The organism is Nitrospirillum viridazoti CBAmc (assembly GCF_000730165.1).
Classification (GTDB): domain Bacteria; phylum Pseudomonadota; class Alphaproteobacteria; order Azospirillales; family Azospirillaceae; genus Nitrospirillum; species Nitrospirillum viridazoti.
This window is the reverse complement of record NZ_CP022110.1, coordinates 1,732,999-1,788,786: the sequence shown is the minus strand read 5'-3', so window position 1 is coordinate 1,788,786 and position 55,788 is coordinate 1,732,999. Positions and strand designations below refer to the sequence as shown.

Annotated in this window: 54 protein-coding genes and 1 tRNA gene (2 of these 55 cut by a window edge); 34 read left to right on the top strand and 21 right to left on the bottom strand. The window is 67.5% G+C overall.

Features of this window, described 5'->3' with window-relative positions; genetic code table 11:
* Positions 1-1,042, bottom strand: partial view of an Hsp70 family protein gene (locus Y958_RS08245; RefSeq protein ID WP_088871620.1) — the 5' portion only. 662 nt of this gene lie to the left of the window's left edge; 1,042 of the gene's 1,704 nt are visible here — the first part of the coding sequence; the start codon lies at positions 1,040-1,042; its stop codon lies off the left edge, out of view.
* 226 nt (positions 1,043-1,268) lie between these two features.
* Here Y958_RS08245 and glsA point away from each other — a divergent pair, with 226 nt between their 5' ends.
* The 3 genes from glsA (at position 1,269) to Y958_RS31280 (ending at position 3,826) form a co-directional block, all read left to right on the top strand.
* Positions 1,269-2,324 (top strand): glutaminase A, encoded by a 1,056-nt coding sequence (gene glsA / locus Y958_RS08240; RefSeq protein ID WP_088872559.1) that lies wholly within the window; start codon positions 1,269-1,271, stop codon positions 2,322-2,324.
* A 133-nt stretch (positions 2,325-2,457) separates the two neighbouring features.
* Positions 2,458-3,381: a hypothetical protein gene (locus tag Y958_RS31285; protein ID WP_145727708.1), complete on the top strand. Its 924-nt coding sequence runs from the start codon at positions 2,458-2,460 to the stop codon at positions 3,379-3,381.
* Positions 3,382-3,403: 22 nt separating this feature from the next.
* Entirely contained in the window at positions 3,404-3,826 is a 423-nt protein-coding gene (locus Y958_RS31280; RefSeq protein WP_145727709.1) for a hypothetical protein, read from the top strand.
* 158 nt (positions 3,827-3,984) lie between these two features.
* Here Y958_RS31280 and Y958_RS08235 read toward each other — a convergent pair whose 3' ends face one another.
* Positions 3,985-5,175, bottom strand: coding sequence for a cupin domain-containing protein (locus tag Y958_RS08235; protein ID WP_186291118.1), 1,191 nt, complete (start codon positions 5,173-5,175; stop codon positions 3,985-3,987).
* Between the two features lie 136 nt (positions 5,176-5,311).
* Here Y958_RS08235 and Y958_RS32135 point away from each other — a divergent pair, with 136 nt between their 5' ends.
* The 3 genes from Y958_RS32135 (at position 5,312) to Y958_RS08225 (ending at position 7,431) form a co-directional block, all read left to right on the top strand.
* Positions 5,312-5,704, top strand: a complete 393-nt coding sequence (locus tag Y958_RS32135) for a LysR family transcriptional regulator (protein WP_211098477.1) — start codon at positions 5,312-5,314, stop codon at positions 5,702-5,704.
* On the top strand, positions 5,623-6,180 hold the full coding sequence (locus Y958_RS32130; RefSeq protein ID WP_211098476.1) for a LysR substrate-binding domain-containing protein: 558 nt from the start codon (positions 5,623-5,625) through the stop codon (positions 6,178-6,180). The genes Y958_RS32135 and Y958_RS32130 overlap by 82 nt, the downstream gene beginning before the upstream one ends.
* A 90-nt stretch (positions 6,181-6,270) precedes the next feature.
* Positions 6,271-7,431 carry a hypothetical protein gene (locus Y958_RS08225; RefSeq protein WP_088871619.1) on the top strand — a complete coding sequence of 387 codons (1,161 nt, stop codon included), beginning with the start codon at positions 6,271-6,273 and terminating at the stop codon, positions 7,429-7,431.
* A gap of 565 nt (positions 7,432-7,996) precedes the next feature.
* Here Y958_RS08225 and Y958_RS08215 read toward each other — a convergent pair.
* Complete coding sequence (locus Y958_RS08215; protein ID WP_088871617.1) at positions 7,997-9,847, bottom strand: DUF885 domain-containing protein; 1,851 nt, start codon at positions 9,845-9,847, stop codon at positions 7,997-7,999.
* A gap of 180 nt (positions 9,848-10,027) precedes the next feature.
* Here Y958_RS08215 and Y958_RS08210 point away from each other — a divergent pair, with 180 nt between their 5' ends.
* The 4 genes from Y958_RS08210 (at position 10,028) to Y958_RS08195 (ending at position 14,233) form a co-directional block, all read left to right on the top strand.
* On the top strand, positions 10,028-10,669 hold the full coding sequence (locus tag Y958_RS08210) for an aspartyl/asparaginyl beta-hydroxylase domain-containing protein (protein ID WP_088871616.1): 642 nt from the start codon (positions 10,028-10,030) through the stop codon (positions 10,667-10,669).
* Between the two features lie 156 nt (positions 10,670-10,825).
* A tRNA-Ser gene (locus Y958_RS08205) sits at positions 10,826-10,913 on the top strand.
* A 135-nt stretch (positions 10,914-11,048) separates the two neighbouring features.
* Positions 11,049-12,632, top strand: a complete 1,584-nt coding sequence (locus Y958_RS08200; RefSeq protein ID WP_088871615.1) for an ABC-F family ATP-binding cassette domain-containing protein — start codon at positions 11,049-11,051, stop codon at positions 12,630-12,632.
* A gap of 413 nt (positions 12,633-13,045) precedes the next feature.
* A complete protein-coding gene (locus tag Y958_RS08195) occupies positions 13,046-14,233 on the top strand; it encodes an arabinose transporter (protein WP_088871614.1) in 1,188 nt (395 codons plus the stop codon).
* Here Y958_RS08195 and Y958_RS08190 read toward each other — a convergent pair whose 3' ends face one another.
* Positions 14,234-15,076 (bottom strand): helix-turn-helix transcriptional regulator, encoded by an 843-nt coding sequence (locus Y958_RS08190; RefSeq protein ID WP_088871613.1) that lies wholly within the window; start codon positions 15,074-15,076, stop codon positions 14,234-14,236.
* Positions 15,077-15,169: 93 nt separating this feature from the next.
* Between Y958_RS08190 and Y958_RS08185 the strand changes: the two genes are divergently transcribed.
* Positions 15,170-16,063: an SDR family oxidoreductase gene (locus Y958_RS08185; RefSeq protein WP_088871612.1), complete on the top strand. Its 894-nt coding sequence runs from the start codon at positions 15,170-15,172 to the stop codon at positions 16,061-16,063.
* 18 nt (positions 16,064-16,081) lie between these two features.
* Complete coding sequence (locus Y958_RS08180) at positions 16,082-16,978, top strand: SDR family oxidoreductase (RefSeq protein ID WP_088871611.1); 897 nt, start codon at positions 16,082-16,084, stop codon at positions 16,976-16,978.
* Between the two features lie 42 nt (positions 16,979-17,020).
* Here Y958_RS08180 and Y958_RS08175 read toward each other — a convergent pair whose 3' ends face one another.
* Positions 17,021-18,064 (bottom strand): SDR family oxidoreductase, encoded by a 1,044-nt coding sequence (locus tag Y958_RS08175; RefSeq protein WP_088871610.1) that lies wholly within the window; start codon positions 18,062-18,064, stop codon positions 17,021-17,023.
* Between the two features lie 151 nt (positions 18,065-18,215).
* Here Y958_RS08175 and Y958_RS08170 point away from each other — a divergent pair, with 151 nt between their 5' ends.
* Complete coding sequence (locus Y958_RS08170; protein ID WP_088871609.1) at positions 18,216-19,142, top strand: AraC family transcriptional regulator; 927 nt, start codon at positions 18,216-18,218, stop codon at positions 19,140-19,142.
* Between the two features lie 6 nt (positions 19,143-19,148).
* On the opposite strand, the gene Y958_RS31885 is transcribed toward Y958_RS08170, so the two are convergent.
* The 3 genes from Y958_RS31885 to Y958_RS08155 all read right to left on the bottom strand — a co-directional run bounded on the left by Y958_RS31885 (position 19,149) and on the right by Y958_RS08155 (position 22,316).
* A complete protein-coding gene (locus Y958_RS31885; protein ID WP_425600659.1) occupies positions 19,149-19,769 on the bottom strand; it encodes a hypothetical protein in 621 nt (206 codons plus the stop codon).
* A gap of 192 nt (positions 19,770-19,961) precedes the next feature.
* Positions 19,962-21,776: a DUF4153 domain-containing protein gene (locus Y958_RS08160; protein ID WP_186291117.1), complete on the bottom strand. Its 1,815-nt coding sequence runs from the start codon at positions 21,774-21,776 to the stop codon at positions 19,962-19,964.
* 84 nt (positions 21,777-21,860) lie between these two features.
* On the bottom strand, positions 21,861-22,316 hold the full coding sequence (locus Y958_RS08155; protein ID WP_088871606.1) for a winged helix-turn-helix transcriptional regulator: 456 nt from the start codon (positions 22,314-22,316) through the stop codon (positions 21,861-21,863).
* Positions 22,317-22,427: 111 nt separating this feature from the next.
* Here Y958_RS08155 and Y958_RS08150 point away from each other — a divergent pair, with 111 nt between their 5' ends.
* Positions 22,428-23,342, top strand: coding sequence for an alpha/beta fold hydrolase (locus Y958_RS08150; protein WP_088871605.1), 915 nt, complete (start codon positions 22,428-22,430; stop codon positions 23,340-23,342).
* On the opposite strand, the gene attM is transcribed toward Y958_RS08150, so the two are convergent.
* On the bottom strand, positions 23,333-24,124 hold the full coding sequence (gene attM / locus Y958_RS08145) for an AttM family quorum-quenching N-acyl homoserine lactonase (protein ID WP_088871604.1): 792 nt from the start codon (positions 24,122-24,124) through the stop codon (positions 23,333-23,335). The genes Y958_RS08150 and attM overlap by 10 nt on opposite strands.
* 106 nt (positions 24,125-24,230) lie before the next feature.
* On the opposite strand from attM, the gene Y958_RS08140 reads away from it, so the two are divergent.
* Positions 24,231-25,121: a LysR family transcriptional regulator gene (locus tag Y958_RS08140; protein ID WP_088871603.1), complete on the top strand. Its 891-nt coding sequence runs from the start codon at positions 24,231-24,233 to the stop codon at positions 25,119-25,121.
* Between the two features lie 6 nt (positions 25,122-25,127).
* Here the strand turns inward: Y958_RS08140 and Y958_RS08135 are convergent, their stop codons facing one another.
* Complete coding sequence (locus tag Y958_RS08135) at positions 25,128-25,712, bottom strand: hypothetical protein (RefSeq protein WP_088871602.1); 585 nt, start codon at positions 25,710-25,712, stop codon at positions 25,128-25,130.
* 257 nt (positions 25,713-25,969) lie between these two features.
* Here Y958_RS08135 and rpsB point away from each other — a divergent pair, with 257 nt between their 5' ends.
* The 15 genes from rpsB to lpxB all read left to right on the top strand — a co-directional run bounded on the left by rpsB (position 25,970) and on the right by lpxB (position 41,250).
* Complete coding sequence (gene rpsB, locus Y958_RS08130) at positions 25,970-26,749, top strand: 30S ribosomal protein S2 (protein WP_040843524.1); 780 nt, start codon at positions 25,970-25,972, stop codon at positions 26,747-26,749.
* Between the two features lie 279 nt (positions 26,750-27,028).
* Positions 27,029-27,946 (top strand): translation elongation factor Ts, encoded by a 918-nt coding sequence (tsf, locus tag Y958_RS08125; RefSeq protein ID WP_040843522.1) that lies wholly within the window; start codon positions 27,029-27,031, stop codon positions 27,944-27,946.
* A gap of 383 nt (positions 27,947-28,329) precedes the next feature.
* On the top strand, positions 28,330-29,052 hold the full coding sequence (pyrH, locus tag Y958_RS08120; protein WP_276328573.1) for a UMP kinase: 723 nt from the start codon (positions 28,330-28,332) through the stop codon (positions 29,050-29,052).
* A gap of 2 nt (positions 29,053-29,054) precedes the next feature.
* Positions 29,055-29,612, top strand: coding sequence for a ribosome recycling factor (frr, locus tag Y958_RS08115; protein ID WP_088872557.1), 558 nt, complete (start codon positions 29,055-29,057; stop codon positions 29,610-29,612).
* Between the two features lie 63 nt (positions 29,613-29,675).
* Positions 29,676-30,413, top strand: coding sequence for an isoprenyl transferase (locus Y958_RS08110; protein WP_004271863.1), 738 nt, complete (start codon positions 29,676-29,678; stop codon positions 30,411-30,413).
* On the top strand, positions 30,400-31,284 hold the full coding sequence (locus Y958_RS08105) for a phosphatidate cytidylyltransferase (protein ID WP_244909232.1): 885 nt from the start codon (positions 30,400-30,402) through the stop codon (positions 31,282-31,284). Before Y958_RS08110 ends, Y958_RS08105 begins: the two co-directional genes overlap by 14 nt.
* On the top strand, positions 31,275-32,489 hold the full coding sequence (locus Y958_RS08100; RefSeq protein ID WP_088871600.1) for a 1-deoxy-D-xylulose-5-phosphate reductoisomerase: 1,215 nt from the start codon (positions 31,275-31,277) through the stop codon (positions 32,487-32,489). The genes Y958_RS08105 and Y958_RS08100 overlap by 10 nt, the downstream gene beginning before the upstream one ends.
* A 208-nt stretch (positions 32,490-32,697) precedes the next feature.
* Entirely contained in the window at positions 32,698-33,840 is a 1,143-nt protein-coding gene (rseP, locus tag Y958_RS08095; RefSeq protein ID WP_088871599.1) for an RIP metalloprotease RseP, read from the top strand.
* A gap of 13 nt (positions 33,841-33,853) precedes the next feature.
* Positions 33,854-36,184 (top strand): outer membrane protein assembly factor BamA, encoded by a 2,331-nt coding sequence (gene bamA, locus Y958_RS08090; RefSeq protein ID WP_088871598.1) that lies wholly within the window; start codon positions 33,854-33,856, stop codon positions 36,182-36,184.
* A 110-nt stretch (positions 36,185-36,294) separates the two neighbouring features.
* Positions 36,295-36,849 (top strand): OmpH/Skp family outer membrane protein, encoded by a 555-nt coding sequence (locus tag Y958_RS08085; RefSeq protein WP_186291116.1) that lies wholly within the window; start codon positions 36,295-36,297, stop codon positions 36,847-36,849.
* A gap of 73 nt (positions 36,850-36,922) precedes the next feature.
* Entirely contained in the window at positions 36,923-37,963 is a 1,041-nt protein-coding gene (gene lpxD, locus Y958_RS08080) for a UDP-3-O-(3-hydroxymyristoyl)glucosamine N-acyltransferase (RefSeq protein ID WP_088871596.1), read from the top strand.
* Positions 37,947-38,429 carry a 3-hydroxyacyl-ACP dehydratase FabZ gene (gene fabZ, locus Y958_RS08075; RefSeq protein ID WP_004273206.1) on the top strand — a complete coding sequence of 161 codons (483 nt, stop codon included), beginning with the start codon at positions 37,947-37,949 and terminating at the stop codon, positions 38,427-38,429. Before lpxD ends, fabZ begins: the two co-directional genes overlap by 17 nt.
* 12 nt (positions 38,430-38,441) lie before the next feature.
* Positions 38,442-39,230, top strand: coding sequence for an acyl-ACP--UDP-N-acetylglucosamine O-acyltransferase (gene lpxA / locus Y958_RS08070; RefSeq protein ID WP_040847154.1), 789 nt, complete (start codon positions 38,442-38,444; stop codon positions 39,228-39,230).
* A complete protein-coding gene (locus tag Y958_RS08065) occupies positions 39,230-40,060 on the top strand; it encodes an LpxI family protein (protein WP_088872556.1) in 831 nt (276 codons plus the stop codon). Before lpxA ends, Y958_RS08065 begins: the two co-directional genes overlap by 1 nt.
* Positions 40,057-41,250: a lipid-A-disaccharide synthase gene (gene lpxB / locus Y958_RS08060; RefSeq protein ID WP_088871595.1), complete on the top strand. Its 1,194-nt coding sequence runs from the start codon at positions 40,057-40,059 to the stop codon at positions 41,248-41,250. Before Y958_RS08065 ends, lpxB begins: the two co-directional genes overlap by 4 nt.
* Before the next feature lie 31 nt (positions 41,251-41,281).
* Here the strand turns inward: lpxB and Y958_RS08055 are convergent, their stop codons facing one another.
* Entirely contained in the window at positions 41,282-42,208 is a 927-nt protein-coding gene (locus Y958_RS08055) for a DMT family transporter (protein ID WP_088871594.1), read from the bottom strand.
* 153 nt (positions 42,209-42,361) lie between these two features.
* On the opposite strand from Y958_RS08055, the gene Y958_RS08050 reads away from it, so the two are divergent.
* On the top strand, positions 42,362-43,729 hold the full coding sequence (locus Y958_RS08050) for an aminotransferase-like domain-containing protein (protein WP_244909231.1): 1,368 nt from the start codon (positions 42,362-42,364) through the stop codon (positions 43,727-43,729).
* Here Y958_RS08050 and Y958_RS08045 read toward each other — a convergent pair.
* From Y958_RS08045 to gltX, 4 genes are all read right to left on the bottom strand, one after another.
* Positions 43,726-44,433: a 2-phosphosulfolactate phosphatase gene (locus Y958_RS08045; RefSeq protein ID WP_088871592.1), complete on the bottom strand. Its 708-nt coding sequence runs from the start codon at positions 44,431-44,433 to the stop codon at positions 43,726-43,728. The genes Y958_RS08050 and Y958_RS08045 overlap by 4 nt on opposite strands.
* A gap of 196 nt (positions 44,434-44,629) precedes the next feature.
* A complete protein-coding gene (locus Y958_RS08040) occupies positions 44,630-44,854 on the bottom strand; it encodes a hypothetical protein (RefSeq protein ID WP_088871591.1) in 225 nt (74 codons plus the stop codon).
* A gap of 19 nt (positions 44,855-44,873) precedes the next feature.
* Positions 44,874-46,193 (bottom strand): citrate synthase, encoded by a 1,320-nt coding sequence (gene gltA, locus Y958_RS08035; RefSeq protein ID WP_004274395.1) that lies wholly within the window; start codon positions 46,191-46,193, stop codon positions 44,874-44,876.
* Positions 46,194-46,305: 112 nt separating this feature from the next.
* Complete coding sequence (gene gltX / locus Y958_RS08030) at positions 46,306-47,712, bottom strand: glutamate--tRNA ligase (protein ID WP_088871590.1); 1,407 nt, start codon at positions 47,710-47,712, stop codon at positions 46,306-46,308.
* 420 nt (positions 47,713-48,132) lie between these two features.
* On the opposite strand from gltX, the gene Y958_RS08025 reads away from it, so the two are divergent.
* Genes Y958_RS08025 through Y958_RS08015 form a run of 3 tightly spaced genes read left to right on the top strand, consistent with a single transcriptional unit; the run spans position 48,133 to position 50,855 of the window.
* A complete protein-coding gene (locus tag Y958_RS08025) occupies positions 48,133-50,169 on the top strand; it encodes a ComEC/Rec2 family competence protein (protein WP_186291115.1) in 2,037 nt (678 codons plus the stop codon).
* A gap of 60 nt (positions 50,170-50,229) precedes the next feature.
* Positions 50,230-50,481, top strand: coding sequence for a type II toxin-antitoxin system RelE family toxin (locus Y958_RS08020; protein ID WP_088872555.1), 252 nt, complete (start codon positions 50,230-50,232; stop codon positions 50,479-50,481).
* The gene (locus Y958_RS08015) at positions 50,478-50,855 is read left to right on the top strand and encodes a helix-turn-helix domain-containing protein (RefSeq protein WP_088871588.1); all 378 of its coding nucleotides are present in this window, start codon (positions 50,478-50,480) and stop codon (positions 50,853-50,855) included. The genes Y958_RS08020 and Y958_RS08015 overlap by 4 nt, the downstream gene beginning before the upstream one ends.
* A 51-nt stretch (positions 50,856-50,906) precedes the next feature.
* Here the strand turns inward: Y958_RS08015 and lexA are convergent, their stop codons facing one another.
* The 6 genes from lexA to Y958_RS07985 all read right to left on the bottom strand — a co-directional run.
* Positions 50,907-51,629, bottom strand: coding sequence for a transcriptional repressor LexA (lexA, locus tag Y958_RS08010; protein ID WP_088871587.1), 723 nt, complete (start codon positions 51,627-51,629; stop codon positions 50,907-50,909).
* A 152-nt stretch (positions 51,630-51,781) separates the two neighbouring features.
* Positions 51,782-52,981 carry a molybdopterin molybdotransferase MoeA gene (locus Y958_RS08005; protein ID WP_088871586.1) on the bottom strand — a complete coding sequence of 400 codons (1,200 nt, stop codon included), beginning with the start codon at positions 52,979-52,981 and terminating at the stop codon, positions 51,782-51,784.
* A 15-nt stretch (positions 52,982-52,996) separates the two neighbouring features.
* A complete protein-coding gene (gene moaC, locus Y958_RS08000; RefSeq protein ID WP_088871585.1) occupies positions 52,997-53,488 on the bottom strand; it encodes a cyclic pyranopterin monophosphate synthase MoaC in 492 nt (163 codons plus the stop codon).
* A 2-nt stretch (positions 53,489-53,490) separates the two neighbouring features.
* Complete coding sequence (trpC, locus tag Y958_RS07995) at positions 53,491-54,306, bottom strand: indole-3-glycerol phosphate synthase TrpC (protein ID WP_088871584.1); 816 nt, start codon at positions 54,304-54,306, stop codon at positions 53,491-53,493.
* A gap of 12 nt (positions 54,307-54,318) precedes the next feature.
* A complete protein-coding gene (gene trpD / locus Y958_RS07990) occupies positions 54,319-55,395 on the bottom strand; it encodes an anthranilate phosphoribosyltransferase (RefSeq protein WP_088871583.1) in 1,077 nt (358 codons plus the stop codon).
* On the bottom strand, positions 55,392-55,788 hold the 3' portion of the coding sequence (locus Y958_RS07985) for an anthranilate synthase component II (RefSeq protein ID WP_088871582.1). 227 nt of this gene lie beyond the right edge of the window; the window shows 397 of its 624 coding nt (coding positions 228-624); the start codon falls outside the window, past its right edge; its stop codon occupies positions 55,392-55,394. Before Y958_RS07985 ends, trpD begins: the two co-directional genes overlap by 4 nt.

Genomic DNA, 55,788 nt, shown 5'->3' with positions numbered 1-55,788 from the left:
GGCCTTTCAGCCCGGCCTGGACGGCGGCGCCCAGTGCCACCGCCTCGTCCGGGTGCACGGAATGGGCTGGGAAACGGCCGAACATGCGGGTGACGGCGCGGCGCACCGCCGGCATGCGGGTGGCCCCGCCCACCAGAACGATCTCGCGCAGCGACCGCGCCTCCAGTTGGCCGTCGCGCAGGGCGCGCAGCACCGGCTCGCGCAGGCGGTTCAGCAGGCCTTCGGCCTTGGCCTCGAAGGCCTCCGCCGTCAGCTCATACTCATAGGTCTTGTCCTTCCACACCACGCGCACCGGCGTCGCCGCCTGCTCGCTCAAGGCGCGGCGGGCGCGTTCGGCAGCGGCGCGCAGGCGCTGGTACAGGGCGTCGCTGTCGCGCGTGTCACGGCCCCAGTCGGCGGCGTAGCGCTGGCGCAAGTCGTCCACGATCAGCTCGTTGAAGTCCTCGCCGCCCAGGCGGTTGTCGCCGCTGGTGGCGCGTACCTCGATCACGCCCTCGAAGATCTCCAGGATGGACACGTCGAAGGTGCCGCCGCCCAGGTCGAAGACCAGGAACTGCGTCTCCGCCTCCAGCTGGTGGATGCCGTAGGCCAGCGCCGCCGCCGTGGGCTCGTTCAGCAGCCGCTCCACCTTCAGGCCGGCCAGCTCGCCGGCACGGCGGGTGGCCTTGCGTTGCTTGTCGTTGAAATAGGCGGGCACGGTGATGACGGCCTCGGTCACCGGCTGTCCCAAATAAGCCTCCGCGTCGGCCTTCAGGACCTTCAGCACCAGGGCCGACAGTTCCTCCGGCAGGAAATCGCGCTTGCCCAGGCGGGTGACGCGCTGCGAGCCCATCAGGCGCTTGAAGGCGGTGGCGGTCAGGGTGGGGTGGGTGGCTTGGCGCTCGCGTGCCGGCAGGCCCACCAGCACCGTGCCCTGGTCATCCAGGCTGACGGCGGAGGGCGTCAGCCGGTGGCCCAGGCTGTTGGGGATCAGTTCCGCCTTGCCATCCCGCCAGACGGCCACCGCGGAATTGGTGGTGCCCAAATCGATGCCGACGATCAACCCAACGACCCTCCTGATACACCAACCGCCCAGCGCCACCCGGAAGTACGCGTCATTCCACCACCGTTCTAGCCGCCGGGAGGGCCAGGGGGAAGGGCGGATGCCAGCATGCGGCCAAGATCATGTGGCCACGATTAAGGCTTCTTGGCGGACGGGCGGCCCCGCTACAGTGACGCCAAACACCGGCGCCGGCACGCCGGCCAGCCTGAACGAGGGGGATTATTTGATGAAGTCCGGTTTGACCCAGCGGGCGCGCGCCTGGGGCGCCGCCATTGCGCTGTCGCTGACCTTGCTGAGCGCCGGCGCCGCGCCGGCGCGCGAGGCGCCGCCCGGCGACCAGGCCATCCAGCAGGCCGTGGACCAGGCCTACGCCAAGTTCAAGGGCGTGATGGAGGGGGAAAACGCCAGCTACATCCCCTATCTCGCCAAGGCCGATCCCAAGCTGTTCGGCATCGCCGTGGTCACGGCGGACGGCCGGGTGTTCAAGGCCGGCGACGCGGGACAGGAGTTCCCCGTGGAGTCGATCGCCAAGGTCTTCACGCTGGCCCGCGTGCTGAAGGACCAGGGGCCGGACGCGGTGATGGCCAAGATCGGCGTGAACGCCACGGGCCAGCCCTTCAACTCCGTCCTGGCCATCGAGCTGAACAACGACAAGCTGACGGGCAGCCCGCCGGCCGGCAATCCCCTGGTCAACGCCGGCGCCATCGCCGCCGCCAGCCTGGTGCCCGGCGCCGATCTGAACGCCCGCTGGAAGACGGTGCTGGATACGGCCTCCGCCTTCGCCGGGCGGACGCTGGCCCTGAACCAGGACGTCTACCAGTCGGAAATGGCGGGCAACCAGCACAACCAGGCCATCGCCCTGCTGCTGCAAAGCTATGACCATCTCTATGGCGACCCGGCCGTGACGGTGGACCTCTACACCCGCGAATGCTCCTACAACGTCAGCGCCGTGGATCTGGCCACCATGGGCGCCACGCTGGCCAACGGCGGCACCAACCCGGTGAGCCATAAGGCGGTGGTCGATCCGGCCACCAGCGCCCGCGTGCTGGCCGTGATGGCCACCGCCGGCCTCTACAACACCTCGGGCGAGTGGCTGTTCAAGGTGGGCCTGCCGGGCAAGAGTGGCGTGGGCGGCGGCATTTTGGCAGTGGCGCCCGGCAAGCTGGCCATTGGAATCTATTCCTCCCGCCTGGACGCCGCCGGCAACAGCGTGCGCGGCCAGCTGGCCGCGCAATCCATCGCCGAGGCGCTGGGTTTGAACCTGTTCGCGGCGGGCAAATAAGCCCGGCTCCAGGGCGGGGAACGTCGGGAGGAGGGGAGGGGCGACACGCGAGAACAGCCGCCTCCTTCTCCTTTAGATTGACAAGAACAAAAACAGAACATAGGCTGCTCTTCCAGCAACAGGGAGAGCGAGCATGGATGGTTGGCAGCGTCGGTATCGCCTGAGCAACGGCCCCGGCGGCCTGGGCGTCAGTTGCACGGTGGAGGGCTCGGCCCTGGCCGGTGTGCCCCTGTTGGCCAAGGGCCCCGGCGGCTTCCAGGCCCGGCCGGCGGCCGAGGTGGCGGTATTGTTGAAGCGCGCCTACGTTGGCGCGGAGCCGGGTGCCGCCATCCCGCCCGGCCTCACCAAGATCGCCGCCGCGTTGAACCGGGGCGACTTGGCCCAGGCCATGATCCGCGCCGTGCATTTGCGCCTGCCCGAATTGGATTGGGACGCTGCTGTCCGCCTGGCGCGGGCCAACGATAATCTGGCGAAGTACAGCCCCGACCAGCCGCGCGATGAGGATGGGCGCTTTACGGACAGCAGTGGCCAAGGGACGAAGGCGACGGCAAAGCCGTCAGCCGCATCGGGAAGGCAGGAAGCGAAGGACGCCAAAGAGGATGCTCGTCGAGGAAAGGTGAATTGCGGTAACGGCTTGGAGCATCTTGCTCAAAATTCTTTACGACTGAAAATAGACTTCGACAATAGGAATATCGATCAGCCTATTGATCCGAGGCTCGCTTCTGTTATTAATTCCCTTGGCTCTATTCCTGGAGTTGAGTCAATCAGGGTATCGTCAACAACAGGCGGGCATAAATCCACAGACCCCCATACTTTTGGAAACGCCATTGATATCAATTATATTAATGGTGTTCATGTTGGAGATCCATCCATATCGGGCTTGGTTGAGAGAATCCAGAGTTACGCCATGGAATTTGACCATGTATACAATTCCTTTGGCCCCCCTGGTATTTATGCTCGTTCTTCCAAAGGTGAATTTGTGGAAATATCCCCCCAACATCCCGATTTGGTACGGGAGCATTCCAATCACATTCACATTAGTGTTGGATGTCAATAATTAGAATTTACTGGAGGGGTTTATGATAAAATTGAGAATCTGTTTCCAGGCTTTATTATTTATTTTCCTAGTGCCATGCGCTGCGTTCGCTAGTAGTGAGAAGCATCTGCATGCTCTAGGTATATACAGTAATATTCAAAAACTCGCTGAAGGTGGAGATCTTTCGGGATTTGAGATCTGGTACGTAATATCCACAGATGGGGATATGGTGGTATTTCAATCAACCACTGAGATGCCATCGCCGCCAATCGTCGTTCCTGCGAAATTCGACGGGAAGCGCCTGGAGTTCGAAATACCTGAGGGTGAGGATGGCGCTGGCACATATTCTGGCATCTTGAATGGAAAAAGCTATATCGGAAAATGGCGTTATAAGAAGAAGGGCGGTGGATATGGAGAGGAGGAGTTCAAACTAAAAAAGGGAAAGACATATTGGGAAAGATTTTAATAGTAAAATCAAATGGCGGTATTATTAATTTACAGCACCACTTCTCCTCCGGAAGAATTGTGAATAGTTCATGTGCGGTGCCATTAATCTCTGGCGACGAATGGGGCGGCCCCGCCGGAACCGCCCCACCCTTCGTCGTCAGATGACACCCGTAATACTCAGGTCTGCTTCATGCGGCTCAGCGTCTTGTCCGGCACGCCGGTGAAGTTGTTGGACAGCAGGTAGCGCGGGCTGGACTGGACCCATTTGTCCAAGTCGATCTCCTCGAACTTGCCGTTGTCCCAGGTCTGGATCATCTCCACGTCCTCGGTGCCCACGTTCTGGATGGCGTGACCGAAGCCCATGGGGATGTAGGCGACGTCGCCGGGGCCGAACTCCGCCACCTTGCCGCGCCCGCCGGAGCCGAACAGGGCCACCTGGGCCTTGCCGCGCAGGTAGTAGTGCCATTCGTTGGCGTTCACGTTCCAGTGCAGCTTGCGGATGCCGCCGGGCTTCAGGGTCATGTAGCCGCCCGACATGGTGTGGGAGGCGGGGAACTCATCCACCGTAGCCAGGCGGAAGGTGCCGCCGTCGAAGTCGCGCGCCGCCTTGGGGTCCTTCAACAGGCGGAACTTGTGGGTGGATTCCTTGGGCCAGGGGGCCTCCAACGCATCGGCCGCGTGCAGGATGGGGCCGGACTGGATGTAGGTCTCGCCCTTGGGGAAGGCGTCGAACACGTCCTTGGGCAGGCCGAAATTCAGGGCCAGCATTTCCTTCGGCGTCACGTCCACCCAGTCGGTGATGGAAAAGGTGCCGTGCTCGGAAAAGGCGCCGTTGTCGAAGGACAGGATGAAGTGGCAGGGCTTGTCGCCGATGCACTGGATGGAATGGCCGTGACCCTTGGCGAAGTACCACAGGTCGCCCGGCTCGAAATTGTTGATCTCGCTGGCGCCGGAGGGATCGATCACCACCGTCTGGCAGCGGCCCTCGATGACGAAGGCCCATTCCGCCGCGATGGCGTGCCAGTGCAACTCGCGCGAGGCGCCGGGCTGCAGGAACATGTGCACGCCGGCGATGCCCTTGGATATGGGGAACTGGTGGACGGTGGCCTCTTTGGCCCAGCCGCCTGTCGTCACCTTGGGCTTGTTGCCGTCCAGCGAGAACTTGAAGTCGGGCATGGCGCCCACGTCCTGCGGGTCGTGGTAGGCCACGGTGTCGCCGGGGGGCAGGGGCACGGCGTTGCGGCCGAAGCCGCCGTCGCCGGGTTTGGCCATGAATTTGTCCGCCGCCTCCGCCACGCTGCGGAACGTCACCATGCCGCTGGCGCCCAGGGCCGCGGCGCCCAGAAAACCGCGCCGGTTCGTAGACATCAATATCCTCCCGTTACCATACGCCCGGTATTCGCCGCGCGATGATTTGTATTCGTGACCTCACTATTGACTTGGGATTGGTAAATCGGAATTCTGATGATTAGATAACGGTGATCGAAAATCCCGATGAGGCGCCATGCTGGACCCCCTTCACCTGCGTACATTTGTCGCAATCACGGAGGTGAAGAGCTTTTCGGAGGCGGGGCGCCAGCTGGGCCTGTTGCAATCCAGCGTCAGTGAGCATGTGAAGCGGCTGGAGCAGTTCGCCGGCCAGCGCCTGTTCCAGCGCGACACCCATTCCAACGCCCTGACCGAGCATGGCCGCGCCATGCTGGAGTTCGCCCGTTCCATCCTGGAGGTGAACGAGCGGGCGAGGCGCCATTTCACCCAGTCGACCAAGCGCCAGCTGTTCCGTTTCGGCGCCTGCGAGGATCTGGCCATGGCTGGGTGCGCGACATCATCCGCTGCTTCATGGCCGGCCATCCCGAGGTGGATTTGGACTTCACCATCGCCCTCAGCCGCACGCTGACGGAGATGTTCGACGACGGCGCCCTGGACATGGTGCTGTGCAAGCGCTGGCCGGACGGTGATCGGGGGGAACTGGTGTTCCGCGACCAGGTGGTGTGGGCCTCGGCCACGGCGGCGCCGGTGTTCCGCCATGACGAGGCGCAACTGGTGCTGTACCCGCCGCCCAGCATCACCCGTTTCATGGCCCTGACGGCGCTGGAGCGGTCGGCCGTGCCCTGGCGCATCGCCTGCACCAGCGGCGACTTGAACGGCCTGGCGGCGGCCACGTCCATGGGGGTGGGCATGATGGCCCATTCCAGCCGCTTGCTGCCGGCCGGCGTGCAGGCCTGTGCGCCCGATCCCCGCCTGCCGTCCCTGGGCGCCCTGGAGTTCGTCATCCTGGAAAGGAAGGCGCGCGACCGCCGCTTCCTGACGGAAATGTCCGATGCCATCCGTGCCAAAGCGGCTGCGGAGATAGCGCTGCCACCGGCGGCGTGACGGGCGGTTTTTCTCCGGTCCGCTCGCGCATTGGTTGACATGAACAAAATAGGAACATACGATGCTTTTCCATCAACCGGGAGAGCGAGCATGGATGGTTGGCAACGTCGGTACCGCCTGAGCAACGGCCCGGGTGGCCTGGGCGTCAGTTGCACGGCGGAAGGTCTCGCCCTGGCCGGTGTTCCCCTGCTGGCCAAGGGCGCCGGCGGCTTCCAGGCCCGCCCGGTGGCGGAGGTGTCGGTTCTCCTGAAGCGTGCCTATGCCGGCATCGGGCCGCACGCCGCCGTGCTGCCCAGTTTGGTTAAGATCGCCGACGCGCTGAACCGGGGCGACCTGGTTCAGGCCATGATCCGTGCGGTGCACTTGCGCCTGCCGGAACTGGACTGGGATGCCGCCGTTCGCCTTGCCCGGGCCAATGACAATCTGGCGAAGTACAGCCCCGACCAACCCCGCGACTGGCATGGGCGCTGGGCGGACGGCGAGGGTGGGGAGCGGGAGGCGGGTGGGCCGGTCGAGGCAAAGCCAGCCGCGTCGAGCGGGCGGGAAGCGGCAACCAAGCCGAAGAAGAGGGACGCGGACATTCCCAAAGCACAGGCGCTTCCGCCTGTTTCGACTGCGTCCGATTTCGCCATTCCAGCGAACCCGTATCACGCCCCGCCGGTGTTCAGATTCGCCGATGACATTGAGCAGGCGAACAATTCGCTTTGGCAGGAAAGCTTGGCGCCTCTGTCACAGCCAAATGCGCCGCGGTGTTTAGAAACAGGCGAAAAGGTCAGGGAGCACGGCGCCACTGTGGTGGCCCGGCAAGATGGAGCACTGGAATTTCAGAACAAGGACGGGAAGGGTGTCACTTGTCGGGATTTCAGGCCGGACCTTCAGGTCAAGGACCCGACACATTACAGCCTTCTCGGAACAACCCATACCCACCCGTATGACGATGGAAGGGTGGGGGTATCATTCAGCGGCGGCGATACGCAGGTTCTTCTCGACAACCCGATCAATTTCTCCCTTGTTCAAAGTGGCGACAAACAGTTCATGTTCCTAAAAACAAAACAGACGCGCCGATCTGATAGTTATGAAAATGTGATAAAATATCAAGATGACAGAGTAAAATATTTGATGGATGAGCTTGGATATCCTAGTGATACAGCCAATAGGATAGCGAATGTTGAGGCTGCCAAAAACTATGGTCTTGCTTATTATGAGGGTGATCATGGCGTCTTGCGCCGCATCTATCCGGAAGTCCGCTAAAGCAGCCTTGTGGTCTGCTATCATGGCCCTGCCCCTTATCTGCCAGCCAACGGGCGGCGCGTCGGCAGGTGGCGGTGGGCCAAGCTGCAGCGCTGACGGGGACGCACATCGGGGAGATGATCCCACCATTCCCACGATAGATCCGGCCCAGTTTAAGCGGATCATGCAGTACTGGAGTTGGGCTAGAATGTCGTTCGGGCGCCAAGACTATCGTCGGGCCAATCAGGATCTGTTGAGGGCGTTAGGTGCGCTAGGGACGTGCGATCCAAGGGAAATGAGCATGAACGATATGCTCTCTCATGTCATGGAGATGGATGACGTCGAAATAGCGGGGGATTATGAGACGGCGGCCAGATCGCGCATGGCCATACTTGGATACTATTTTCAGATTTGCATGGATCTGTATCTTGTGCGTGACGTCAATAAATCTGACTAGGAAGCCCTTATTCGGATCACTTTTTCAATCACCCACGGCTCGTTCTTTGGTCATGTGCGTGTGACTTGAGCCAATGGCGTGCCTAGCTGGGACGGCGGCCAGGTTTCTCCAGCCGCCGCCCGTCCAGCCTCAGCCCTTCACGGCCGCGATGTGCTGGTCGATGATGCGTTCCAGCAGGGTCAGGGGCACGTTGCCCGACAGCACCAGGGCGTCGTCGAAGCGCTTCAGGTCGAAGCGCTGGCCCAGGGCGCCCTCGGCCTTCTTGCGCAGCATGTTGATCTGGTTGTGGCCCATCTTGTAGCCGCAGGCTTGGCCCGGCATGGCGCAGTAGCGGTTCAGCTCGCTACGCAGCTGGGCCACCGGCATGCCGGTGTTGGCGTGGAACCAGTCCAGCGCCTGCTGGAAGCCCCAGCGCTTGGCGTGGATGCCGGTATCCACCACCAGGCGGCAGGCACGGAAGCCGATGGACTGCAGGAAGCCCAGCTTGCCCAGCGGGTCGCCGTCATAGGCGCCCAGCTCGTTGCCCAACTGCTCGGCATACAGCGCCCAGCCCTCGGAATAGGCGTTGAAGGCCAGGTGGGTGCGGATCAGGGGCAGCTGGTTGGCGTATTCGCCCTGCCAGATGTGGCCGGGAATACCCTCGTGATAGCACAGCGTGGGCAGGGAATAGCGCGGCCAGATGCCCGTGTCCTTGAGGTTGATGTAGTAATAGCCGGGCACGCTGCCGTCGATGCTGCCGGCCGAGGCGTAGCCGTTGGGGGCGCCGTCCTGGATGGCGGGCGGCACGCGGCGGATGACCAGCTTGCCCTGCACCAGGGTGGCGAAGGCGCGGGGCAGGCGGGTGCGGATGTCGGCGATGCGGCCGTTCAGGTATTCCAGCAGCTTGGCCCGGCCGGAATCGTCGTTGGCGAACAGCAGGTCCGGGCGTTTGCTCAGCGCCGTCATGCGCTCCCCCACCGTGCCTTGGCTCAGGCCCTGGGCCTTCAGCAGGGTGTCCATCTCCGCCTGGATCTGGGCGATCTGCTCCCGCCCCTGGGCGTGCATCTCCTCCGCCGTGCGGGTGGTGGTGGTGCCGGCCTTCAGCGCCCAGGCGTAGTACTCCTCGCCCTGCGGCCGCTGCCACACCCCGGGCTCCGCCACCGCCACGGTGCGCTGGGCCTTCAGAGCAGCGATTTGCTTGTCCAGGGCCGGCGCCACCTTGGCGGCGCACAGCGCCTCCACCTCCTTGGCGTAGCGCTCCGGCAGCCTGGCCTTGGCGGCGCGCTGGCGCAGCGACTCCACCAAGCCCCATTGGGCGACGGGTTCGGCCCGCGACGGCACCATCTGTCCCAGCATGATGTCCAGCACGAAGTCGGGCGCCACCATGCCCACGCCGCGGTCATGGTCCAGGCGCTCGGCCTCCGCCGCCAGTTCGCCGGCATAGGCCTCCACCCGCGCCAGATAGGCGTCGGCATCGGCGGCGGTCTCCACCGTGTGCTGGGTGTCGAGGAAGGTGGGGATGTCGACATAGGCGCCGCCCAGGGGCGTCACCGAATAGGGCGTGTTGCGGAAGCTGTTCTGGCCGGACAGCGTGCCCACATCGCCGAAGGGGAAACGCCAGCCTTCGATGGCGGTGCGGAAGGCCTCCTCCGTCACGTCCACGTTCAGGGCCTGGGGGGCGGACAGGGCGGCGCGGTCCACCGCCTGTAGGGTCTTCAGCGTCTCGCTGGCCCAGGCGGCGCGGGCGCGGTCGGCGGCGGCGGAGCGGTCGGTCAGGCGGCCGTGCAGAGCCGCGCGCCCGTCCTTGTCGATGCCCAGCGCCGTGGCGTTTTCCGGATATTCAGCCAGCAGCCGCTCGGCGATGCCGGCCAGCAGCTTTTCCGCCGCTGCGTCACCCGGCGCCGGGGTGGCCTCCGCGGCCCAGACGGGGAAGGGCAGGGCCAGGCTGGTGGCCACGGCCGAGGCGCCCGCCAGCAACGCGCGGCGGCTGATATCCGACATGTCTCGCTCCCGATATTGTATGCAACTGCCTGATCCGCTTGTACCCGGCCCGGGGGCGGGGCGCGAGGGGGAAATCGCCCGGCGCGGGGGCGTGCCGGTGGATGACCTGTCTCATGGCGGCCGGGCGGCTTAACCGCTAAACAGGAACGTGGTGCACGGGCGTAGGGGACGGGGGCGGGCTTGCATCCTTGGCAGGAATTGACGCGGGACAGCGGGCTCACCTTGCACGGCCCGTTGGCCATGGCGATGGACGTGGCCGCGCTTCAGGCGGACTTCGCCACCCTGGACCGGGATTTGCCGGCCGAGGCGCGCGGCAGTTTCGGCGGTACCAACGGCTGGACATCCGTGCCGCTGCTGGACCGACGCCTGGAGGGGGCGCCGGTGGCGATGCCGGCATTGGCCATGATGCCGTCCGTCGCCGCGCTTCTGGCGCGCGCGGACTGGCGGGTGCGGGCCAGCTACCTGCTGCGGCAGGGGCCGGGGGAGATCCTGAAATGGCATTATGACGGCCAGGCCCTGCACTTGGCGGAGGCGCGCATCCTCATTCCCATCGCCGTGCCGCCGGCCGCCGTGACCTGGATCGGGCACGAGGCGGCCGCCTATCCCCCCGGCCAGGCCTGGGCGGGTGACTTTTCCATCCCCCATCAGGTCGAGAACCCGGCGCCCGAACAGCGCGTCGTCCTGGCCCTGGACGTCGATGCCACCCCGGCCCTGGCGCGCCTGTTCCCCCCGGCGCTGTCGGCCGAACCGCCCCGGCGCATCCAGCTGGCGCAGGAATGCTGCAACCTGGTGCGGGCTTGGCGGGTCAGCGGCCAGGAATAATGGCGGCACCCCGCGCAACCGTGTGGACGCGGGCCGCGAGGGAATGCTAGACGATGGGCCTCCCGGCGCCCCAGGCCCGGGCCATCGGTGGAACCGGATGGATTCGTCTTCCCGCCCAGGGTTGAGGATGTCCGCCAACCTGCTGACGGATAAGACGGATGGGTGGCCGAGTGGTTTAAGGCAGCGGTCTTGAAAACCGCCGTGGGGCAACTCACCGTGGGTTCGAATCCCACCCCATCCGCCATCCCGTCCACACCCACGCTTGAAATCGCCCTTTGCCGTCCCTAGGTTTGTGGCCAGTGCGAACCAACTGGATGGTGCTTCATGGATTTCCGCCCGAACACGACGAGCCTTCGTTCCGTCTTCGGGGATATCCATCATGCCTGCCACCATCACGCTTGCCGATCTCAGCTGGGCCACGCCTGACGGGCGCCGGCTTTTCTCCCATCTCTCCCTCAGTTTCGGACCCCAGCGCACCGGCCTTGTCGGGCGTAACGGCGTGGGCAAATCCACGCTGCTGGCGCTGATCGCCGGGGCGGCGCCGCCGCAGGCGGGTGCGGTGACCGTGCCGGGCACCCTGGGCGTGTTGCGCCAGGGCGTGCACCCGTGTGCCGACGAGACCGTGGCCGATCTGTTCGGCGTGGCCGACGGCTTGGCGCTGCTGCGCCGGGCGGAGCAGGGTATCGCGACCGTGGATGAACTGGGGGATGCCGACTGGACACTGGAGGCACGGCTGCAGGGCGCGCTGGCGCGCCTGGCCTTGGACGTGGCGCCCGGGACACCGCTGGCGACCTTGTCGGGAGGCCAGCGGACGCGGGTGGCGCTGGCGGCCCTGGTGTTCGCCGAGCCGGACTTCCTGCTGCTGGATGAGCCCACCAACAATCTGGACGCGGAGGGCCGCGCCGCCGTGGCGACCCTGCTGGGCGGATGGAAGGCCGGCGCCATCGTCGTCAGCCACGACCGCGCCCTGCTGGAGGGCATGGACGTTATCGTCGAGCTGACCTCCCTGGGCGCCACAAGCTACGGCGGGGGCTGGAGCCGCTACCGCGCCTTGAAGGCCCAGGAGTTGGCGGCGGCCCGGCATGACCTGGATGAGGCGGAGAAACGCGTGGCCGATGCCGCGCGGCGGGCGCAGGAGGCGGTGGAGCGCCAGGCGCGACGCGACGGTGCCGGCCGGCGCAAGGCGGACAAGGGTGACATGCCGCGCATCTTGCTGGGGCAACGGCAGGACAATGCCGAGCGCAGCGCCGGGGCCGGCGCCCGCCTGGCCGATGCCCGAGGCGCCCAGGCGGAGGACGCGGCGGCGGCGGCCCGCGCCCGCATCGAGGTGCTGCAGCCCCTGTCCATCACCCTGGCCTCCACCCGCCTGCCGGCCCAGAAGGTGGCGCTGGCACTGGAGGCGGTGACCGCCGGCTATGCGGAGGGGCGCCCCATCCTGGATGGCCTGTCCCTGACGGTGACGGGCCCCGAGCGGGTGACTGTGGAGGGCCCCAACGGGTCGGGCAAGAGCACCCTGCTGGCGGTACTGACCGGCCGCCTGGCACCCTGGTCCGGTGCCGTGCGGGTCTACACCGGCATGGCGCTGCTGGACCAGCGGGTGGGCGTGCTGGATCCGGCGCTGTCCGTCCTGGAAAACTTTCGCCGCCTGAACCCCGGCGCCACCGAGAACACCTGCCGTGCCGCCCTGGCCCGGTTCCGTTTCCGTGCCGACGCGGCCTTGCAGGGGGTGGCCAGCCTGAGCGGTGGCGAACTGATGCGTGCCGGGTTGGCCTGCGTGTTGGGTGGCGGGGCGCCGCCGCCCCTGCTGATCCTGGATGAGCCCACCAACCATCTGGACATCGACGCCATCGAGGTGGTGGAGGCGGGCTTGCGCGCCTATGACGGCGCCCTGCTGGTGGTCAGCCATGACCCCGCCTTCCTTCAAGCCATCGGCATCACCCGGCGACTGGTTCTGGGTGTTTGAGAAATTGGATGAGCTGCTACTGGAATTAAATTCAAATACAATACCTTGCCGGGCGCTCCTCATGTCAAGTGTGTGGTGGCGCCCGTTTGTGCCGCGCTACGGTCGCCCGCCTTTGGAAAGCTGAGCACTGGCGCGACAACAGGGGCGGCGAAGACTCGAAATCGGAATGAATCTGGTCTGTTCTGTTCGTAAAAATAACGGCTTGCCCTTGCCGCCTCAGACACTGCCGCAATGCGACTAGGCGATGTGACGAAGTCGTCGTATTTTCAGCACGGCACGGCGACGTGCCTCTCCTGATGCCGCTCCCCAAGGCGGCCGTAAGCGTTCCACGTCAACCAACGCATCGACCGTCCCACCGGACGGCTCGTGCGTTGCCGCGCGTGCCGGCCTGGGCAAGAGCCCGGAGCGTTTCCATGGCATCCATTCCGTCGCGTGATCCGGCGCAGCGCCGCCTGCCGCTGCTGATCGCCATCCTCTTCCTGTCCTACCTCTGTGTCGCCATCCCCCTTCCGGCCGTGCCCGTCTATGTCACCGGGCAGCTGGGGTTGGACAATGCCTGGGCTGGTCTCGGCACCGGCATGACTTTTCTCACCGCCATCCTCAGCCGGGGGCCGGCGGGCGGCCTGTCCGACCGGCGGGGCGCCAAGGCGGCCGTGGCGCGCGGCCTGGTCCTCTACGGGGTGGGCGGCCTGGTGTCCCTGAGCGCGGGCCTGCTGCAGGACAGGCCGGTGGCGGCCTTCCTCACCCTGTTGGCCGGCCGTGTGCTGCTGGGCCTGGGGGAAAGTTTCGCCGGGGTTGGCGTCGTCGCCTGGGGGATCGGCATCGCCGGTCCCCAGCGCACGGGCAAGGTCCTGTCCCTTGTCGGTGCTGCCATCTATGGCGCGTTGGCCGTCGGCGGACCCATCGGCCTGGCGCTGCTGGACCGTGCCGGTTTCGCCAGCGCCATGGCGGTGAGCGCCGCATTGCCCTGCCTGGGGCTGCTGGCGATCTGGCCCCTGGCCGGCATCGCCCCGCATCCCCAGGCCGCCCGCCCGTCCTTTGTGGGCGTCATGGGTCGCATCTGGCTGCACGGGCTGATCGTCTGCCTGCAGGGCATCGGCTTCGCCGCCATTGGCGCCTTCTTCGCCCTCTATTTTCTGAGCCGCATGTGGGACTACGCCGGCCTGGGCCTCACGGCGTTCGGCGGCGGCTTCGTCCTGATGCGGGTGGTGTTCGGCCACCTGCCGGACCGCATCGGCGGATTGCTGGTGGCCACCGGCTCGCTGGCTGTCGAGGCCGCGGGCCAGTTCCTGGTGTGGAGCGCCCATGACCCTATCCTCGCGCTGGCCGGCGCCTTCATGACCGGCCTGGGCTGCTCCATGATCTTCCCGTCCATGGGGCGGGAGGTGGTGCACCTGGTGCCCCCGCACCTGCGCGGCACGGCCTTGGGCGGCTTCACCGCCTTCCAGGATCTGGCCTACGGCCTGACAGGTCCTCTGGTCGGTTTCCTGGCCGATCGCGCCGGCTATAGCAGCGTCTTCCTGGTGGGTGGGGCTGCGGCGGGGCTGGGCGTGGTCCTGTCGCTTTACCTGCGCCGCGCGCGGGTGGCCGAGATGGCGTGATCACGACCGCATCAGCGATTGGATGCGCTGGGCGTCCTCCGCCGTGGCGGGGTTGTAGACCGTCATGGTGAGGTCTGTCCGGCCATCCACCGCAAAGGCCGTGTATTCGAAGGCGAGGGGGCCGATGACGGGATGGCGGATGTGCTTCACCGCCTCATGCGGTGCGCTGACAACCCCGTTCTCGCGCCACAGGGTGGCGAATTCGGGGCTGAGGCGGCACAACTCTTCCACCAGCGGCTCCACCTCGGCGGCGGCCCCCGCCCGCGCGGCGTCAATGCGGAAGGCGCCCAGGACAAAACGCGCTACGCTTTCCCAATCGTACTGAACGGCGCGGGCACGCGGGTCCAGGAAAAGGATGCGCAGGATGTTGCGCCGCTCCGGCGGCAGGGCGCCGTAATCGGTCAGCATGACGGTGGCCGCCCGGTTCCAGGCCACCACATCCCAGGTCGCCGTGCGGATCAGGGCGGGGCTGGGGTCCAGCGCGTCCAGCACGCGTTGCAGGCGGGGCGTTACGCTGTCGTTTCGGCGATAACGCACCTCGGGCGGGCGGCCCAGGCCCAGCAGGAACAGATGCTCCCGCTCCGCCTCCGTCAGCATCAGGGCGCGGGCAATGCGGTCCAGCACATCGGCGGAGGGGGCGCCGCCCCGGCCCTGTTCCAGCCACGTGTACCAGGTGGGGCTGATGTTGGCGCGTTGCGCCACCTCCTCCCGGCGCAGGCCGGCGGTGCGCCGCCGCTCCGCCGGGAAGCCCAGGGCGGCGGGGTCCAGCTTGGTGCGCCGGTCGCGCAGGTAGTCACCCAACTTGTTGTCACCCGGACTGTCGGCGGTCAGTGGCTCGCTCATCCTGTTAGCCATTTTACTATGATAAGGTCACTACTTTACCAGGATAGAGCGGGCGTCGAGAGTTGTCTTCAGCGAAACTTGGAGACGACGCAGATGCGTGTATTCGTGACAGGCGCCACGGGATGGGTCGGCGCCGCCGTGGTGGCCGACCTGATTGCGGCGGGGCACCAGGTGCTGGGCCTATGCCGCGCGCCCGACAAGGCGGCCGCCTTGGCCGCGGCCGGCGCCGAGGTTCATCATGGCAGCCTGCAAGACCTGGAAAGCCTGAAGCGCGGCGCCGAACAGGCCGACGGCGTCATCCACCTGGCCTTCAACCACGACTTCACCAACTTCGCGCAGAATGGCGCGGATGAGCGGCGCGCCATCGCCGCCATCGGTGAGGTGCTGGTGGGCAGCGACCGGCCACTGGTCGTCACCTCGGGTGTCGCCCTGCTGGCGCCGGGGACCCTGGCCACGGAGCAGACCCCAATCCGGCCGGAGTCCGAGGCCTTCCCCCGCAATCCGGAAGCGGCCGCGGCGGCGTTGAGGGCCAACGGCGTGCGGGTGACGGCCGTGCGGCTGGCTCCCTCGGTCCATGGCCACGGCGATCATGGCTTCGTTCCGCGCCTGATCCAGCTGGCGCGCGAAAAGGGCGTCTCCCCCTATATCGGCGAGGGCCTGAACCGCTGGCCGGCCGTGCACCGCGTGGATGCGGCCCGCGTCTTCCGCCTGGCGCTGGAACGGGGAGCCGAGGGCGGCCCGTTCCATGCCATCGCGGAAGAGGGCGTGCCGTTCAGGGACATCGCGGCGGTCATCGGCCGGCGGCTGGACGTCCCCGTCGTTTCCCAGACGGCGGAGGAGGCGGCCCAGCACTTCGGCTGGTTCACCCGTTTCGCCGCCATCGACTGCCCGGCCGCCAGCGCCCACACCCGCGCCCTGCTGGGCTGGACGCCGGCTCAGCCCGGCTTGCTGGCCGATCTCGACCACCCCGCCTATTTCACCGTTTAAGATAAGGATATCCGGACCATGCGTGTGTTCGTGACAGGCGCCACCGGCAACATCGGTTCCGCCGTGGTGAAGGATCTGATCGCGGCCGGCCACCAGGTGCTGGGCCTCTGCCGCTTGCCGGAGAAGGCCGCCGCCCTGGCCGCTACCGGCGCCGAAGTCCACCAAGGGTCGCTGGAGGATGAGGACAGCCTTCGCAGCGGCGCCGCCCAATGCGACGGCGTCATCCATCTGGCCTTCAACCACGACTTCTCCCGCTTCGTGGCCAACTGCGAGGATGACCGCCGGGTGATCCGGGCCCTGGGCTCGGCTCTGGCCGGCACCGACCATCCCCTGGTCATCACCTCCGGCACGCCCATCGCCAACACCGTTCCAGGTGAGCCGGCGAAGGAGGGCAACGCCATCGTCGGGTCGAACGTCCACCCCCGGGCGGCGTCGGAGGAAGCGGCGGCCGCCCTGGCGGCGGAGGGGATCAATGTGTCGGTGGTGCGCCTGCCGCAGATCCACGACCCGATCACCCAAGGTCTGATCACCCCCCTGATCGGCATGTTCCGGCAGAAGGGGGAATGCGTGTATGTGGGTGAGGGCCTGAACCGCTGGCCGTCCGCCTATGTGCTGGACGTCGCCCGGTTGTACCGGCTGGTGGTGGAGCGGGCCGAGCCCAACGCGAAATACCACGCGGTGGCGGAGGAGGGCGTGGCGATCCGCGACATCGTGTCGGCCATCGGCCGCCGGCTGGACCTGCCCGTCAAGTCCATTCCCCCGGAAGAGGCGCCGGCCCATTTCGGCTGGCTGTCCATGTTCGCCGGCCTCGACATGCCGGCCTCCAGCGCCTGGACGCGCGAGGTGCTGGGTTGGCACCCCACCGGGCCCGGCCTGATCAGCGACCTGGAGCGGCTGGAGCTGTCCGGTCACTGATGCGGATAGGGCGGCGTAGGGGTGGGACGACCCGATCCATCCTTACGTCGCCTGTTTCGTTCCGGGAAGCAGGCCCAGCCGGATCAGGCTTTCGGCGGTTGCCACGATGGCTTCCTCAGCGGGGCGGGGCGCCCAGCCCAGCAATCGTATCGCCTTCTCGCTGGTGGCGTTCAGGTTGACGCCCAGCAGGGTGATTGCCCCCTTCATGACCGGGTTTTTCAGGCTGATCAGGCGGACCAGCCAGTTGGGTAGCACCCGCGTCGGTACCCTGGCGGCGGCGGCCCCCAGGCGACGCCGCAACACCCTGGCGATATCGATCATCCACAGGCTTTCACCGGAAATCGCCAGGAAGCGCTCACCGTTGGCGGCGGCATGGGTCATGGCGCGCAGGTGCAGGTCCGCCACATCCCGCACATCGACGATCCCGCAATTGAGCTTCGGACATCCCGGCTGCCCGTTCATCATGTTGCGGATCAGGCCGATGGAGTGGGAATAGTCGGCGCCCAGCACGGGGCCCAGGACGGCGGTCGGGTTGACGGCCGACAGCTCCAGCCCGCGCCCCTCCCGCGCGATGAAATCCCAGGCCGCCCGTTCAGCCAGCGTCTTCGATTTCTGGTAGGGCCAGACGGCGCCCGTCAGGTCGCTCCAATCCGTCTCGTTGAACGGCCGGCCCATGGCCTTGTGCCCGGCGCAGATGGCGCCGAAGGCGGAGGTCAGCACCACCCGCCTGACCCCGGCGTCCCGCGCGGCGCGCAGGACCCGCAAATTGCCCTCGACGGCCGGCTTGATCCAATCGTCCTCGCTGACCTGCTCGCCCGTCGGCGTGGGCGAAGCGCCGTGCAGGACATAGGTGCAGCCGGCGACGGCCTCCGCCCAGCCTTTATCGGCAGTGAGATCGGCGGCGACGAAGGTCAAGCGGTCGCCCGCCTCGATCCCGCCGACCTTGAGGTGCGCGCGTACCTCGGCCTCCCGTGACAGGGAGCGGACGGTGGTTCGCACGCGATATCCGGCCTTCAGCGCTGCCAGGATGCAGTGCTGGGCGATAAAACCCGTGCCGCCGGTCACGAGGATCAGTTGGTCATTCATGTCGATTTTCCGAGAGGGGCCCTGATGATGAGGGGCGATGATTTGACGACGCCCAGTCAACGGGCGCTCTTTGTCCTCAGCCCCAAGGTAGGGGGCGGTGTCCGGACTGTGAATGCTTGAACGTCCGTGATGCTTTCGCGATAGTACGGAAATGAGCGCCGACCCTTTCTCCGACATCCTTAAGTTCACGAGCGCGGAATCGCTGGTGACCGGCGGCTTCACGGGCGGCGGCGCATGGGCCATCCGGTTCCCGGCCCCGGACAAGATCAAGTTCTTCGCCGTGGTGAAGGGCCGTTGCTGGGTGCGCATCGAGGGCGAGGCGGCGCCGGTTCATTTCGAGACCGGCGACGTGGGCCTGCTGTCGGCCAAACGGTCCTTCGTGCTGGCCAGTGACCTGGATGTCGCGCCTGTCGATGCCATGAGCCTGTTTTCCCGCACCGACAGGACGACGCCGGTGACGGTGGGTGAGGGCGATGATTTCGCCCATATCGGCGGCCATGTCCTGCTCGACCCGGCCAGCGGGCGGCTGCTGGCGGATGTCCTGCCGCCGTGGATTCACGTGCCGGCGGCCTCACCGCAGGCGACGGCCTTCCGCTGGCTGCTGGACCACTTGGTGGCGGAGCGGCGCGCTGACCTGCCGGGCACGCAACTGGTGACGGCGCAACTGGCCCAGTTGCTGTTCATCCAGATTTTGCGGGCCCATCTCAAGACGTCCGGGCCCATGCCGGCCGGATGGTTGCGCGCGCTGGGCGACCCCCGCCTGGCGCCCGCCCTCCGGCTGATGCATGGTGACCCCGCCCGCGCCTGGCATCTTGATGAACTGGCCAGGGCGTGCGCCATGTCGCGAACGATGTTCGCGCTGCATTTCAGGACCGTCGCGGGCGTGGCGCCGCTGACGTATCTGACCGAGTGGCGCATGCGGCTGGCCGAACGGGCGTTGCGCGAGGGGGCCACCCCCGTGGCGACGATCGGGCAGTCGCTGGGCTACAGCTCCGAAAGCGCGTTCAGCACCGCCTTCAAGCGCGTGACGGGCAACTCGCCCAAGGCGTATCGGGACACCGTCCGCGTGTCCGCATAAGGGGGCTCAAGCGCGGTCCTCGTGCTCCTCGGGGGCGCCAAAGCTAAAGCCACCGCCACCCCCTCCGCCCATCCCCATCCCCATGCCCCCGCCGTTCTTGTCCCCACCCTTGTCGCCCTGGCGGTCGTCGTTGCTCTTGCCGGGGCCCTTGCCGGGGCCGGCGGAGGGGCGGGCCGGGCCCTGCATGGGGATGTCGAGGCCAGGAGGAATGGGGTCCAGGTCCAGGGCCTGGCGGATGAAGGCGCGCAGGGAGACGACCAGTTCCTGGGTATGGACCAGATGGCCGGCCACCAGTTCCCGTGCCGCGCGCTCCGCCAGACGCACATGCTCTTGCGTGCCCAGCAGCAGGATGTCGGCCAGGGCGGCCTCCACCGCGTCGCGGATGCGCCGCGCCCGGTCCGACCCGCCGGCGTTCTCCGGCGTCAGGTCCAGTACGGCGGCCGCCTTGTCGCCGTCCGCCGGCACCCGTACCGGCGGGGGCGGCCGCAGATCGCGCAGATGGGCCGGATTCACCGAGAGATCGCCGGTGAAGGACCCGCCCAGGGTGCGATAGGCGGCGATCAGGGTGCGCAGCCGCTCATTGATCTGGCGGTTCATGCGCTCCCGCCGCTGTTGAACGGTGGACATCACCACCAGCCGGATGCCCACGCCGATCAGGGTGACCAGCGCCAGGCCCAGCAGTGTGACGACGACGTTCTGCCAGGAGCTGAAGTCGATATTGCGCAGCGACGCCTCCCCGGTTGCCAGCTCTCTGTTGCCGCCCCCCTGTCAGAAGCGGATTGGCGGCGGGGATGTTCCTGACCCGTCAGCCAGCAATCCCTATTCGGGGCATTTGTTGCTGGCCGGCGTGATGGTCAGGCGGATGCCGCCCGCCATAAGGTCCGGCAAGACATGGGGTGTCGGGGTGATCTGGCCATTTTTCAATGCATCGCGCATGGATCGGCAACCAGGGGCGAGCATGAGATTGCCGGTGAGATGCCAGGTACCGGCCTCGTCCGGTTGATACAGGAGGGCGTCGCTGTACCCGTTCTCCTGCATGATCACAGCCTCAGGCAGATCCGGTTGCAGCCTGACCAGGAAGGCGTTGCAGGATTCGGCATCCCCACGGGCGCACCCGTTGCCGTCGCGGACGTGCCCGCTTGCCATATAGGCGCTGATGAAGCCCGCAGGCAAGGTACGGCCCGCCGGATAGACGGTTACATACTGAAGCAGCTCCATTGCCGTCGACGGCCGGTCGCCGTGGGCGGCGTAGCGGTCCTTCCTGATCAGCACGGCTGCTGCGGCGGAGTGCAGGGATTCCCGCTGCTCGTCGCTCCAGCGGCTGTCGGTCGCGGTGCGCAAGGATTCCACCGCCGCCTGGCCCCAACGGGCACCGTCGAAGCGTAAGGCGACCAGATCCAGCTTCTCAGGGGGCAGGGTGCCTGCCCGCAGGCGGGCCATCTGGTCGGCCACCATCAGCCGGGCGGGATCGGCGACAGGCGTCAGCAGGGCCAGCAGCAGGATCAGTACCAAATGGGCGGAGACATGGTTGGTGATCTCCAGCAAACGCAGCCACTGGGCCCCGCGCGGATTGGGCGCGCGCACCACGGCGAGGACGTAGCCGGCGGTATAGACGGCCAGGGCCAGGATAAAGGCCGCCGCCACCACGCGCTGCACGCTCCAGCCGTATTGTCCGACCCGTAAGCCCAGCGCCCAGGCGGCCAGCGCCACCAGGGGCAGAAGCGCGAGCGCTCCCACGGTGCCGGCCCAGCGCTTGGCGGCGATGGCGGTGCGCTCCACCGCACCATCCTGGTAGCAGCAGTTGATCAGGAAGATCAGCAGTATCGCCGCCATGATGAGCAGGCGGGTGGCGAAATGGGTCTGCCACAGCGGCTGCAGGGACAGGAAGGGCAGACTGCCCAGGAAACCCACGACGATAACCGCCAGCAGCGGCAGCAACCAAGAGAATAGGGTGAGCGCCAGGGCGCGGGCACCCCGGATCAGGGCGGGCTGCACGTCGGTGATGTGCACGGCGCCCGCGATGGCCAAGGTGGTGGCGGGGATGGCGAACCAGTCGTGTTGGATCAGCCGTTCGAAGAAGGTGATCTTCAGCAGATTGAACAGGCCGGCGCCGAGATAAAGCACACCCCAGAACACAGCCACGAAGACCACGGTCAGGGCCGCCTGCACCCCTTGCTTCCAGGCCGTGTCAAAATGGCGCGGATAGCTGGGGCGCCAACGCCGCTCGATGATGGCGTCCACCACCAGCGTGTGGGCGATAAACAGGCCGCCGGCCACGTATATCAAATCGAAGTGGCTTCCGAGCAGCAGGGACATACCTATCGCGGGCAGGGAGCTTTGCAAGCGCGCTGCGGCATGATAGCCGAGGCCGGCGACGATCACGGTCGCGACCAGGATCCAAAGCGCCAGCGGCCGCCGGGTGATCTGGCCCGCCCCCAGCAGGATCAGCAGGGGGACCAGGGACACGACCATGACCAGGGGCGTGAACAGGTCGGGCACGGTCGCGGGCCAGGTCGCCGGTTTGGTCGCCGCCTCCGCCAGCAGGTAAAGCCCCACCGCCTGGATTAGGGCCACCATCAGGCGGGTGAAGAAAACGTTTGGGACGCGGTCCGCCGCCCGTGCGGTCGCCGCCATTGTACCGTCTGTCGCCATAACCACCCCACCGCCTCATCGCTGCCGCCAGCTTAAGCGGGCTTTTGTGCAGAAGCGATGCAGGGTTTAAGGATTTTCCACCGGGAAGCGCACCACGGTGTCCTCCGGTGCCAGCAGGGTGCCATCCTGGGCCTGGGGTTCCAGGCGGCGCAGGGGCAGGCCGGTGTGCTTGTCCAGCAGGCGCACGTGCGGTTCGTCGGCGGTGAAGAAATGGTCCTCGCCCCACTGGCGCAGGGCCACCAGCACCGGGAACAGGCCGCGCCCCTTGGCAGTCAGCACATAATCTTGATGGGCGCCGCCGTCGGCGGCGGGCACCGCCTGCAGGATGCCGTGGGCCACCAGGGCGCGCAGGCGGGCGGCCAGGATGTTCTTGGCCAAGCCCAAATTCTTCTGGAACTCTCCGAAGCGGCGCAGGCCGTCGAAGGCGTCGCGGATGATCAGCAGCGACCAGCCGTCGCCGATGGCGTCTAGCGGCCGGGCGACGCCGCACAGCGAGTCCTGGTGGCTGGTGCGCTTGACCATGGCGGTCTCCCCCTCATGCCGATGACGGCCTGGATATAATAGTTGCAAATTAAAACCTCAAGCGGTACGTCTCGATTGGTTTTAATTTGAAACCATATCGGAGTGACCACGATGATCCCCGCCGACGCCACCTTCGACGGCACCTTTCCCTTCGCCCCCCATGTCACCGACGCCCCCGGCTTTCCCATGCACTATGTGGATGAGGGGAAGGGCGAGGTGGTGCTGTGCCTGCATGGGGAACCCACCTGGGGCTACCTGTTCCGCCACCTGATCAGGGCATTGAGCCCCACGTATCGCGTGGTGGTGCCCGACCATATGGGCTTCGGCAAAAGCGCCACGCCGCCGGATCGCAGCTATTGGCTGCAGGACCATATCGACAACCTGGAGCGCTTCGTCCTGGCACTGGATCTGCGCGACATCACCCTGGTGCTGCACGACTTCGGCGGGCCGATGGGCATGGGACTGGCCGCCCGCCATCCGGATCGCATCAAGCGGGTGATCTCGGCCAACGGTCCCGTCTCCTTCGGCCAGGCCGACCAGGTTGACCGGCTGCTGGCCAATGCCGCGACGGCGCCCTGGTTCCAGTGGATACTCAAGGCGCAGGCGGACGGCAGCCTGGAAACGGTGCTGGGCCAGTTGGGCTACACCATCCTCAGCACGCTGAAACTCAACGGCTTCGAGGACCACAGCATCATCACCGACGCCTGGCTGGCGGCCTATGGCGCGCCCTTCGCGACCCCGGCGGACTGCCTGGGCGCTATCGGCTGGACCAAGGGATTCGCTACCGGCATGCATCGTTTCGAGGTGCCGGACGCGGCCGCCATCCGCGCCATCCGAACCAGGCCCGCCTTGGCCATCTGGGGGATGGCGGACCGCACCTTGCAGGCGCGGTACTTCCTGCCGCTGTTCCGCGACCTGTTCCCCGCCGCCGCCGTTCATGAACTGCCCGGCGTGGGCCATTATTGCCTGGAGGATGCGCCGGACCTGATCGCCCGGCTGATCGCCGACTTTCTGCGTCAGTCGTAATAGCCCGGCGCCAGCCGGAAGCGGGGCCACACCTCCGGGTCGTGGCCCGGCACCAGCGTGGCGCCGGTTCGCTCCGCCAGCGCGCGCAGCTTGGCCACGGACCGGACGGTGTCCACGGCGGACGCCAGGAAGCCCGGCAGCGCTTTCTCATTCCAATGGTCCAGGGTGTAGACGGCGTCGGCCGCCAGCAGCCAGGCGCCGCTGTGGGGCAGGGTGATCAGGAAGGATTGGTGGCCCACCGAATGGCCGGGCGTGAACACCAGGCGGAAGGTCCCGTCGCCGAACAGGTCAAAACCATCGGTGGCGTCGCCTTCCAGGAAGCACCAGTCCAGGCCGGGGCGGTCGAAATCCCGGCGGGCATAGGCGCCGGCGGCGAACCAGTCGGGGGTGAAGGCGTATTCATACTCCCGCCGCTGCACGATATGGGTGGCGTGGGGGAAGCGGCCGATGGCGCCGGTATGGTCGGAATGCAGGTGCGACAGCGCGACATAACGGATGTCACCCGGCGCCAGGCCCAGCGCCGCCAGCTGGGCGACGCAGCCCTGTTCCGGCGTCATCACCGGCCGAAAGATGTCGACTGTGCCGCCCCAATAGCCGCGCGGATCCGACAGCCCTTCGGCCGCGAGGCCGCCGTCCAGCAGGACGTTGCCCTTGGGGTGGGTCAGCAGGAACCAGGGCACCGGGATCTCGTAGTCGGCGCCGCCACCCTGGTTCATGCGGATGTCGTGCACCTTGCAGCGCTGCGTGCCGGACTGGAAGAAGTAGAGGCGGATATCACTCATGGGAATTCCTCGGAATGGGAGGCTCCCTGTGTCGTTCATCGGCATATGGACTGGTAGGCACAGTCTTTTGATTACTTTCATCGGGAAATCCGATAGGCTCGTCGCCATGGATCTGCTGTTGGCGATGCGCGTCTATGTCCGGGTGGTGGAGCGGGGCAGCCTGTCGGCCGCCGCCCGCGACCTCGGCATGGGCCAGCCGGCGGTGAGCGAACGCATCGAGCGGCTGGAGGCCCATCTGGGCAGCCGCCTGCTGTTGCGCAGCACCCGTTCCCTGTCCATGACCGATGCCGGCGCCGTCTTCTACGAACGCGCCCGGCAGACGCTGGAGGCGGCGGCCGACGCGGTCGCCGCGGTGGGCCGGGAGCAGCCTTTGCGCGGCACCCTGCGCCTGGCGGCACCCCATGGCGTGGGCGAGGTGCTGCTGCCGCCCATCCTGCTGCGCCTGCGCCAGTCGCACCCCGAACTCGATATCGACCTGGTGCTGAATGATCGCGTCGTGGACCCGGTGACGGAGGGGGTGGACCTCTCCCTGCGGCTGGGCGACAGCGGGGAGGGGGCTTTCGTCGCCCGGCCCCTGGGCCATGTCCGCCGCCTGCTGGTGGCCGCGCCCGACTATGTCGAGCGCCGCGGCGCGCCGGCGGGGCCGCAGGATCTGGGCGGGCATGACTTCGTGCGGGTCGGCGGCCTGTTCGCCAACGGCCGATTGCCGCTGATGACCAATGACGGCACGGCCATCGCCGCGCCGATACGGATACGCATGAGCCTCGGCCACTGGCGGCCGGCGCATGCCCTGCTGCTGGGCGGGGCCGGTATCGGCGTGTTGCAGGCGCCGGTGTGCGCGGCGGATGTGGCGGCGGGCCGACTGGTGCCGCTGCTGCCCGGGTACACGGTGCCGGGCTTCGACCTGCACGCGCTTTATCCCGTCAGCCGCCAGGTGCCGCCCAAGGTGCGGATGGTGCTGGAACTGCTGCGGCAGGAACTGCCGGCGCTGCTGTGACTCTGTTCAGGGTCGCAGAATTTCCACCACCCGGGCCACGGGGCGCTCGGCACCGGGCAGGGTGAAGGCCAGGTGGGCCAGGCGGCCATAGAGCGCGTCGCCCTCCGTCCCGCCCAGCAGGCGGACCAATGCCGCGTCGGCCGCCAGGGTGAAGAACAGCCGCGGCCGGCTGAGGAAGGGCAGGCCAGCATCAGCCAGCAGGGTGCCGAAGGGCGTCTTTTCCGCCAGCGCTTCCGCCGCCACCGACGGGGGCAGGGCCAGCAGGTCGACGCTCAGCAGGCCCAGGGCCAGGGGGCGGCCGTCGGTGCGCGCCGCCAGGATGACGAGCCGGCGCAGGCGGTCGAGGCCGGGACCCTGGTCACGGGTGCGGGCCTGGACGTTGACGCTGACTGGGCCGCCGGCGTGACGGGCCAGGGCCGCCGTCATGCCGTCGACATGGTCCAGGCGCGGGCGCACGGCGTCCGGCAGGGCGCCGGCGGCGACGGCGGTGATGGCCGGCGGCGCCAGGCCCAGGTCGGCATAGCTGAGGGCCAGCGCGGCGCGGGCCTCCGCCAGAGGGGACTCAGCGGGGAAGTCGGTGGGGGCGAACATGGGCCGCACCATAGGCGTGGGGGCCCGGTACTGCCAAGCGCCCGGCGCGGGGGACCCCTTTCGTTCCCGCAGGGCGGGCGCCCGCGCTTCGGGGTTGAAATCGCCGGGGCGGCGGAGTATCACACCGGCCATCGTCAATCCCACACGTGGGCTTGCGGGGCGTCCTTATTATCTGGGCGGTCCGCTTCCGGTGTCTCAAGGCCAGGTGGCCAAGGGGCATTGCCCACGGAGGCCAAACCGGAGAAAGGTTCCGTTTCATGGCTATGCCTACCTTTACCATGCGCCAGCTGCTGGAAGCCGGCGTTCATTTCGGTCACCACACCCGTCGCTGGAACCCGAAGATGGCCCCGTACATCTTCGGTGTGCGCAACGGCGTGCACATCATCGACCTGGAGCAGTCGGTGCCCATGCTGCACCGCGCCATGCAGGCCGTGCGTGACGTGGTGGCCGGCGGTGGCCGCGTCCTGTTCGTCGGCACCAAGCGCCAGGCCCAGGAGAAGGTGGCCGAGGCTGCTGGTCGTTGCGGCCAGTACTACGTCAACCACCGTTGGCTCGGCGGCATGCTGACCAACTGGAAGACCATCTCCCAGTCCATTAAGCGCCTGCGCGAGATGGATGAGCTGTTGGGCGGCCAGATCGCCGGCCTGACCAAGAAGGAACTGCTGAACCGCACCCGTGACCGCGACAAGCTGGAGCGGGCGCTGGGCGGCATCAAGGAGATGGGCGGCCTGCCGGACATCCTGGTCATCATCGACACCAACAAGGAGTCGCTGGCCGTTCAGGAAGCCAACAAGCTGGGCATCCCCGTGGTGGCCGTGCTGGACAGCAACAGCAACCCCGACGGCGTGACCTTCCCCATCCCCGGCAACGACGACGCCCTGCGCGCCATCGAGCTGTACTGCGAGCTGATTTCCGGCGCCGTGCTGGATGGCCTGCACGCTGAGATGGCTGCCTCGGGCATCGACGTCGGCGCTTCGGAAGAGGCTCCGGTGGAAGAGATCCCCGCCGAGGAAGCCGAAGTCGCGGCCGAGGCCTAAGGCTTAAGCGAACGGCCGGGCCGGGGCTCCTTCAGGGGTTCCGGTCCGGCCGGCTTGCTGTCCGGGGCGGTGCCCTTGGACTGTCCGGGTTCGCGGGGTGCGTCAAACCATCCCGCTCCCGGCCGACCACCGCCCCGCTTCGGGGCGGCTGTCATATGGGTGGCCCCCACCGGGGTGGCGACCCCACGAATTTCCGGATGCGGACGGCGACGTCCCTCCGATCCCTGATCAAAATCCCTGCGGACGCCCGTCCGCCCTGACGTGATGAGAGAGGCGAAGATGGCTGAGATTACGGCTGCGCTCGTTAAGGAGCTGCGCGAAAAGACCGGCGCCGGCATGATGGACTGCAAGAAGGCCCTGAACGAGGTCGCCGGCGACATCGAGGGCGCCGTCGACTGGCTGCGCAAGAAGGGCCTGGCCGCCGCCGCCAAGAAGGCCGGCCGCGTCGCCGCCGAGGGCCTGGTCGGCGTCGCCTCCCAGGGCACCGTCGGCGCCGCCGTCGAGATCAACGCCGAGACCGACTTCGTCGCCCGCAACGACCTGTTCCAGGCCCTGGTGTCCGGCGTGACCAAGCTGGCCCTGGCCGATGCCGACGTCGAGTCCCTGAAGGGCCAGGCTTTCGGTAACGGCCGCACCGTCGCCGAAGAGCTGACCCACCTGGTCGCCACCATCGGCGAGAACATGAACCTGCGCCGCGCCGCCCGCCTGTCGGTCACCGACGGCGTCGTCGCCACCTACGTCCATAACGCCCTGACCGGCGGCCTGGGCAAGATCGGCGTGCTGGTGGCTCTGGAGTCGACCGGCGACAAGGCCAAGCTGCAGGAGCTGGGTCGCCAGATCGCCATGCACATCGCCGCCGCCCGTCCGGAGGCTCTGGACATCGCCGACGTCGACACCGCCGCCCTGGACCGTGAGCGCAACGTGCTGGCCGACCAGGCCCGCGCCTCGGGCAAGGCCGAGGACATCATCGCGAAGATGGTGGAAGGCCGCCTGCGCAAGTACTACGAGGAAGTGGTGCTGCTGGAGCAGGTCTACGTGATCGACCAGGAGACCAAGATCCGCAAGGTCGTCGAGAACGCCGCCAAGGACGTGGGCGCCCCGGTGAAGCTGACCGGCTTCGTGCGCTTCGTGCTGGGCGACGGCATCGAGAAGGAAGAGAGCGATTTCGCGGCCGAAGTGGCCTCGATGGCGCGCTGATCCCACAGCCGACTTGAGTTGAGTAAGGCCGGCGCGTCCAGTGATGGGCGCGCCGGTTTCTTGGGTACCCCTGCCATGGCGGTGCCCCCAGGCCATCCCCGGCACCATTTCTGTGTCAGCCCCGGATGGCGATTTTCCTGACAATTCCAGGTGAGTAGAGTGGCCGCCGGCGTGATCGTCCGCGCCGCTCTTTCGTGTGCCTCGGGCCCGGCGTCATTTTGACGGCACAATTCGGGGCTCTGTTGTGCTGCCTTCCCGCAACGCCAGACTTGGCGGCGGGGGCAAGTTTGCAGTAGAGCTAACCCGGATCTGACCCCGGACACTCGTGGCTTCCCAACCCGGCTTGCCGCCGGGCCCACCAACTGGCGAGAGGACCTGACCCCGTGGCTGCCCGATACAAACGCGTGCTATTGAAAATCTCGGGCGAGGCGCTGATGGGGGACCGTGAATTCGGTCTCGACCAGAAGGTCGTCAACCGCGTCGCCAACGAGGTGAAGACCGTCGTCCAGATGGGGGTCGAGGTTTGCCTGGTCATCGGCGGCGGCAACATTTTCCGCGGCATCTCGGGCGCCGCGTCGGGCATGGAACGCGCCACGGCCGACAACATGGGCATGCTGGCCACCGTGATGAACGCCCTGGCCATGCAGAGCGCGCTGGAGCGCATCGACGTGCCCACCCGCGTGCAGTCCGCCATCCCCATGGCCAGTGTGTGCGAGCCCTTCATCCGCCGCCGCGCCGTGCGCCACATGGAAAAGGGCAGGGTGGTGATTTTCGCCGCCGGCACCGGCAACCCCTTCTTCACCACCGATACGGCCGCGGCCTTGCGCGCCTCGGAAATGGGCTGCGAGGCCCTGCTGAAGGGCACCAAGGTGGATGGCGTCTACACCGCCGATCCGAAGAAGGATCCCACGGCCGAGCGTCTGAGTTCCCTGAGCTACCTGCACGTGCTGTCCAACGACCTGCAGGTCATGGACGCGACGGCGATTTCGCTGGCGCGTGAGAACAACATTCCTATTCTCGTCTTTTCCATCCATCAGGAAGGCGGTTTCGCCGAAGTCATGGATGGAAGGGGTCATTTCACGATCATTACGGAAGAAGAGGCTTGAACGTGGCCGCCCCCGATATCGATGGCATCAGCCGGCGCATGGATGGCGCCGTTGACAACCTGCGCAAGGAATTCGCCGGCCTGCGCACCGGCCGCGCGTCGGCCAACCTGCTGGATCCGGTGCAGGTGGAGGCCTACGGCTCCAGCATGCCCCTGAACCAGGTCGCCACCGTGAGCGTGCCTGAGCCCCGCCTGATCACCGTGCAGGTGTGGGACCGCGGCATGGTGAAGGCCACCGAGAAGGCCATCCGCGAGGCCGGCCTGGGCCTGAACCCGCAGACCGATGGCAACACCATCCGCGTGCCGATCCCGGACCTGAACCAGGAACGCCGCCAGGAACTGGTGAAGGTGGCCAACAAGTATGCCGAGCAGGCCCGCGTCGCCGTGCGCAACGTGCGCCGCGACGGCATGGACCACCTGAAGAAGCTGCAGAAGGACGGCGACCTGTCCGAGGACGAGCACAAGACGTGGTCGGACAAGGTGCAGGCCCTGACCGACGCGCACATCAAGAAGATCGATGAGGCGTTCGCGGCCAAGGAAAAGGACATCACCCAGATCTGAGGTGGCGTTCCAGGTTCGCTTTCATTTCTACCCGTCCCCGGTTCCTGTTTCTTCGAGAGTCCCATGTCCGGTGCCGCAGTGCTCCTGAACGCCCGCCCGCCCGCCCATATCGCCATCATCATGGATGGCAATGGGCGCTGGGCGACGCGCCGGGGCCTGCCCCGCACCGCCGGCCACAAAAAAGGCGTGGAGGCGGTGCGGCGTGTGCTGGAGGCGGCGCGGGAACTGGGCGTGTCCTACCTCACCCTGTTCAGCTTCTCGTCCGAGAACTGGAGCCGGCCCGAGGGTGAGGTCAGCGAACTGATGCACCTGCTGCGGTTCTACCTGCGGGGTGAGATCGCCACCCTGCACAAGAACGGCGTGCGGCTGCGCATCATCGGCGACCGGTCGCGCCTGGCGCCCGACATCGTCACGCTGATCCGGAACGCCGAGACCCTGACGGCGAACAACACCGGCCTGACGTTGGTGATGGCGCTCAGCTACGGCTCGCGCCAGGAAATCGCCAACGCCGCCCGCCATTTGGCGGAAGAGGTGAAGGCCGGGCGCATGACGGCCGACCAGGTGACGGTGGAAAGCTTGGGCGCCTCGCTCTATACCCAGGACATCCCCGATCCGGACCTGGTGATCCGCACCAGCGGGGAAAAGCGCATCAGCAACTTCCTGCTGTGGCAGATGGCCTATGCGGAGCTGGTGTTCGTTGAAACGCTGTGGCCGGATTTCGGTCGCCAGGAATTGGATGACGCCATCCAGGAATTCCATCGGCGCGACCGCCGGTATGGGGCAACGGTTGGAACGCGCTGAAGGGCTGTTGGCCAAGCTGCCGGGTGATCTGAAGACCCGTATCTTCTCCGCTTTGGTCCTGGGGCCCCCGGTCCTGGTGGCCGTATGGCTGGGCGGCCTCGTCTTTCAGCTGGTGCTGGTGGCGGTCGCCGTCATCGCCGGTCTGGAATGGCTGCGCCTGGTGGTGCCGGGGCGCCAGCCCTGGGCCACGACCATGGGGCTGATGACCATCCTGGTCACCCTCAGTGGCGAGTTCGTGGCTGGGCCGCTCTATGGCCTGGTCCTGCTGGCGGCGCAGACGGCGCTGTTGTGGTGGGCCGCCGCCGGCGGCCACCCGCACGCGCCGGAGGCGGAGGCCAACGAGGGGGGCACCGCCGGCCGGCTGCCGGCGCCCATCCTGTTCGCGCTGATCGTGCCCTACGTCGGCGGCGGCTGCCTGGCGCTGGACTGGATCCGCAACCGGGCGGGCCCCGACGCCCCCTGGCTGTTCCTGTTCCTGCTGCTGGCCATCTGGGCCACCGACATCGGCGCTTATGCCGCCGGCCGGGCCATCGGCGGCCCCAAGCTTGCGCCACGCATCAGCCCGAAGAAGACCTGGGCAGGCCTTTTGGGCGGCATGGCGGCCGCGGCTTTGGTAGGGTTGGCGCTGTCGCCGCTGGCCACCGTGTCCTCGCCCGGCGCCGGCGCCCTGGTGGCGGCCGTCATCGCGGTGGTGGGCCAGGCGGGCGACCTGTTCGAATCGTATATGAAGCGCCGGTGTGACGTGAAGGACAGCGGCTCGCTGATCCCCGGGCACGGCGGATTGTTGGATCGCATTGATGGGCTGGTCATGGCGGCGCCGGTGTTCGCGCTGTTCCACGCCCTGATTGGGGAGAATGGGTCATGGTGGTGAGTTCCCTGCAGGCCGTTGTGGCGCCGGAGACGGCGACCGCCGCCGTTCCCGCCGCGCGCACGGTGACCATCCTGGGCTCCACCGGCTCGGTGGGCTGCAACACGGTCGAGCTGGTCGCGGCCGATCCGGAGAAGTACCAGGTCGAGGCGCTGGTGGCCCGCAAGAACGTGGATCTGCTGGCCCGCCAGGCCAAGGAGCTGCGCGCCAAGGCCGCCGTGGTGGCGGATGAGGCCCACTACGCCGCCCTGAAGGACGCGCTGTCCGGCACCGGCATCGAGGTCGCCGCTGGTGCCCAGGCGGTGGTGGGCGCCGCCGCGCGGCCTGCGGACTGGGTCATGGCCGCCATCGTGGGCGCCGCCGGCATGGAACCGACGCTGGCCGCCGCGCGCCGGGGCGCCACCGTGGCCTTCGCCAACAAGGAGGTGCTGGTCTGCGCCGGGTCGCTGATGATGGCAGAGGTGAAGCGCCACGGCGCCACCCTGCTGCCGGTGGACAGCGAGCACAGCGCCATCTTCCAGGTCTTCGACTCCGAGCGGGTGGAGGGCGTGAGCCGCCTGATCCTGACCGCCTCGGGCGGCCCTTTCCGCAACAAGACGCGTGAGGACATGGCCCGCGCCACGGTGAAGGAGGCGGTGGCCCACCCCACCTGGGACATGGGCGCCAAGATCTCGGTCGACAGCGCCACCATGATGAACAAGGGGCTGGAGGTCATCGAGGCCCACCATTTGTTCGGCATGCCCGAGGATAAGATCGACGTGCTGGTCCATCCGCAGTCGGTGGTGCACAGCCTGGTGGAATATGTCGACGGTTCCGTCCTGGCGCAGCTGGGCACGCCGGACATGCGCACGCCCATCGCCGTGGCCCTGGGCTGGCCGCACCGCATCGCCACCCCGGGTGATCGCCTGAACCTGGTGACCGCCGGCCATCTGGAATTCTACGCGCCCGATCCGGGGAAGTTCCCGGCGCTGCGCCTGGCGCGCGAGGCCATGCGGGCCGGCGGTTGCGCCGCCTGCGTCATGAACGCCGCCAACGAGATGGCCGTGGCCGCTTTCCTGGATGGCCGCATCGGCTTCCTGGATATCGAGCGTATTGTCGAGCACACGATGACGACGGTGCCGCATTCCCGCCTTAATTCACTGGACGATGTGCGCGAAGTCGATACCGTTGCGCGGCGGGTTGCGGCTGAAGCGATTCAGGCGCGATAGGAAACGGGGGTCCCGGCCGTTCAAGGATGACCGGGGCCTGCCGGCCAGGTTGCGAAGCCGCCGCTGGTGACGTTTTGTTCACCAAGGCGGCGCACCATCGCGACCAGGCAAACAGGCCCTCTTCTCATGCGTGTCCCAGTTTCCGCGCCGGAAGGCGGGGTGAGGCGGGAAAGCCCTGAAGGAGGGGGTGTTATTGGAGTTTGGGACGATGCATCAGATCGTGAACTACGCCAGCACCTATGGGGGCACCTTCCTGGTGGTCTTGACCGTCCTCGTGTTCGTGCACGAATTCGGCCATTACTACATCGCGCGCCGCAACGGCGTGCGGGTGGATGTGTTCTCCATCGGCTTCGGTCCGGAAATCTGGGGTTTCAACGACCGCGCCGGCACGCGCTGGAAGTTCAGCCTGATCCCGCTGGGCGGCTACGTGAAGATGTTCGGTGACGCCGACGCCGCCAGCCGGCCCGGCGCCGAGACCCGCTCCATGACGCCGGAAGAGCGCGCCGTATCCTTCCACTACAAGCGGGTGGGCCAGCGCGCCGCCATCGTGGTGGCGGGCCCCATGGCCAATTTCCTATTCGCCATCGTGGCCCTGTCGCTGCTGTTCATGTTCTACGGCCAGCCCTACACGCCCGCCGTGCTGCAACAGGTGGAGCCCGACAGCGCCGCCGCCGTAGCCGGCCTGCAGGCGGGCGACCGCGTGCTGGAACTGGGCGGCCACAAGATCGAGCGGTTCGAGGATCTGCAGCAGATCATCGCCATCAGTCCGGATGTGACGCTGGATGTGAAGGTGCAGCGCGGCGACGCGCAGATGGATCTGAGCGTCACGCCGCGCGCCGTGGAATCGGAAGACCGCTTCGGCAACAAGAGCCGTATCGGCCGCCTGGGCGTCATCCGCGGGCAGGACGAATACCACCGCCGCGATCCGCTGAACGCCGTGTGGGCGGCGTGCAAGGCGACCTGGGCCCTGATCACCGGCACGCTGGACGCCGTGGGCCAAATGATCGCGGGTAGCCATGGCACCGAGGATCTGGGCGGGCCGCTGCGCATCGTGCAGATGTCCGGGCAGATGGCACAGTTGGGCCTGGTCCAGGTCATCTGGTTCATGACCGTGCTGTCGGTGAACCTGGGCCTGATCAATCTCTTCCCCGTCCCCATGCTGGACGGCGGGCATCTTATGTACTATGGCCTGGAAGCTTTGCGGGGCCGTCCCCTGGGCGAGCGCGCTCAGGAATATGGTTTCCGGATCGGCCTGGCTTTGGTACTTAGTCTCATGATTTTCGCCACTTGGAACGATCTGATCCACTTTGGTGTGGGCAGTTTCGTTAAGTCTCTGATTTCCAAAGTTTGACCGGGGGAAATAATTGGGTTCGGTTTCGAGAGTAGCGGCGCTGTGCCTGGCTATCGCCAGCACCACCGCAACGTCAGCTGTCGCTCTTTCGTCCGGTGCCTGGGCTCAGGAGATCCTGTCCGGTGGCGTCATCAAGGACATCCGCGTCGAAGGCACCCAGCGTATCGAGCAGGCCACGGTCCGCTCTTACCTGGTCGTGTCCCAGGGCGATGCCTTCAATCCGGACAAGATCGATGAATCGCTGAAGGCCCTGTTCGCCACCGGCCTGTTCGCCGACGTGACCCTGCGTCGCGACGGCGACACCCTGGTGGTGGCCGTGGTCGAGAACCCGATCATCAACCGCGTGGTCTTCGAAGGGAACAAGCGCGTCAAGACCGAGGACCTGCAGTCCGAAGTCCAGCTGCGCTCGCGCCTGGTGTTCACCCGGTCCCGCGTGCAGCAGGACGTGCAGCGCATGCTGGACGTCTACCGCCGTAACGGCCGCTTCGCTGCGCGCATCGAACCCAAGATCGTCCAGCTGGAACAGAACCGCGTCGACCTCGTGTTCGAGATCGATGAAGGCCCACTGACCGGCGTGCAGCTGATCAGCTTCATCAACAACAACATCTATGACGACAGCGACCTGCGCAACGTCATGGTGACCAAGGAATCGCGTTGGTGGCGCTTCCTGTCCAGCGACGACACCTATGATCCCGATCGCCTGGCCTACGACAAGGAACAGATCCGCCGCTTCTATTTCCGCAACGGCTACCCCGACTTCCGCGTGATGTCGTCGGTCGCGGAACTGACGCCCGACCGTGACAAGTTCTTCATCACCATGGCCCTGGACGAGGGCAAGCGCTACAAGTTCGGCAAGATCGAACTGACCAGCGCCATCAAGGACATCGATCTGGCTCCGCTGCGCGAGGTGATCGAGACCAAGGAAGGCGACTGGTTCAACGCCGACAAGATCGAAAGCACGATCAACAAGCTGCAGGACAAGCTGGGCGACCAGCAGTACGCGTTCGTCCAGGTGGATCCCAATGAGGAACGCCACGCCGACACGCAGACCGTCGATCTGCACTTCGAGATCAACCCCAGCCCGCGCGTGTTCGTCGAGCGCATCGACATCAACGGCAACCTCATCACCCTGGACAAGGTGGTGCGGCGCGAGCTGCTGCTGGCCGAAGGCGACCCCTTCAACGCGTCCAAGGTCAAGCGCTCCGAGCAGCGCGTGAAGGATCTGGGCTTCTTCGACGACGTCAAGATCAAGCCGAGCGAGGGCAGCACGCCCGACCAGGCGGTGTTGACCGTCGACCTCAGCGAGCAATCCACCGGTGAAATCCAGGTGGGCCTGGGTTACTCCACCACCGAAGGCGCACTGATCGACTTCTCGATCCGCCAGCGCAACTTCCTGGGTACGGGCCAAGACATCCGTTTCTCGACGATGTGGTCCTACTACTCCAAGGAATTCACCATCTCCTATACCGATCCCTATTTCATGAATCGGGATCTGGCGATGGGCGTGGACCTGTTCCGCACGGACCGCAACGCCAATACGACGGAAGAGTCCTACAGCTACGACATGTCCAGCACGGGCTTCGACATCCGTGCCGGCTTCCCCATCTCCGACCGCTTGCGCGAACTGGTGACCTACACGCTGTCCCACACCCGGATCAGCGACATCACCTATGAAACCACGCGCTTCGTGCAGGAGCAGGTGGGTGCGACGACGACCTCGTCCATTCAGTCCGCCCTGACCTTCGATGCCCGTGACAGCCGCCTGAAGCCGACCTCCGGCTACTACTTCACCGTCACTAACCAGGTGGCGGGCCTGGGCGGCAGCGTGCACTTCCTGCGCAACCGCCTGACCTCGGGCATCTACTTCCCGCTGTTCAGCAATGTCGTGCTGAAGATCGAGGGTGAGGTTGGCTACATCCTGGGTCTGGGTGGTGAGTTCGTGCGCATTCAGGACCGCTTCTTCCTGGGCGGCGACACCCTGCGCGGCTTCCAGGTGGCCGGCGTCGGCCCCCGCGCCTTCAGCAGCAACGGCGGCAACGACGCCCTGGGCGGTAAGCGTCTGGTACGCGGCACGTCGGAAGTTACCTTCCCGCTGGGCCTGCCGGAGGAACTGGGCGTGGACTTCCACGTCTTCACCGACATCGGTGCCCTGGACCAGAGCGGTGAGTCGCCGTTGCCGGGTGACGATTTCCATGACGAGTTCGCGTTCCGCGCCTCCTCGGGCGTGGGCGTGTCGTGGAAGTCGCCGTTCGGTCCCATCCGCATCGACCTGGCCTATCCGTGGATGAAGAAGAGCTACGACCGCATTCAGCAGTTCCGCTTCAGCTTCGGTTCGCAGTTCTAAGAACGAAGGGACGGGACATGATGGCGTTCGCACGCCGCACCACACCCCCGACCGTTTGCCTTTCCCATGCGAGGGCCGCCTTGGCGGCCCTCGTTCTTGGTTTTGGGGGCTTGGCGCCCTTGGATGCCGCCCTGGCGGCGGCCCCGGCCAAGGCGTCGGCCAAGCCCGTGGCCAGCGACAGCCAGCAGAAGCCGGTGACGACCATCGCCGTGGTCGACGTGCAGATCCTGCTGGAAAAGTGCTCCGCCATGCAGAGCATGAAGCGACAGGACAGCGAGCAGACGCAGAAGTTCCAGGCGGAACAGTCGCAGCAGGAACAGTTCCTGCGGCAGGCGGAAAAGGAACTGGCCAGCCAGCGGACCAAGCTGGGCCAGGAGGACTTCGACGCCAAGCGCAAGGACTTCGAACAGCAGGTGGCGGAGGTGCAGCGGCGCCTGCAGGAACGCAAGCGCCAGTTGGACAACGCCTTCGCCGCCGCCAGCGCCCAATTGCGCGACAATATGGTACGCGTGGTGGGCGAGGTGGCGCGCGAGAACGGCTTCACGCTGGTCATTCCGCGCTCCAACATCATCTACATGGCCGACGACGCGCTGGACATCACCAACACCGTGTTGTCACGCTTGAACGCCACGTTGCCGCAGATCACGGTCAACGTTCCGAACTGACCGGCACCCGGGCGCCCTCTCGACGGGATGGCGCGCCCGGGCGCGGTCGCTGCCGTTGAAAGGTGCCGTTCCCATGGCCGATCCCCGTTTCTTCAACCGGGCCGGGCCCTACACCCTTGCCGAGCTGGCGCGGCGCTCCGGCGCCGAGGTGGCGCCGGGCAGCGACCCGGACCTGGTCCTGAGCGATGTCGCCGCGCTGGATGCTGCGGAGCCGGGCCAACTGAGCTTCCTCGACAACAAGAAGTACGTGGCCGCCTTCAGCGCCACGCGGGCGGGCGCGGTGGTGGTGCATCCGGCGCTCGCGTCCAAGGCGCCGGCGGGCGTGGCGCTGTTGCTGTCGCGCAACCCTTACAAGGCCTACGCCTTGTGCGCCCAGGCCTTCTACCCGGCGACCGCCCCGTCGGGGAAGATCAGCGCCGGCGCCCATGTCGACCCCGGCGCCGAGGTGGGTGAGGGGACGGACATCGCCGCGGGCGCGGTGGTGGAGGCGGGGGCCGTCATCGGCGCCCGCTGCCGCATCGGCCCGAACGCCACCATCGGCGTGAACGTGCGGTTGGGGGACGACACCGTCATCGGCGCCAACGCCTCGCTGACCCACTGCATCCTGGGGGCGCGGGTCACGATATATCCCGGCGCCCGCATCGGCCAGGACGGCTTCGGCTTCGCCATGGACCTGGCCGGCCATGTGCGCGTGCCGCAGATGGGGCGGGTGGTGATTGAGGATGACGTGGAAATCGGCGCCAACGCCACGGTGGACCGGGGGGCCGGGCCCGACACGGTCATCGGCCGGGGCTGTATGATTGATAATTTGGTGCAAATCGGGCACAACGTGCACCTTGGTGCCGGCTGCGTCATCGTGGCCCAGGCGGGGATATCGGGCAGCACCAAGCTGGATCATCATGTCGTGCTGGCGGCACAGGCCGGCGTGACGGGGCATTTGAAGATCGGCGCCGGCGCGCAGATCGCGGCACAAAGCGGTGTCATGCGGGACGTGGGGCCGGGGGAAAAGGTCGGCGGTTCGCCGGCCGTGCCCATGCGGCAATGGTTGCGCCAGGTAGCGGCGCTGGGTCGCCTGGTGCGGGGTAGGAATGAAGGTGATGGACGTGACGACTGAAGAGCAGAAGGTTCCTGGCAAGGTACCCGATTTGGACATCCTGCGGATCATGCAGATGATCCCGCACCGCTATCCCATGCTGTTGATCGACAAGATCGTCGACATCATCACGGGTGAGAGCTGCACGGGCATCAAGAACGTCACGATCAACGAGCCGTTCTTCACCGGCCACTTCCCGCAGAAGCCCGTCATGCCGGGCGTCATGATCGTGGAGGCCATGGCCCAGACTTCTGCCGTGCTGGTCATGCACACGCTGGGTGAGTCGGCGGAAGGCAAGCTGGTCTACTTCATGTCCATCGAGGAGGCGAAGTTCCGCCGCCCGGTGGTGCCGGGCGACCGCGTCGAGATCAAGGTCCAGAAGATCCAGAACCGCCGTAACGTGTGGAAGTTCAAAGGCGAGGCCTGGGTGGACGGCCAGCTGTGTGCCGAGGCGACCTACGCCGCCATGATCGTGATGGACAGCTAGGCCTTATCCGTGATGAGCGAGACCGTTATCCACCCGACCGCCGTGGTCGATCCCGCGGCCCAGATCGGCGCCGGGGTCAAGATCGGCCCCTTCTGCGTGGTCGGTCCCCACGTCACGCTGGGGGACGGCGTCGACCTGAAAAGCCATGTGGTGGTGGAAGGCCGTACCCAAGTGGGCGCCGGCACCGTCATCTATCCCTTCGCCTCCATCGGTCACGCCCCCCAGGACCTGAAGTTCAAGGGGGAGCCGGCGGAGCTGATCGTGGGCCGCAACAACCGGATCCGTGAGCATGTGACCATGCACATCGGCACGGAAGGCGGCGGTATGGTGACCCGAGTGGGCGACGGCTGCCTGTTCATGGCCTCGTCCCACGTGGCGCACGACTGCATCGTGGGTGACAACGTCATCCTGGCCAACAACGCCACCCTGGGCGGCCATGTCGAGGTGGGTGACAACGCCATCCTGGGGGGGCTCTCGGCCGTGCACCAGTGGGTGCGCATCGGCGCCCACGCCATGATCGGCGGCATGTCGGGCGTGGAAAGCGACGTCATCCCCTATGGCCTGGTGAAGGGCGACCGCGCCTTCCTGGCGGGGCTGAACCTGGTGGGGCTGACCCGCCGCGGCTTCACCCGCGAGGATGTGAACGCCCTGCGCACCGCCTTCGACGGCATCTTCGGCCATGAGGGCACGCTGGCCGACCGCATGGCGGCGGTGGAAAGCGCGCACCCCACCCCGGTGGTGGGGGAAGTGCTGACCTTTATCCGCGGCCGTGGCGGCCGCGCCCTGTGCCAGCCCCGCTGATGCCGGACACCCCCGTAAAACTGGGGATACTGGCGGGTGGGGGCGACCTGCCCAGCCGGCTGGTCGACACCTGCCGCGCCCTGGGGCGCCCGGTTTTCGTCGTGGCCCTCGACGGCCAAGGCGCCACCGTGCCCCCGGACGTGCCCCAGGCGACGTTCCGCATCGGCGCAGCCGGTGCCATCCTGGACCGGCTGCGCGCGGAAGGCGTGGGGGAGATCGTGCTGGCCGGCCGCGTGCGCCGGCCCAGCCTGGCCGAAATGCGTCCCGACTGGTTCGCCGCCAAGTTCTTCGCCCGCATCGGCGCCAGGGCCTTGGGTGACGACGGCATCCTGCGCGCCCTGGTGGCGACGCTGGAGGAGGAGGGGTTCGCCGTCGTGGCCGTGCAGGCCCTGGTGCAGGGGCTGCTGAGTCCCGCCGGCCCCATGGGCGCCCTGGCGCCCGACGCCGCTGCCGAGGCCGACATCCACCACGGCGTGGCCGTGGCCCGCACCCTGGGCCTGCTGGACGTGGGCCAGGCGGTGGTGGTGCAGCAGGGGCTGGTGCTGGGGGTTGAGGCCATCGAGGGCACCGACGCCCTGATCGAACGCTGCGGCGGACTGCGCCGCGAGGGGCCCGGCCCCATCCTGGTCAAAATGCGCAAACCCCAGCAGGACATCCGCCTGGATCTGCCCACCATCGGCGTTACAACGGTGCGGAAGGCGGCGGCCCATGGCTTCCGCGGCATCGCGGTGGAGGCGGGCGGCACCCTGACCTTGGGCGCAGAACAGGTGGCCCAGGCGGCGGACGCCGCCGGCCTGTTCGTCACCGGTATCGTTACGGAGGCGGTATGAACGAGGATGTGCCGTTGGTCTTCCTCGTCGCGGGGGAACCGTCGGGCGACGTGCTGGGTGGTCGGCTGATGCTGGCCCTGAAGCAGGAAACGTTTGGCGCCATCCGCTTCGCTGGCATCGGCGGGGAGCGCATGAAGGCCCAGGGCCTGAAAAGCCTGTTCCCCATGGAGGAATTGGCCCTGTTCGGCCTGGCGGAACTGCTGCCCAAGCTGCCCAGCCTGCTGCGGCGTATGAAGCAGACGGAACAAGCCATCCTGGACATGAAGCCGGCGGCGGTGGTGACCATCGATGCGCCGGACTTCTGCTTCCGCGTGGCGCGCCGGGTCAAGAAGGCCAACCCGGATATTCCCCTGATCCATTACGTGGCGCCGACCGTCTGGGCCTGGCGCCCGGGGCGTGCCGCCAAGATCGCCAAGTTCCTGGACCATCTGCTGGCGCTGCTGCCGTTCGAGCCCCCTTATTTTGAGAAGGCGGGCCTGGACTGCAGCTTCGTGGGCCACCCCATCGTGGAAAGCGGCGCCGACGCCGGCGACGCCGACCGCTTTCGCGCCAAGCACAGCCTGGAGTCCGACACCCGGATCATTACCATCCTGCCGGGCAGCCGCCGCAGCGAGGTGACCAAGCTGCTGCCCGATTTCAAGGGCGCGCTGGACATCCTGGCGCCGCGCCTGCCGCGCGTGGTGGCGGCCGTGCCCACGGTGCCCGCCACCAAGGCCCTGGTGGAGGAGGCGGTGAAGAGCTGGCCGCTGCCCGCCGTGGTGGTGGAGGGTGACCAGGACAAGTATGACGCCTTCGCCGCCAGCGAGGCCGCCCTGGCCGCGTCCGGCACGGTGGCGCTGGAACTGGCGCTGGCCCGGCTGCCCGCCGTCATCGCCTATCGCATCCACCCGCTGACCTACCGGCTGTATCGCGGCCTGATCAAGGTGCGCTTCGTCAACCTGGTCAACATCATGCTGAACCGCATGCTGGTGCCGGAGTTGCTGCAGGAGGAATGCCGGCCGTCGCGCCTGGCGGAGGCCTTGGGCCGCCTGCTGGACGACCCCGCCGCCCGCCAGGAACAGATCGAGGGCGTGGCCGAGGTGGCCGCCTGGCTGGGCCAGGGGGATACCCCGCCCAGCCGCCGCGCGGCCGAGGTCGTCATGCGGGTGATCCACGCCCGCGCGCGCGAGGCGGAGCAGGCGGGGCTCTGACACATCATTCCCGGGCTCATGCCGCGGGTGTTTATCCCCTCCGGGCGGCGCGCCGGGCGCCGGCCACGCACAGCACCACGACCAGGGCCGTGCCCAGCACGGCCGGCCCCACCGGTTCACCCAGCAGCACGGCCGCCAGGCCGAAGCTGCAAAAGGGCTGCAGCAGCTGGATCTGTCCCACCGCCGCCGTGCCGCCCAGGCCCAGGCCGTGATACCAGAAGAAAAAGCCGATCAGCATGCTGAACAGGGTGACATAGCCCAGCGCCACCCAGGCGCTCGCCGGCACGGACTGCCAGTCGGCGGGGAAGGTGGCCAAGGCCAACGGCGCCATGAGGGGCAGGGACAGCACCAGCGCCCAGCAGATGACGGGCCAGCCGCCCAGGTGGCGCGACAGCCGCGCCCCCTCCGCATAGGCCAAGCCGCAGACGGCCACGGCCAGCAGCATCAGGCCATCGCCCGGAGCCAGGTGAAAGCCACCGGCCAGGACAGCGGGCGCCAGGGCGTAGGCGGCGATGGCCCCCGCGCCGGCGCAGGAGAACAGCCAGAACGATGCCCCGGGCCGGTCGCCGCCGCGCAGTGCGCCGAAGACGGCGGTGGAGATGGGCAACAGGCCGCTGAAGACGACGGCGTGCGTGCTGGGCATCCAGCGCAGGGCCAGGGCGGACAGCAAGGGGAAGCCCACCACGGCGCCGCCGGCGACAACAGCGAGGCTGGGAAGGTCGCGCAAGCCTGGCCGGCGGGGACGCAGCAAGGCCAGTAGTCCCAGGGCGATGATACCGGCCAGGGCCGCCCGCGCCAGGCTGAGGAAGTTGGCGCCCAGTCCGGCCACGCCAATCTTGGTGATGGGCAGGCTGCCGCTGAAGATGATGACGCCGATGAGGCCATAGATGAAGCCGGCTGTCGGCTGTCGCGCCGACGTTGTGGTGACGGGCGGGATGGGAAGGGTGGTGTCCGTCATGGCGGGGCATCCTGGCTTGCTGAACGATGCCGATGCTGCCTTTCGCTGCGGATGATCACAAGGTATGGTGCAGTACGGTTTCAGCAAACTGTACTGATCCAAATGGCGATACAGTCGATAGACGTTCCGGCCCGTACGCTGGTGGAAACGGTCATGGCGGAAATCCATGCCTGGGTGGACGGCCGGCTGTTGGCGGCCGGCGCCCGCGCGCCTTCCATCCGCGTGCTGGCGGAGCGGCTGGGCGTGTCCAAATCCACGGTGGTGGAGGCGTACGACCGCCTGGTGGCGGAAGGCGTGCTGGCGGCGCGGCCGGGTTCCGGCTTTTACGTCGCCAAGCGGGCGGCGCCGCTGGCGCTCATGGGCACGGCGCTCGCCGGGGCGGAGCCGCCACCGGACCGGGCGGTGGATCCGCTGTGGCTGATGCGCCAGGCCTTGGAGCCGGGCGAGGGCGTGCTGAAGCCCGGGTGTGGCTGGCTGCCGGCCGATTGGATGCCGGAACCGGCCATCCGTCGCGCCTTCCGCGCCTTGGCGCGGGCGCCGTCGGCGGCCCTCTTGGACTACGACAACCCCCTGGGCTATCCGGCCCTGCGCCGCCACTTGGCCGACCGTTTCACGGCCCGCGGCATCGCAGCCGCGGCCGACCAGATCCTGCTGACCGACAGCGGCAGCCAGGCCATCGACCTGGTCTGCCGCTACCTGCTGGAACCGGGCGACGTCGTGCTGCTGGATGACCCCTGCTACTACAACTTCAAGACCGTGGTGGCGGCCCACCGTGCCCGCGCCGTGCCCGTGCCCTATACCCCCACGGGGCCGGATCTGGCGGTCTTCGCCCAGGCGGCGGCGACCCATCGGCCGCGCCTCTACATCACCAACGCCGCCCTGCACAATCCCACGGGTGCCAGCCTGACCGCGCCGGTGGCGCACAAGCTGCTGACCCTGGCGGCGGCCCACGACATCCTGATCGTCGAGGATGACATCTTCAGCGATTTCGAGGCGGAGCCGTCGCCCCGGCTGGCCGCCTTCGATGGGCTGGAGCGGGTGGTCCACATCGGCAGCTTTTCCAAGACGCTGTCGGCGGCGGTACGTTGCGGCTATGTCGTGGCGCGGGGTGACTGGATCCAAGGCATCGCCGATGTGAAGCTGGCCACTGCCTTCGGCAACGCCACCACCAATCCACGCATTATCCACCAGCTGCTCACCGACGGCAGCTACCGGCGGCATATGGAAGGCGTACGCGCGCGCCTGGCCGGCGCCATGGGACGTACGGTACGCCGGCTGGAGGTCTTGGGGCTCAAGCCGTGGGTTGAGCCCCGGGGTGGCATGTTCCTGTGGGCGACCCTGCCGCCGGGCGCGTCGTCGGTGGCTTTGGCCCGCGCGGCGCTGGACCACGGGGTGGTGCTGGCACCCGGTGACGTCTTCAGCCTGACCAATACCGCCGACGGCTTCCTGCGTTTCAACGTCGCCCAGTGCGACAGCCCCCGCATCTTCGAGGTGCTGGCCCGGGCGATGGACGGGGCCTAGGGCGCCTGATAGGCGCCGTCACGCAAGACCGGCGCCGTGGTGCTGACGTTCAGCTCAAGGGCAAGTTCCACATCATCGGCGTAGCCCCAACCGGCCAGTTCCCGGCCGGACTGGCTGCCCCGGATGATGTCGGCCAGGTCAGGCCCAGCCGCCCTGTGGGCGTCGCGCGCCACCCGCGCCTCGGCGGACGTCGGCAGGTCCAGCGCCGCGATGATGGCACCGGCCCCCAGCAGATCCTCCACCGCTGGCCGCAGGCTGCCATCCGGCCAGCGCTCGCCCGCCGGGATGACGGCGATGTCGCCGCCCTCGGCCAGCATGTGGGCCTGTCGTGCGACGGCCACGACATTGCGCAGGCAACCCGCCATCACCTTCGCCGCGCCGCCCGCCAGGGAAAGCCGGGAGCCATTGGGCGATGGCAGCATAAGCCGGGTGCCGGACGTGATGGCGGTGAGGGAGCGGGGCGACAGGCTGAGTTGGCCGCCAGCGTTGCGCGGGGCCGCCAGCACGGCGCCCGCCTTATCAGCGGCGGTCTGGGCCGCCGCCGCGTCACCATAGGGAAAGGGCAGAATGGCCGCGCCGCGGCTGGTCGCGATATCGACGGCGGTGGAAAAGGACAGGATGTCGACGATGACCAGCACCGCCACGCGTTCACGCAACCCCTCCACCCCGGCCAAGCCCCATTCGCTGTGTACAGTCTGGGTCATGATCGCACCTGCGACGTACAGCTCCGGCCATCAGCCCGACCAGTACCTGTTGGGAAGTTTTTGACCGCATGCATTGCCGGCAGTACCAGCAATGCATGCGGTGAACCTGGGCCATTGGCACGATATGAAAGAAAAGGCCGCCCGGTCGCCCGGACGGCCTTTCCAGAAAGCACGGGAAGGTGTTCGCCATCGTCCCTCAGTGCAGCAGGGACACCACGGTGGCCGCGATGCCCAGGACTGCGCCCAGGGTGGCGAAGGTCATCCACACCAACCGCTTCAACCGCCGGCCCGGGGGCACGGGGTTGTCGTTGGCCGGCAGATGGCTCTCCAGCGAACGGGCGGGTAGGATGCGGGCACGGGGTCGGGACCGGCTGGCGCCTGTCCCGTTATCGCCATTGCTGGGATGAACCCGCTCCGCCATCGTCCCGTCCGCCTATGCCTTAGCGCTGCTCGACCGGGACATAATCCCGCGTCGTGGCGCCGGTGTACAGCTGACGCGGACGGCCGATCTTCTGCGAGGTGTCGGCGATCATTTCCTGCCACTGGGCGATCCAGCCCACGGTGCGGGCCAGGGCGAACAGCACGGTGAACATGCTGGTGGGGAAGCCGATGGCCTTCAGAATGATGCCCGAGTAGAAGTCGACGTTCGGGTACAGCTTCTTCTCGACAAAGTACGGGTCTTCCAGGGCAATGCGCTCCAGCTCGACCGCAATGTCCAGCAGGGGGTCGTCCTTGATGCCCAGTTCGGCCAGGACTTCCTTGCAGGTCTGCTGCATGACCTTGGCGCGCGGGTCGTAGTTCTTGTAGACCCGGTGGCCGAAGCCCATGAGGCGGAAGCTGTCGTTCTTGTCCTTGGCGCGGGCGATGAACTCGGGGATCCGGTCCTTGTGGCCGATCTCACCCAGCATCTTCAGCACGGCCTCGTTGGCGCCGCCGTGGGCGGGGCCCCACAGGCAGGCGATGCCGGCGGCGATGCAGGCGAAGGGGTTGGCGCCGGAGGAACCGGACAGGCGCACCGTGGAGGTGGAGGCGTTCTGCTCGTGGTCGGCGTGCAGGATGAAGATCTTGTCCATCGCCTTGGCGATGACCGGGTTAATCTTGTACGGCTCGCACGGGACGCCGAAGGTCATGTTGAGGAAGTTCTCAGCATAGCCCAGGTCGTTGCGCGGATACACGAAGGGCTGGCCGATCGAGTACTTGTAGGCCATGGCAGCCAAGGTCGGCATCTTCGCGATCAGGCGGTGCGAAGCCACCATGCGCTGGCGCGGATCCTCGATGTCGGTGCTGTCGTGGTAGAAGGCGGACAGGGCGCCGACCACGCCACACATGACGGCCATCGGGTGGGCGTCGCGACGGAAGCCGCGGAAGAACTGCGACAGCTGCTCATGCACCATGGTGTGATAGGTGATGGAGCGCTCGAACTCGCTCTTCTGCTTGGCGTTCGGCAGCTCGCCGTGCAGCATCAGATAGCAGACTTCCATGAAGTCGCTCTTCTCGGCCAGCTGCTCGATGGGGTAGCCGCGGTGCAGCAGCACGCCCTTGTCGCCGTCGATGAAGGTGATCTTGGACTCGCAGCTGCCGGTCGAGGTGAAGCCCGGGTCGTACGTGAAGTACCCGGTGTCGCCGTAGAGCTTGCGGATATCGATCACGTCAGGGCCGGTCGTGCCGTGCATGACGGGGAATTCGTAAGACTTACCGGTTTGGTTGTCGGTGAGGGTGACCGTTTTCTTTCCGGCCGCCGGTGTCGTCGTATCGCTCATTTCGGCACGTCCTTGTTTATACGGAGTGGGGCCCTCTGCCCCTTATTGGTCTTTATGACGCGGTGCGGAGTGTAGTGTTCCGCACCGCCGAAGGCAATGACGCCAGGAGGGCTCACGCACCCCCTGCGACATCACTGATACGAGCCAGGGTTTCAGCCTGGCCCAGCACTTCCGCCACCTCGAAGATCGGTGGCGAGACCGCGGAGCCGGAGAGTGCAGCGCGCAATGGCTGAGCCAGTTTGCCCAGCTTCAGGCCCGTCTCCTCGGCGTACGTGCGCACGATCCCCTCCAGGGTCGCGGCGGTCCAGTCGGACGCGTCCTTCAGGCGGCCGGCGATGGTCGCCAGCTGGGCCCGGGCCTCGTCGGACAAGAGTTGGGTGGCCTTCTCGTCCAGCGGAAGGGGGCGGGCCGTGATATAAAACTGTGCGCCGTTGGCAAGTTCCACCAGGGTCTTGGCCCGCGCCTTCAGGCCCGGCATGGCGCGACGCAGCAGGTCGCGGTCAGCGTCGCTCAAGTCACGCCCCAGGGCCGTGACCAATCGGGGGCCGATCAGGTCCACCAGTCGGCCGTCGTCCGCCTGCCGGATGTAATGGCCGTTCAGATTGTCCAGCTTGGCGTAGTCCATGCGCGACGGGGACCGCCCGATGCCTTCCAGGTTGAACCAGGAAACGGCGTCCTCGGTGCTGATGATCTCATCATCGCCGTGGCTCCAGCCCAGGCGCAGCAAGTAGTTGCGCAGCGCTTCCGGCAGGTAGCCCAGGTCACGGTAGGCCTCGGCCCCTAGGGCGCCGTGGCGCTTGCTGAGCTTGGCGCCGTCGGGCCCGTGGATCAGGGGAATGTGCGCGAAGTCCGGCGGCGTCCAGCCCATGGCCTGGTAGATCTGCAGCTGGCGGAAGGTGTTGGTCAGGTGGTCGTCGCCCCGGATCACCTGGGTCACGCCCATATCCTGGTCGTCCACCACTACCGACAGCATGTAGGTCGGCGTGCCGTCGGCGCGCAGCAGCACCATGTCGTCCAGCTGGCTGTTCTGCACCCGCACCTCGCCCTGCACCTTGTCCTGCAGAACGGTTTCGCCCTCGCGCGGAGCCTTCAGGCGGATGACGGGGGCCACGCCGGCCGGTGCCTCCGACGGGTCGCGGTCGCGCCAGCGGCCATCATAGCGCATGGGCAGGCCGGCGGCCTTCTGCTGCTCCCGCATCTCTTCCAGCTCTTCCGGCGAGCAGTAGCAATGGTAGGCATGTCCCTGGGCCAGCATGGTGCGCGCCACCTCGGCATGGCGCTCGCGGCGCTCGAACTGGCTGACGGCGTCGCCGTCCCAGGTCAGGCCCAGCCAGCTCAGGCCGTCGATGATGGCGTCCACCGCCGCCTGGGTCGACCGCGCCCGGTCCGTATCCTCGATGCGCAGCAGGAAGGTGCCGCCGTGGTGGCGGGCGTACAGCCAGTTGAACAGGGCGGTACGGGCACCGCCGATGTGCAGATAGCCGGTGGGGGACGGGGCGAAGCGGGTGACGACACTCATGGGAAACGCACTCTCCGGCATGCGGGCGGGTGGCGCCGCGTCGGGGCGTCTGGAGGGGTCGCTTTGGAAAGGACGCATCCAGAGGTTGACGGCGCCACGCGAATATCGAGATAGCTGGTGATCAGGTCCGGCGGCAGAATAACCGCCAGGGGCGCATCACCAGGATGCGGAAGCCGCTGAGATAGCACACCCGGAACGAAGATGCACCCTGAGGCAGACCCCGCTGGAGAGGACTGGGACCGTGAAGCCCCGTACTTGTCGAATGGGTCCTATTTAGCTACTGGGCGGAGCGAATTTGGCGCCGACCCACCTCCTTCAGATGTGATGTGGATCACACATCGTGTGTTCGCCGCGTTAGCCAGCATTGTCGCATCTGCGTATGTCAATTTGGTGGAAGAGCGCGAACGTTGGGTCCTTTGGGTGCCCGTCTTCCTGGGGGCCGGCATCGCCCTGTACTTCGCCATGCCGGGGGAGCCGCCGTCCTGGTCGGGCCTGCTCTTCACCTTGGGGGCCTTTGGCCTCTACCTGCTGGCGGGAGAGCGGCTGCCCCTGCGGCTGGCCCTGGGCGCCTTGCTGGCCCTGGGCGTGGGCTTCACGGCGGTGGAGGCCCGCACCACCTGGCTGAAGACCCCCATCCTGCAGCGCCCCCTGGGACCTGTGCCGGTGGAGGGCCGCGTGGCCAATGTCGAGCGGCTGGACAAGGGCGTACGCGTCACCCTGGCCGATCCGCACATCCCCCGCCTGGCCCCCGAGCTGACGCCGCCCGCCGTCCGCATCCGTCTGCGGCCGACAGATACGGCCCCGCCGGCCGGCACGCGGGTGCGCATCCTCGCGGCGCTACGTCCACCGCCCGACAGTCCGGAGCCGGGCGCCTATGATTTCCGCCGATCCGCCTTCTACCAAGGCATCGGCGCCGTCGGCTTCGCCTTCAAGACGCCCGAGGTGGTGGCGCCGGCGCCGGTGGGCGTCGTCGGCTGGATCAACGACCGCGTGGTGGCCCTGCGTGAGCTGATCGCCGACCGCGTGGCCGCCCGCCTCAGCGGCGCGCCCGCCATGATCGCCATCGCGCTGCTGAATGGGGAACAGACGGGTATTCCCTCCGATGATCTGCAGGCCATGCGTGTTTCCGGCCTGCAACACATCCTGTCCATCTCCGGCCTGCACATCAGCCTGGTGGCGGCGCTGTTCTACTTCTTCGCCCGGGCGGCCCTGGCCCTGTGGGAGAGGGTGGCGCTGCGCTATCCCATCAAGAAATGGGCCGCCGCCTTCGCCATCCTGGCGACCCTGGCCTACATGATGCTGGTGGGCGCGCAGGTACCCACCTTACGCTCCGTCCTCATGACGGCGCTGGCCATGGTGGCCATCCTGGCCGACCGGTCGGTCTTGAGCCCCCGGGCCATCGCCGTCGCCGGCATCCTCTGCCTGCTGTACCAGCCGGAGCAACTGCCGGGCCCCAGTTTCCAGATGAGCTTCGGCGCCGTGCTGGCGCTGATCAGCGCCTATGAGGTGCTGCGCGATCCCTTGAACCGCTGGCGCAAGGATGGGGGCTGGCTGCGCCGCGCCGCCTTGTTCGTCGGAGGCCTGTGCCTGACGTCCATCATCTCCACCATCGCCACCATGCCGTTCTGCCTCTACCACTTCCAGCAGGTGGCCAATTATGGCGTGCTGGCCAACCTGATCGGCATTCCCATCACCGAACTGTGGATCATGCCGCTGTGCCTGCTGGCCTATGTCGCCATGCCCTTCCATCTGGAGGGCTGGATCATCGACATGATCGGCTGGGGCTGCGAGGGCATCCTGTGGACGGCGCGCGTCACCGCCGCCTTGCCGGGGGCCGCGCTGCACGGCGCCGCCCTGTCCGACTTGGCCTTCGGCCTGATGGTGGGCGGCGGCTTGTGGCTCATGCTATGGCGCCGCCGCTGGCGCTTGGCCGGCCTGGCGCCCATCGCGCTCGGCTGCGTGCTGGCACCGTTGACGCCCCGGCCGGACATGGTGGTGTCGGGCGGCGGCACCATGGTGGCGGTGCGCGACGGTGGCGGCAAACTGTGGCTGTCGTCCTCGCGCGGCGGTGGCTTCGAGGTGGAGACCTGGGGCAAGCGCGATGGCGGCGAGGGGCGCCCGCCCGCCTGGCCCACCGTGGGCACGGACGATGGCAGCCTGCGGTGTGACAGCCTGGGCTGCCTCTACCATCCCGACCTTTACCGGCCGGAGCGGCGCGACCCCGCCACCCCGGACGGGCGCCTGGTCGCCATCGCCTGGACCCGCGACGCCCTGGCGGAGGATTGCGACAATGCCGACCTGGTGATCTCCCGCGTGCCGGCGGCGGGCTGCGACGCCCCCCGCGTCATCGGCCCCGACGTGCTGGCCGCCCGTGGCGCGCACGCCCTGTACTTCGAGCGCGGCGGTGTACGCATCGAGACGGTACACGATCCGCAAAGCAAACGGCCCTGGGACTGAGGCGTTGCTATTGGCGACAAGGTGATTGATCGGGCGGTCGCTATCAGCGACAATGGCGCCATGAAGCTGCTGATCGAAGCGCAGGCCCTGAAAGCCCTTATGAAGATGCCTCGGGCGGATGCCATGGCGCTTCGTGACAAGCTCAAGGCCTTCGCAGCCGACCCCAACGGCACCCATCCATGGGCCAAGGCGTTTGGCGGCGGCATGGGGCGCATCCGCCACGGTGATTGGCGGGCTGTCTACCGGCTGGATGGTGAGACTGTGACGGTGGTGGTGCTGAAAATCGGCAACAGACGGGAAGTTTACCGATGAACGCTTTCATAAAGCCGCTCGCCCAGACGGACGACAGCGTCACCATCAGCCGGGCCGACTATGACGCCATGGTCGCGCTGCTGGCTGACGCCGAAGATATCCGCGATGCGACCGCCGTGGCCGCCAAGCTGGTGGCGCGGGAGACAGAAGCCTATCCCGTGGAAGTCATGGACCGGCTTCTGGATGGCGACCATCCCGTGCGGGTTTTCCGTGACCATCGGGGGCTGACCGCCCAGGAATTGGCGGGCCGCGCCGGCATCAGCCGTGCCTATCTGTCGGAGGTGGAGAACCGGAGCAAGCCGGGCAGCCTCAAGGCCATGACCAAGCTGTCGGCGGCTCTGAACATACCACTGGATCTGCTGGCGCCTCAGTAATCCCGGCAGAGCGACGCGGAGCCTGGATAGGCTCCGCATCGGAAAAGGAACTCAATACCGGCGGAACAGGCCCACCAGGCGGCCTTGTACCCGCACGCGGTCGGCGCCGAACACCCGGGTCTCGTAGGAGGGGTTGGCCGGTTCCAGGGCGATGGAGTTGTTCTTGCGGCGCAGGCGCTTCAGCGTCACCTCGGCCGCGTCGACCAGGGCCACGACGATGGCGCCGTTTTCCGCCGTCTCGCAGCGCTGGATGATGACGGTGTCACCGTCATGGATGCCGGCCTCCACCATGCTGTCGCCGGCCACTTCCAGGGCGTAGTGCTCGCCGATGCCCAGCATGGAGACGGGAATGTCGATGGTACTGCCGCTGTCGCGCAGCGCCTCGATGGGCAAGCCGGCGGCGATGCGGCCGTACAGCGGTAGGCTGACGGCACCGATGGCATCGCCGGCATCCTTGCCGGGCAAGCCCGCCTGGAAATCGGCCTTGATGACGTTGGGCTTGAAGCGGGGTTCCACCTCCGCCGGTGCGACCGCCGCGGCCTTCTTGGGCGCGGGCGTCGTTTCCGGCAGGCGCAACACCTCCAGCGCGCGGGCGCGGTGGGGCAGGCGGCGAATGAAGCCGCGCTCCTCCAACCCGGTGATCAGGCGATGGATGCCGGACTTGGACTTGAGGCCCAAGGCGTCCTTCATCTCATCGAATGAGGGGGAGACGCCGCCTTCACCCAGATGCTGGTGGATGTACAGCAGCAGCTCCTGTTGCTTCCGCGTCAGCATATCGCCCCCTTCGCTGTGTCGAGCCGCTAGATATGGAACAAACCCGAAACGTACTGGCCATGTTCTATTTTGGTTCACGGCCCGCGTCAAGGGTTAGCGATGAAAAACCACCGGACAATGACAGATTTAGGGCGAGCGAAGGGGGGTAGGCCTTAAATCCCGTCCAGCGGGACGATGTCCACCACCGTGCCGGCCTCGGCGGCAGGGGCGTGGGGCGGGCGGATGATCAGGCAATCCGCCGCCGCTAGGCGACTCAGCATGGAACTGTCCTGCTGGGTGAAGGTCGCGACGGCGGGCAGGGCACCGTCGCCGGCCGTCAGGGTGGCGCGCAGATAGTCTTGCCGCCGGTCGTTGGCGGGCAAGGCGTTGGCCAGCACGGCGCGCGCCCGGGGCAGCTCCGCCGCGGCCAGCCCCTGCATGCGGCGCAGCGACGGCACCAGGAACAGGGTGGCGCACACCAGGCTGGAGACGGGGTTGCCCGGCAGGCCCAGCAGGGGCGTGCCCCCCAAGCGGCCGAACATCAGCGGCTTGCCCGGCCGCATGGCGATCTTCCAGAAATCCAGGTCCAAGTCCTGGCCGCCCAGCATGTCGCGGACCAGGTCGTATTCGCCGACGGAGGCGCCGCCGGTGGTGACCAGCAGGTCGCATCCGGCCGCCCCCCGTGCCAGGGTCGCCAGGGTATCGGCGTCATCAGGCGCGATGCCCAGGTTGACCGGGGTGCCGCCATGGCGCCGCACCAGGGCGGCCAGCGCCAGGCCGTTGCTGCTGACGATCTGGCCGGCGCCGAGCGGCTCCCCCGGCATCACCACCTCGTCGCCCGTGGCCAGGATGGCGACGCGGGGCCGGCGGTATACGGTCAGGAAAGGGTGGTTCATGGCGGCGGCCAGGGCCACGTCGCGCACGGTCAGGGGACGGCCGGCTTTCAGGCCCACGGTCCCGGCGGTGAAGTCCAGGCCGGCGGCGCGCACCCAGCGGCCAGGCGTACCCTCGCGCACCCGCACGCCGCCGCCCAGGTCGTCACAGTCTTCCTGCAGCACCACGGTGTCGGCGCCGTCGGGGATGATGCTGCCGGTGAACAGGCGCACCGCCTGGCCCGGCGCTACCGTGCCGGCGAAGGGCCGGCCGGCCGGCGCCTCGCCGATCCGGGCCAGCGTGACGGGCAGGGTGCCCAGGTCCGATCCCCGCACCGCCCAGCCATCCATGGCAGAGACGGCGGCCGGCGGCTGCGTCACCCGCGCCACGACATCGGCGGCCAGCACGCGGCCCACCGCCTCGCCCACCCCCACCAGTTCGCCGGCCAGGGGCTGGAACTGGGCCAGGATGCGGGCCAGCGCTTCGTCAACGGGGATCATGGCAGGACCTGTGGTTCAGGGGGTTTCTGCGCGAAAGGGGCCGCTTTTGCCGCCATCCTTGGCGATCAGGCGGATGTCGGCGATGACCATGCCCTTATCCACCGCCTTGCACATGTCGTACAGCGTCAGGGCGGCGACGCTAACGGCCGTCAGCGCCTCCATCTCCACGCCGGTGCGGCCCTTCAACTTGGCCGTGGCCTCGATCTCCACGGCGTTGTCCTCGGGCAGGCAGGTCAGGTCCACCGTCACCTTGGTCAGGGCCAATGGGTGGCAGAGGGGGATGAGGTCCGGCGTGCGCTTGGCCGCCATGATGCCGGCCAGCCGCGCCACGCCCAGCACATCGCCTTTACCCATCTGGCCCGCCTGGATCAGGGCCAGGGTCTCCGCCTTCATGACCACGCGGCCGCGGGCGGTCGCCAGGCGCTCCGTCTCCGCCTTGTCGGAGACATCGACCATCACCGCCCGGCCGGCGGCGTCGAAATGGGTGAAGCCGCTGTTCTCCGACATGGTTACGCCACGGCCTTGTCCAGGCCCAGCAGGGCGCGGGTGGCGGCCGCCACGTCGGCCTGGCGCATCAGCGATTCACCCACCAGGAAGCGGCGGGCGCCCACGATCTCCATGCGCAGAAGGTCCTGCGGGTGATAAAGGCCGCTCTCCGCCACCAGGTGGCGGCCCGGCGGCACCATGCCGGCCAGCATCTCGGTGGTGGCGAGGTCGATGGACAGGGTCTTGAGGTTGCGGTTGTTCACGCCCAGCAGGCCGCCGGGCAGCGCCAGGGCGCGGCGCATCTCCTCGATGTCGTGCACCTCGACCAGCACGTCCATGCCCCAGCCGGTGGCGGCGTCATACAGCTCCAGCGCCTGGGCGTCGTCCAGCGCCGCCATGATCAGCAGGATGCAGTCGGCGCCCAGGGCGCGGGCCTCGGCCACCTGGTAGGTGTCCAGCATGAAATCCTTGCGCAGCACCGGCAGGTCGCAGGCGGCGCGGGCCGCCACCAGATACTCGTCTGCCCCCTGGAAATAGGGCACGTCGGTCAGCACCGACAGGCAGGCGGCGCCGCCCTCCTGATAGGCACGGGCCAGGGCGGGGGGATCGAAATCCTCCCGGATCAGGCCCCTGCTGGGGCTGGCCTTCTTGATCTCGGCGATGAGGGCGTAGAGGCCGGCATCCACCTTGGCCTGCAGGGCGCGGGCGAAGCCCCGGGTAGGGCCGGTGTCGCGCGCGGCCCGTTCCACCTCGGCGAGGGGGCGGGCGGCTTTGCAGGCCGCGATATGCTCACGCTTGTCGGCGCAAATCCGGGCCAGGACGTCTGCTGCGTCGCTCATGCGCGCGCTCCTTCAATCTCTTCCGCCGCCGGGGGCGGCAAGGGGCTCTTCTGCCACCGGGGGCGGCAGGGGGCAATGATGGGCCAGGGCCGCCAGCTTGGCGGCGGCGCGGCCATCGTCCAGTGCCTGGGCCGCCTGGGCCACGCCGTCAGGCAAGGTGGTGGCCTTGTCCGCGACGATCAAGGCGGCGGCGGCGTTGATCAGCACGATGTCACGATAGGCGCCCTTTTCCCCCGCCAGCACGGCGCGCAGGGCCCGGGCGTTCTCCATCGCGTCGCCGCCCCGGATATCCTGGGGATGGGCGCGGGGCAGTCCGGCGTCCTCCGGCGTCACCTGGAAGCGGCGGATGGCGCCGTGGCGCAGCTCCGCCACGTGGGTGGCGCCGGTGGTGGTGATCTCGTCCAGTCCGTCCTCGCCGCTGACCACCCAGGCGACCTCCGTGCCCAGGCGGTTCAGCACCTGGGCCAGCGGCTCCACCCAGCGCTCGGCGAACACGCCCATCAACTGGCGCTTTGCGCCCGCCGGGTTGGATAGGGGGCCGGTCAGGTTGAAGATGGTACGGGTACCCAATTCCACCCGCGTCGGGCCCACGTTGCGCATTGCGCCGTGGTGGCGGGTGGCCATGAGGAAGGTGATGCCGTCCTGCCACAGGGCGGTGCGCACGGCCTCCAGCTCCGCCTCCACGTTCACGCCCAGCTGGCCCAGCACGTCGGCGGCGCCGGATTTGGACGACAGGGCGCGGTTGCCGTGCTTGGCCACCGGCACACCGCAGGCGGCCAGCACGAAGGCCACGGTGGTGGAGATGTTGTAGGTGCCGCTGGCGTCGCCGCCGGTGCCGCAGGTGTCGATGGTGCCCGGCGGGCAGTCGATACGGGCCGCGCGGCCGCGCAAGGCCCGCACCGCGCCCGTGATTTCGTCCACCGTTTCGCCGCGCACGCGCAGGGCCATGAGAAAGCCCCCCATCTGGGATGGGGTTGCGTTGCCTGACATGATGATGTCGAAGGCGGCCAGGGCCTGATCCTCCGACAGGCGCTTGCCCTCGGCCACCCGGCCGAGCAGCGCCTTCATGTCACCGATGTCACCGCTCATGCCGCCAGGCCGGTCTTCTTGACGACCTTGCGTGCCACGCCGGCGAAATCCAGGAAGTTCGCCAGGATCTGGTGGCCGTGGTCGGAGGCGATGCTCTCGGGATGGAACTGCACGCCATGGATGGGCAGGGTGCGGTGGCGCAGGGCCATGATCATCTGGTCCTCCGCCCCTCCTTCGATCCAGGCGACCGATTCCAGCTCCGCCGGCAGGGTCTCCCGCTCCACGATCAGGGAATGGTAGCGGGTGGCGGCGAAGGGCGTGGGCAGGGTCTTCATGACGCCTTCACCCCGGTGGGTTACCTGGCTGACCTTGCCATGCATGGGCACCGGCGCGCGAATGACGCGGCCGCCGAAGGCCTGGCCGATGGCCTGGTGGCCCAGGCAGACGCCCAGC

Excerpts from the sequence above, each read along its gene's own strand:
- glsA (WP_088872559.1), top strand. The coding sequence starts at position 1,269 with ATGAAGTCCGGTTTGACCCAGCGGGCGCGCGCCTGGGGCGCCGCCATT.
- Y958_RS31285 (WP_145727708.1), top strand. The coding sequence starts at position 2,458 with ATGGATGGTTGGCAGCGTCGGTATCGCCTGAGCAACGGCCCCGGCGGC.
- Y958_RS31280 (WP_145727709.1), top strand. The coding sequence starts at position 3,404 with ATGATAAAATTGAGAATCTGTTTCCAGGCTTTATTATTTATTTTCCTA.
- Y958_RS08235 (WP_186291118.1), bottom strand. The coding sequence starts at position 5,175 with ATGTCTACGAACCGGCGCGGTTTTCTGGGCGCCGCGGCCCTGGGCGCC.
- Y958_RS32135 (WP_211098477.1), top strand. The coding sequence starts at position 5,312 with ATGCTGGACCCCCTTCACCTGCGTACATTTGTCGCAATCACGGAGGTG.
- Y958_RS08225 (WP_088871619.1), top strand. The coding sequence starts at position 6,271 with ATGGATGGTTGGCAACGTCGGTACCGCCTGAGCAACGGCCCGGGTGGC.
- Y958_RS08215 (WP_088871617.1), bottom strand. The coding sequence starts at position 9,847 with ATGTCGGATATCAGCCGCCGCGCGTTGCTGGCGGGCGCCTCGGCCGTG.
- Y958_RS08200 (WP_088871615.1), top strand. The coding sequence starts at position 11,049 with ATGCCTGCCACCATCACGCTTGCCGATCTCAGCTGGGCCACGCCTGAC.
- Y958_RS08195 (WP_088871614.1), top strand. The coding sequence starts at position 13,046 with ATGGCATCCATTCCGTCGCGTGATCCGGCGCAGCGCCGCCTGCCGCTG.
- Y958_RS08190 (WP_088871613.1), bottom strand. The coding sequence starts at position 15,076 with ATGAGCGAGCCACTGACCGCCGACAGTCCGGGTGACAACAAGTTGGGT.
- Y958_RS08185 (WP_088871612.1), top strand. The coding sequence starts at position 15,170 with ATGCGTGTATTCGTGACAGGCGCCACGGGATGGGTCGGCGCCGCCGTG.
- Y958_RS08180 (WP_088871611.1), top strand. The coding sequence starts at position 16,082 with ATGCGTGTGTTCGTGACAGGCGCCACCGGCAACATCGGTTCCGCCGTG.
- Y958_RS08175 (WP_088871610.1), bottom strand. The coding sequence starts at position 18,064 with ATGAATGACCAACTGATCCTCGTGACCGGCGGCACGGGTTTTATCGCC.
- Y958_RS08170 (WP_088871609.1), top strand. The coding sequence starts at position 18,216 with ATGAGCGCCGACCCTTTCTCCGACATCCTTAAGTTCACGAGCGCGGAA.
- Y958_RS31885 (WP_425600659.1), bottom strand. The coding sequence starts at position 19,769 with ATGTCCACCGTTCAACAGCGGCGGGAGCGCATGAACCGCCAGATCAAT.
- Y958_RS08160 (WP_186291117.1), bottom strand. The coding sequence starts at position 21,776 with ATGGCGGCGACCGCACGGGCGGCGGACCGCGTCCCAAACGTTTTCTTC.
- Y958_RS08155 (WP_088871606.1), bottom strand. The coding sequence starts at position 22,316 with ATGGTCAAGCGCACCAGCCACCAGGACTCGCTGTGCGGCGTCGCCCGG.
- Y958_RS08150 (WP_088871605.1), top strand. The coding sequence starts at position 22,428 with ATGATCCCCGCCGACGCCACCTTCGACGGCACCTTTCCCTTCGCCCCC.
- attM (WP_088871604.1), bottom strand. The coding sequence starts at position 24,124 with ATGAGTGATATCCGCCTCTACTTCTTCCAGTCCGGCACGCAGCGCTGC.
- Y958_RS08140 (WP_088871603.1), top strand. The coding sequence starts at position 24,231 with ATGGATCTGCTGTTGGCGATGCGCGTCTATGTCCGGGTGGTGGAGCGG.
- Y958_RS08135 (WP_088871602.1), bottom strand. The coding sequence starts at position 25,712 with ATGTTCGCCCCCACCGACTTCCCCGCTGAGTCCCCTCTGGCGGAGGCC.
- rpsB (WP_040843524.1), top strand. The coding sequence starts at position 25,970 with ATGGCTATGCCTACCTTTACCATGCGCCAGCTGCTGGAAGCCGGCGTT.
- tsf (WP_040843522.1), top strand. The coding sequence starts at position 27,029 with ATGGCTGAGATTACGGCTGCGCTCGTTAAGGAGCTGCGCGAAAAGACC.
- Y958_RS08110 (WP_004271863.1), top strand. The coding sequence starts at position 29,676 with ATGTCCGGTGCCGCAGTGCTCCTGAACGCCCGCCCGCCCGCCCATATC.
- Y958_RS08100 (WP_088871600.1), top strand. The coding sequence starts at position 31,275 with ATGGTGGTGAGTTCCCTGCAGGCCGTTGTGGCGCCGGAGACGGCGACC.
- rseP (WP_088871599.1), top strand. The coding sequence starts at position 32,698 with ATGCATCAGATCGTGAACTACGCCAGCACCTATGGGGGCACCTTCCTG.
- lpxD (WP_088871596.1), top strand. The coding sequence starts at position 36,923 with ATGGCCGATCCCCGTTTCTTCAACCGGGCCGGGCCCTACACCCTTGCC.
- fabZ (WP_004273206.1), top strand. The coding sequence starts at position 37,947 with ATGGACGTGACGACTGAAGAGCAGAAGGTTCCTGGCAAGGTACCCGAT.
- lpxA (WP_040847154.1), top strand. The coding sequence starts at position 38,442 with ATGAGCGAGACCGTTATCCACCCGACCGCCGTGGTCGATCCCGCGGCC.
- Y958_RS08065 (WP_088872556.1), top strand. The coding sequence starts at position 39,230 with ATGCCGGACACCCCCGTAAAACTGGGGATACTGGCGGGTGGGGGCGAC.
- lpxB (WP_088871595.1), top strand. The coding sequence starts at position 40,057 with ATGAACGAGGATGTGCCGTTGGTCTTCCTCGTCGCGGGGGAACCGTCG.
- Y958_RS08055 (WP_088871594.1), bottom strand. The coding sequence starts at position 42,208 with ATGACGGACACCACCCTTCCCATCCCGCCCGTCACCACAACGTCGGCG.
- Y958_RS08050 (WP_244909231.1), top strand. The coding sequence starts at position 42,362 with ATGGCGGAAATCCATGCCTGGGTGGACGGCCGGCTGTTGGCGGCCGGC.
- Y958_RS08045 (WP_088871592.1), bottom strand. The coding sequence starts at position 44,433 with ATGACCCAGACTGTACACAGCGAATGGGGCTTGGCCGGGGTGGAGGGG.
- Y958_RS08040 (WP_088871591.1), bottom strand. The coding sequence starts at position 44,854 with ATGGCGGAGCGGGTTCATCCCAGCAATGGCGATAACGGGACAGGCGCC.
- gltA (WP_004274395.1), bottom strand. The coding sequence starts at position 46,193 with ATGAGCGATACGACGACACCGGCGGCCGGAAAGAAAACGGTCACCCTC.
- gltX (WP_088871590.1), bottom strand. The coding sequence starts at position 47,712 with ATGAGTGTCGTCACCCGCTTCGCCCCGTCCCCCACCGGCTATCTGCAC.
- Y958_RS08020 (WP_088872555.1), top strand. The coding sequence starts at position 50,230 with ATGAAGCTGCTGATCGAAGCGCAGGCCCTGAAAGCCCTTATGAAGATG.
- Y958_RS08015 (WP_088871588.1), top strand. The coding sequence starts at position 50,478 with ATGAACGCTTTCATAAAGCCGCTCGCCCAGACGGACGACAGCGTCACC.
- lexA (WP_088871587.1), bottom strand. The coding sequence starts at position 51,629 with ATGCTGACGCGGAAGCAACAGGAGCTGCTGCTGTACATCCACCAGCAT.
- Y958_RS08005 (WP_088871586.1), bottom strand. The coding sequence starts at position 52,981 with ATGATCCCCGTTGACGAAGCGCTGGCCCGCATCCTGGCCCAGTTCCAG.
- moaC (WP_088871585.1), bottom strand. The coding sequence starts at position 53,488 with ATGTCGGAGAACAGCGGCTTCACCCATTTCGACGCCGCCGGCCGGGCG.
- trpC (WP_088871584.1), bottom strand. The coding sequence starts at position 54,306 with ATGAGCGACGCAGCAGACGTCCTGGCCCGGATTTGCGCCGACAAGCGT.
- trpD (WP_088871583.1), bottom strand. The coding sequence starts at position 55,395 with ATGAGCGGTGACATCGGTGACATGAAGGCGCTGCTCGGCCGGGTGGCC.